Raw genomic sequence first — 41,660 nt, 5'->3', positions numbered from 1 at the left:
CCAACGGCGCACCGACCATAGACGTGGTGGCGAACGACTTCATCGAGAACAGCGCGTCGGCCAATGACGTGGCGGCGACCTACACCACCGATGACGAGGACGGCGACACCCTGGCGGTGACCTGGAGCAGCGGTGCGAGTCCGGAGGACGGCAGCGGCAATGCGCTGTACACACTGGACACGGCGAACGACCAGGTGCTGCTGACTGCGGCCGGTGCGGCCTACGTGAATGCGGGCAACGACCTGCCGGCGATCGCGCTGACGGTGACCGACGACGGCACGCCGAACCTGACGGGCAGCGACAGCGACGATCCGGCGGTGACCCTGGTGAACGACACCATTGTTGTCGGCGATACGGAATCCGACGATGACGATGCCGAGGCAAATAGCGATGGTAATCCCGACAACGATGTCATCCATCCGGGAGACATAACCGAGCAGATCGACCCGCAATTCACGATCCAGCTACAGGGGGATGCATCCCTGACCGCCAACGGGGATTCGCTGACCTATAGCTGGGATGATTCATCGAAGACACTCTCGGCCAGCACAAGTGCCCTGGGGCAGGTATTCACTATCACCATCAATCCCGCGAATGACGGCTACCTGTTTACCCAGTATGCGGGGATCGATCACCCGGCGGGCCAGGGGGAGCAGGATCTGACTGCGAACTTTGTCGCCAATGTTGTCGATCAGGCTAACAACGTCGTCTCGTCTGACACCTTCCAGGTGACGATCAATGACTCCGTGCCTGTGGTTAGCGCGGTGGATGGCTTTGGCATCAACAGCAATGGCGCAACTATTCTTGGCACCCTGGAGTATTCTGAGTCTGCGGATATATCCAATACTTTCAGCTGGGGTAGTGTCACATCGAGTGTCGACCTCTACGCCCAGGGAAAGCTTGTGCAATTTACAATGGATGATGTGGCAAAGACAGTAACCGGTAAGCTGAGTGATGGTACGGATGTGTTCGTGCTTGCCCTGGACCCGGCGGTTGGTAGTTATACATACGATCAGTATGTTGACATGCAGGTCCAGCTGCCCGCCTCTGGACTGGCGAGTCAACTGAGCGGTGGTAACAGCAGTGATTACCTGCTTACCACCACGGTGGGTGACCTGACCACCACATTCTTCGCCTACGAGCAGACCGACTCGGCTTACGATCGGGCCACGGTCAACACCAACGCCAATACCATGGGGGTCGGTACTGGGCAGGATGTGGATTCGGACAGCGGCGGCAAGGACTTTCTCGTAGCCACCTTCGACAAGTCCCTCACCTCAATAGACTTCGCGGTCAAAAATTCCAGCGTCAATACAGTTGTGCGCTACACCGTTTATGAATCGATACCCGCAGGCTTCGATGGATTACAAGACAGCATTGCCACGGGTGATTTCCCCTCGGGTGGCATCAGCATGACCTACACGGTCACAAACACACTTAGTGGAAACAATGAAGAGGAAAGCATTACCATCGATGCAAGCACGATTCCTGGTCTCGACAGCTTTGCCATGGTGATCTTCGAGGCGGATAACAACAGCTACAAGCTCTCTCCCTCGGCCTTCGTCGCGGACTATCTAAATGAGGCGCAGGACGCCACAATTAACTTTAACTTCGGCCTGACGGACAGCGATGCCGATTCCAGTTTCGATACCATCACACTGACGCTGGATGGCGATACGAATACCGTGACAGGCACGACGGCTTCCGAAGCGATTGGTGGGGACGGACTGGCGAACATTCTCACCGGTGGTGCCGGGGATGATATCCTCACCGGTGGTGCTGGGGATGATATCCTCGCCGGTGGCACCGGTGCCGATACGCTACTGGGCGGCGCCGGGAACGATACCCTGGTCTATGACGCTGCCGACACCCTGATCGATGGCGGCACCGGCTTCGACACCCTCCTGGTGCCAGACAATGATGCCCTGGATTTCAGTTCTATTGCCAATGAGACCATTAACAATATCGAACGGATCGACCTGGGCAGTGGCGACCATGGTGTATCCAATCTCAACATCAATGATGTGTTGAACATGACCGACAGCAGCAATCAGCTCGAGATCATCGGGGATTCGGGTGACACTGTCACCCTGCCCAGCGGCGAGTGGACAGCGGGGAGTACCATTACCCAAAATGGCCATCAGTTCACGGAGTATCAGGGCACTATTGGCACAGATACGGCTACGCTGCTGATCGAGAATGGTATTGACGTGATCTCGGTCTGATTCGGCCTCCGATGGGTGGTTGAGTACTTATTTGAAGGGCGATAAAAGCCGGAGAACACAGGACAGTAGGATGTGCTGAGCAAAGCGAACCGCATCAATCGTAATTGATGCGGTTCGTTTCACTCACCGCATCCTACCTGTCGATACAAACCAGGAATCAATGGATTAGGATCAGGTAGGGGTTGGAGTCAAGCCGTGCCATGGCAGAGCGAACGGGTGAAATGCTGGCTGGTTTGACTCCGACCCCTGAGGATTCGATTCCTGATGACTGTGGATCGCCATCCCCAACTCACCGGTCAACCGATCATGAGTCCAATTTCTTCTCCATATACCTGTATTATTTGCAATTATGAGCGAATTGACGGTTTGGTGTTTGTGTAGTCGTTACTATCTCTGTTAGAATTCCGCAACTTTTTCTGTGACATGAATCATGTTTTGGGAATCCACTATGAACAATAAGAAGACGGTCGGCCTCGCCCTTGCGGCATCACTCTGGCTCATTCCGTATTCCCTGGCGTCTGCAACCACCCTGGAAGAGGCAATACGCCAGGCGTTGAATAGCAATCCCGATGTGCGTGTTGAAACCAACGAACTGCTCTCCCGTGCCGAGGAGGTGGAGCAGGCCAGGGCCGGTTATCTGCCGACCGTGGATATCACGGCGGGCATCGGTTACGAGCGTAGCGACAACAGCACGACCCGCGCGGCCGGGTTTGATGATCGCAGCCTGACGCGTAAAGAGGCGGCCATCAATCTCCAGCAGATGCTGTTCGATGGCTACGCCACCGACAGCGAGGTGGCGCGCCAGAGCGCCCGCCAGGCATCCGCTGGTTATCGTGTGGAAGGGGTCAGTCAGAACAAGGCATTGGAGACCGTCAGCGCCTATCTGGCCGTCCTGCGCCAGCAGCGGTTTGTCGAGCTGTCGGGAGAGAACCTTGAGTCCCACAAACGCATCTATGATCAGGTAAGGCTGCGCAGTGATGCCGGAATCGGGCGCAGTTCCGATCTCGAACAGGTGCGCGGCCGACGTGCCTCGGCCGATGCCAGTCGGCTGGCAGACCTGGCCAATCTCAGGGATGCGGAATCGACCTACCTGACGCTGGTGGGCGATCTGCCGCGGGATCTGGAGCCGGCCCCCTCGTTGCAGTCCCGTTTGCCGGACAGCCTTGAGGCGGCCATCGAGGAGGCGTTGGCGCAACACCCCACACTGCGTTCCGCTCAGGAGGATGTCCATTCGGCAGTCGCCCAGAGGGCCGCGGCTGACAACTCCTTTTATCCCCATTTCAACCTGGAGGTTGGCAGCACCTGGGGTGATGACCAGGATGGTGTTACGGGTGTTGATAAAGATGTCACGGCCATGGTCAGGATGCGCTATAACCTGTTTTCCGGGGGCCGGGACAAGGCGCGCCAGAGACAGACCGCCCATCTGATCAATGAAGCCAAAGAGGTCCGTAATCGGACCTATCGCCAGGTGGTGGAGAGCCTGCGTCTCTCCTGGACCGCCTACGAGGCGACCCAGGCGCAGCTGGTTTCCCTGAATCAGCACCTGATCTCCAGCGAGAATACCCGCGATGCCTACATCCAGCAGTTCAATATCGGCAAGCGCACCCTGATCGACCTGTTGAATACCGAGAACGAGGTGTTCGAGGCGAAGCGAGCCTATGCTGAAGCGCTGTCGGATCTGCTCAATGCCCAGTACCGTATTCTGGTGGGGATGGGGCAACTGCTCGATGCGATCAATGTGCCAGTGCCGCAAGGGCCGGGTACCGGCGATGAGGGTCTCAAGCCCTATGCCGAGATCGCGCCGAAAACCGTGCTGGCGAGCGATTTTATCGCCGAAAAATATGGGAACGGCGGGCCGGGCGCATCCGGTACAACAACGGATGGCGAGAAAAATAACTGATTACCCACCAGATTCCGCAAAGGTTAAATACTATTTATAAAGCCGCAAATAGTACGGTCTATCTGGTTGGAGGTATGGTGGCTTCATCCAGGCTCAGGTGCTTGCCGGTGACGTAGGATGCCGGTGAGCTTGCGAACCGCGTCATTCGCGGTAAGGTTTGATACGGTTCGTGCCTCACCGGCATCCTACCCCGGGCATCGTGGTTTCTGCCGCGAAAACCATTCGCGTCAGAGGCACTCCTACAGCATCGACCCCTGAGGGTTCACACTATCCCAGTGAACCTTTTTCATTGATCTTGTTCATATAGCCATGCCGCCGACCGGGTTAGACTCGCGGGCGTGGTTTGGCATTGGTCCTGTTTTCCTGAATAATACGCAGCAGATTTACCAGGAAAATGGCGCCGTTGATGGGTATAAAGCACAGGTTGGGTTCAAATTCGCTTAGGATGGACCGGTTTGGTTCAGAATGGCGCGGCGAATTTGACTCCGTTCCCCCTCCTGATATCCATTTGGGCCACCATATAATATGTAATAACTATTATAAGAAATGGTTAGGGCACTGAATCGTTGCCTGGTTCGGTACGGCTCGGGTTGATATTTCCATAAGGACTTCAAATGGTTAGCATCACAACCAACCTTCCTGAAAATGATGCGCTGGATGAGCGGGACATCCGTGTGTGGCTGGCGGGCCTGGCGGTCAAGCGCAGCGCGGCAGAGATGGAAAAGCTGCACGAGGCGTGTGATCTCGCCTTTGAGATTCATCGCGAGGGTGTCGAGGTCACCGGTGAGACCACCCTGCGCCACGCCCTTGCCGTGGCGGAAATCCTGGCCGAGATGGATCTGGACTGGGAGACCCTGGCGGCGGCCATTCTGCATGATGTGTTGCCGGGCGATCAGGTCAATCTGCTGCGACTGGAAAAGCAGTTCGGCAAGAGCGTCGCGCGCATGGTAAGTGACATGGCGCGTATCGGTTTTGTCTCCCGCGACCGCGCGGCCAGCCAGCACGACAAGGAGCTGGCGCATACCGAAAACCTGCGCCGCATGCTGCTCAGTATCGCCGATGATATCCGCGTGGTCCTGATCGTGCTGGCGGAGCGGCTGCATGTCATGCGTATCCTGAAAGCGCTTCCCGAGGCGATGCGGGTCAAGGAGGCGCGCGAGACCCAGCAGATCTATGCCCCCCTCGCCAACCGGCTGGGTATCTGGCAGATCAAGTGGGAGCTGGAGGATCTCTGTCTGCGCTATCTTGAGCCGGACACCTACATGGATATCGCCAAAAAGCTGGATGGCCGGCGTGCCGACAGGGAAGAGTATATCGATGATGTCGTCGACATACTGCAGGCCAAATTTGCCGAGTTGCATATCGACGCCGAGATTACCGGCCGTCCCAAGCATATCTACAGCATCTGGAAAAAGATGAAGCGCAAGGCGGTCCCGTTCGAACAGATTTTCGATCTGCGGGCCGTGCGGGTGCTGGTGGACAACGTGGCCGACTGTTATGCCGCCATAGGTGTCGTCCATGGGCTGTGGCGGCATATCCCGGGCGAATTTGATGACTACATCGCCACCCCCAAGGCCAACATGTACCGCTCGATCCATACCGCGGTGATCGGGCCGGAAGACAAGACCCTGGAGATCCAGATTCGCACCCATGACATGCACGAGCATGCCGAACTCGGCGTGGCGGCCCACTGGCGCTACAAGGAGGGCGGCAGCAAGGGGGATGTCGAGTTTGAGCGGCGCATCTCGCTGATGCGTAACTGGATCGAGGTGAAGGACGATCCGGCCGGCTCGGAGGATTTCGTCGACCACCTGAAGAGCGAATTTGAATCGCGGCAGGTCTATGTGCTGACCCCGCAGGGCAAGGTGGTGGAGCTGCCGAAGGGGGCCACCGCGGTGGATTTCGCCTACGCCATCCACTCCGATGTGGGGCATCGTTGCCGTGGCGCCAAGATCGACGGCAAGATCCGCCCCCTTACCCGCCCGCTGGAGAGTGGTCAGCTGGTGGAGATCCTCACGGTCAAGGAAGGGGGCCCCAGCCGGGACTGGCTCAGTCCCCATCTCGGGTACCTCAAAACCAGCCGGGCGCGCAACCGGGTTCGCCAGTGGTTCAAGCAGCAGGATTACGAGCAGCATCTGCATGCCGGCAAGGTCAGCCTGGAGCGGGAGGTCAATCGCCTGGGGGTGCCGAAGCCGGATCTGGCAATCGCCACCAAACGGTTCAATTTCAAGAAAACCGATGACCTGCTGGCCGCCATCGGCCGCGGCGAGGTCTCCCCCATTCAGGTGGCCGGGATGGGCGTGCCGCACGAGTTGCCGGCGCGGACACCAACGCAGGTTGAACCGATCCCCCAGCGCAAACCCGGCCGGCCGAGGAAAAGCGGACGGGGCGAGGTGATCGTCGAGGGTGTGGGCGATCTCATGACCCACATCGCGCGCTGCTGCAAGCCGGTACCGAACGATGAGATTGTCGGCTTCATCACCCGCGGTCGCGGCGTGACAGTGCATCGCAACGACTGCGCCATGATTGGCCACCTCGACGGTGATGAGCGTGAACGGCTGATCGATGTGGCTTGGGCGGGCGAGGGCACCACCGGTACCTATCAGGTGGATATCAGGATCACCGCGGCCGATCGCAAGGGGCTGCTCCGGGATGTTTCGGCCATCCTCACCAATGAAGAGGTGGATGTGCTCGGGGTCAACACCCAGTCCAACCGTAAGATGGATCGCGCCAATATGCGCTTTACCATCGAAATCAACAACATGCGGCAGCTGAGTCGCCTGCTGGAGAAGATCGCCCAACTGCCCGACGTATTGGCGGTCAGGCGTGACGTGTGACGGAATGCGCGGTGCGCGGATGGGTGGAGGAGAGGGCGCGGCGTAACCCTCCAATAATCTTGCCGGCGCGGAATGATAAATTGCCTGTTTCCCCCGCCGCAAGGTAAACTAAGCGTTGATTTTGTAAATAGAAAGCAGATCCTCGCTGGCGCCTTCGGTAAATCAGTGCGATTTCTCCATAGATATGTACCGCCCACAGAAGGGTAGTCGGTTATTTCAGAGGGCTGAATTCAAATTTCCTGCGTAGCCTGCCGGCTGGGCATTGTTTTTTATTGTTTGAAATTATTGGAGTTTTTGATGGCGATCGAGCGTACATTCTCAATTGTGAAGCCGGATGCGGTGGCAAAGAACATCATTGGCAAGATCTACAGCCGCTTCGAAGAGGCGGGTCTCCGCATTGTCGCCTCGAAGATGCTGCAGCTGAGCCGCGAGCAGGCCGGCGAGTTCTACGCCGTACACAAAGAGCGGCCTTTCTATAACGACCTGATCGAATTCATGACCTCCGGGCCGGTGGTGGTACAGGTACTGGAAGGTGAAAACGCGATCGCCAAGAACCGTGAGGTGATGGGTGCCACCAATCCGAAAGATGCGGCACCGGGCACCATTCGCGCCGATTTTGCCGAGACGGTCGATGAGAATGCCGTGCATGGCTCGGACGCCCCGGAGACGGCTGCCGTGGAGATCGCCTTCTTCTTCCCCGAAGGTGTCTGCGAAAGGCTGCGTTGAGGTCACCCTTGATCGATCTGCATTACCTTCGCCATTCCGCTGACGACCGGTCGGACTGCGTACACTTGGAGTCGGCGACACCTTTCAATCACTGTGTGGAGTGGCAGGGTAATGCAGAGCGCTGAACAGAAAATCAATCTGCTGGATTTTGACCGCAAGGGAATGGAGTCCTTCTTTGAGGGGCTGGGTGCCAAGGCCTTCAACGGCCGCAATGTGCTCAAATGGATCCATAAGCATGGCGTCACCGATTTTGATGCCATGACCGATCTGTCGAAAAAGCTGCGCGAACAGCTCAAGGCGACGGCGGAAATCAGGGTGCCGGAGATCGTGTTCGAGCAGCCGGCGCTGGATGGCACCCATAAATGGGTGCTGGAGCTGGATTGCAATAACCGCATCGAATCGGTGTTCATCCCGGAACCCAATCGCCGCACCCTGTGCATCTCCTCCCAGGTCGGCTGTGCGCTGGACTGCAGTTTCTGCTCCACCGCGCAGCAGGGCTTCAACCGCAATCTCACCGCCGCTGAGATCATCGGCCAGGTATGGGTGGCCGAGCGGGAACTGGGCAAGTCGCTCACCAACGTGGTGTTGATGGGGATGGGCGAGCCACTGGCCAATTTCGACCCGGTGGTCACGGCCACCAATATCATGCAGGACGACCTGGCTTACATGCTGTCGAAATACCGGGTCACCATCAGTACCTCGGGCATTGTGCCGGCCCTGAAACAGCTTAAGGAGTTGTCCGAGGTGAGCCTGGCGGTGTCGCTGCATGCGCCGACCAACGAACTGCGCGACCAGCTGGTGCCGATCAACCGCAAGTATCCCCTGGAGCAGCTGATTCCGGCCTGCCGGGACTACCTGCGCGGCGACAAACGGCGCAAGGTGACCTGGGAATATGTCATGCTGGACGGTATCAACGACAGTGACAAACAGGCCCGGCAGCTGATCCGGCTGCTGGAAGGCACGCCGTCAAAGATCAATCTCATTCCATTCAATCCGTTTCCGGGAACCCACTACCGCTGCTCGCCGCCGGAACGAATAGACGCCTTTCGTCAGCGCCTGGTCCGGGCCGGTATCGTCACCACCACCCGCAAGACCCGTGGCGAGGATATCGACGCGGCCTGCGGCCAGCTGGTCGGACGGGTGAAGGATCGCAGTCGGCGTGAATTGAAACATTCAGGAGGACTTTAGCTTGAAAGTCAGTCAGCTCACTGTTCTGGGGTTGTTCGCGCTGCTGCTTGTCGGCTGTCAGCAGGGGACGGTAAGGCCCGGTGGCACGTCCCCGGATATGGTCGACAACACCGGACGGTTCAGTCAGAACAGCCGAACCGGTGAGGGGGATGTCTATGTGAAACTGGCCATCGCCTATATGCGGGAAGGCCATCTGGATGTGGCGCTGATGAAGGCCAAGCAGGCACTCTCGGTCGAGCCGGCGAACGCGGAGGGGCATAACGTCATCGCCCTGCTGTACGACCGGTTGGGTGAACGCGATCTGGCGGAGAAGCACTTCCAGCGCAGTCTCCGTATCGACACCAAAAACTCCTATGTACTGAACGCCTATGCCTCCTTTCTCTGCCAGCAACAACGCTATGAAGAGGCCGACGGGTATTTCCTGAAGGCACTGCTCAACCCACTCTACAGGACCCCCGAAGTGGCGCTGACCAATGCGGGCATCTGCGCCATACGCAACAGTGACCTGAACAAGGCCGAGGAGTACTTTCGCCGGGCGCTGGGCTACAACGCCAAGTTCCCATTGGCGCTCTACCAGATGGCCCAGATCAGCTTTCGGAATGAACAGAACCTCTCTTCCCGCGCCTATCTGCAGCGTTATCTGGAGCTGACCAAACCGACACCGGCCTCGCTGTGGCTGGGTATCCAGAATGAGCGTATCCTCGGTGACCGAAATGCGGTCTCCAGCTATTCTCTGATGTTGAAAAATAACTTCCCTGACTCCAGGGAGGTGCTGCTCTTGAAGGATTCCGAACAGTAATGAATGCCGCCGATCATAACCAAGAGGTGCATGAGCCGGTTGTTCAGGGGCCTGGAAAACAGTTGCGGGAGATCCGCCTGGCGAGGAATCTGGATATCAACCAGGTGGCTGGTCTGTTGCACCTGAATGTCTCCCTGCTGGACGCGCTGGAGGCGGATGATTTCAGCAAACTGCCCAGTCCCGTGTTCGTCCAGGGCTATCTGCGCAACTATGCCCGCCTGCTGGATATCCCGGTGACCCCGATACTGGACGCCTTTCAGCAATTTCGGCCGGTGGCCGACGAGACCATGAATCTCAAGGCCTCGCAGGTCCGGCATGAAGTGCGCAGCAGTCATACCGTTGTGCGGGTGATCACCTGGCTGATCGTCATCGGTATCATCGCCCTGGTGGTGACCTGGTGGCGCGGTTATCTGCAGTGGCCGATCAGCCTGAGCCTGGAGGGTGGCGATCCGCCGGTAGCGCAGCAGGCTGGAGATCGGCCGCCGGCGACCGAAAGTCAACCGGTTGCCACCGATGGCACAGCCACCCTGCCGCTGATGGAGAAACCGGAGATTCTGGACGCCCCGGTCGGCGAGCCCGCGCCGGTGGAGTCGACACAACCCCGGCGCCCTGACGAGCCAGCCACGCGGGAGCGCAGCGATGCGCCGGCCGCAACCCTGGAGGAGACGCCGCAACCGGCGGTGAGCGATTCGGCCGCGCCATCCGGTGGCCTGGCGCAGGGTAGCGCGGCGGATGTTGCCGCGGCCGGCGAGGCGGTGACGCGGGGAGCCGCCCAGCCACCAGCCACTGCGCAGGTGCAGGTCAGCTTCTCCGAAGCCTGCTGGACCGAGATCCGGGACGCCACCGGCGGTTACCGGGTGATTGGCAACAAAACAGCGGGGGAACGCCTGATTCTGGCGGGCGAGGCGCCCTACCAGATGGTGTTCGGCAATGCGTCCGCGGTCAGCATTCTGGTCAATGGGGCGGCCTATGATCTGGCCCCGCATACCCGCTCGAATGTCGCCCGGTTTACCCTTGAGCTCGAATGAGTAAGGGTGCCAGTTGGTTAGCCCTCGGGACATACAGTTTTGTAGGGTGGAAAAGCCGATAGGCGTATCCCCAATGCTGCGGTGAGGGGTGGTACAAGGATGTACCGTTTACGCACCCGAGGATGGAATGCGCTGCCGCTTATCCACCCTACCAAAGATGAATGATGACCGGGCGGGACGGACAGTCAGCAAAGGTCAAGCAAGAGCAAAGAAAGAGAGTAATGGCCAAAAACATCCAAGCCATCCGTGGCATGCACGATATCCTGCCGGACAAGTCGCCACTTTGGCATTTTCTGGAACAGCAGACACGCTCCGTACTGGACAGCTACGGCTACCGGGAGTTGCGTACCCCCGTGGTTGAGATGACCGAGCTGTTCAAGCGTTCCATTGGTGAAGTGACCGATATTGTCGAGAAGGAGATGTATACCTTCGAGGACCGCAACGGCGACAGCCTGACTCTGCGCCCGGAGTGCACCGCCAGCTGTGTGCGGGCCGGCATCGAGAGCGGGCTGTTCCACAACCAGGTGCAGCGCCTCTGGTATTATGGCCCGATGTTCCGGCATGAGCGTCCCCAGAAGGGGCGCTATCGTCAGTTCTATCAAATCGGCGCGGAGGCCTATGGCCTCACCGGTCCGGATATCGACATCGAAATGATCCTCCTGACCCGGCGTATCTGGGAGTGCCTCGGGCTGGAGGGGCTGGAACTGCAGATCAACACCCTGGGTACCTCCGCTGAGCGGTTGGTCTATCGTGAACAGTTGGTGGCCTATCTCTCGGAGCGCAGGGGGCAGTTGGATGAAGACAGCCTGCGCCGTCTCGACAGCAATCCCCTGCGTATCCTCGATTCCAAGAACCCGGATATGCGTGAACTGATCGCCGGCGCCCCGTCGCTGATGGATTACCTGGGGGAGGAGTCGAAGGAGCACTTCCGGAGCCTCTGCGCCGGACTGGAAGCGGCGGGCGTACCCTATGTGGTCAACACCCGACTGGTACGCGGACTCGACTACTATGCACGCACGGTGTTCGAGTGGGTGACCGACCGCCTGGGTGCCCAGGGCACCGTCTGTGCCGGTGGCCGTTATGATGGCCTGGTGGAGCAGTTGGGGGGTAGGCCGACCCCGGCGGTCGGCTTCGCCATGGGCGTGGAGCGGCTGATCGTGCTGCTGGAAGAGCGGGAAATCCCCCTTGAACTGCCGACCCTGGATGCCTACCTGGTGCTGGTTGGTGATACCCCGCAACGGCAGGGGGTGTTGCTGGCCGATCGCCTGCGCCGGGACGTGCCGGGGTTGCGGCTGATGACCCACTGTGGCGGCGGCAGTTTCAAGAGCCAGTTCAAGAAGGCGGATCGCAGCGGGGCCCGTTTTGCGCTGGTGCTGGGTGAGGATGAGCTGGCCCAGGGTGTCATCGGGGTCAAATATCTGCGTGAAGAGCGCGAACAGGAACAGGTGGCGCTGGACGATCTGGCAAGCTATCTGCGCGAGAAAACCTGATTATGCCCGGGACCCTTGCGGTTCCCGGCAGTGAATTGTTTAGCCGCTATCGGGCGGAGAGAGAGGACGAGATGGTTGATGTGAATCTGTCGGAAGAAGAGCAGGTTGAGGCACTCAAAAGGTGGTGGAAGGAGAACGGCAAGTCGGTCATCGCCGGTGTCGTGCTGGGCCTGGGTGGCGTGTTTGGTTGGCAATACTGGGGCCAGCATCAGCGTCAGGTGGCTGAGCAGGCCTCGCAGCAATTTGAACAGCTGACGGAGAGTGTCGCCGCCGGTTCGGGAACGGCGGTCGCTCAGGCCGAGGCCCTGATTGCCGGTCATGAAGGGAGCACCTATGCGGTGTTTGCCGCCTTGAATCTGGCCAAAGTGAAATTCCAGCAGGGCGATATTGACGGCTCGAAGGAGCGGCTGCAATGGGTGGTGGCCAATGCCGACGATCAGTCACTGCGGCAGATCGCCCGCCTGCGACTGGCGCGCCTGTTGCTGGATCAGGGCGCGGTCGACGAGGCATCCAGCCTCATCGCCCAGGCGCCGCTGGACAATTTCAAAGGGGATATTGCCGAATTGAGAGGCGATATCGCCCTGCAAAAGGGTGACCGGGCGGCTGCCCGGCAGGCCTACCAGGAAGCGCTGGAGTACCAGGTCAGTAACAGTGCCCTGGTACAGATGAAGTTTGACAATCTGGCCGCGGCCGAATAGTTCCGAGGATCGCCCAATGATGCGCTACCTGCCGATATCCCTGCTGGCGCTGCTGCTGAGCGGCTGCGGTTCCATGAACTCCATGAACCCGGTGGACTGGTTTGCCGAGGATGACAACTCCGAACCGCCGGCTGAGCTGGTCGAACTGGACGAAACCGTTCCCGCCCGGGTGCTCTGGTCCACCTCCATCGGTGGCGGCGCGGATAAGCAGCGGGTCAAACTGGTGCCTATTGTCAAGGATGACCGGATCTATGCCGCCAGTCGAAAGGGTGAGGTGCGGGCGCTGGATGCCGCCACCGGGCGTACCCTCTGGTCGGTGGATACCGGGCTGGAGATCTCCGGTGGACCGGGCGCGGGCGAGGAGCTGGTGTTGTTCGGCACCAGTAACGGCGAGGTGGTCGCGCTGGATCAGGCCGGGGGCGGCGAAAAATGGCGGACCCGGGTGAGCAGCGAAGTGCTCTCCGTGCCCAAGGCCGCCCAAGGCGTGGTGGTGGTGCATACCATCGACGGCAAACTGTTCGGTCTGGATACCGCAACCGGCGCCCAGCAGTGGATCTATGACCGCTCCATTCCGGTGTTGACCCTGCACGGCAACAGCTCCCCGGTGATTGACGGTGATCGGGTCATCGCCGGTTTCGCCAGCGGCAAGCTGGCGATGTTCAATCTGCGCGATGGTGAGCTGCTCTGGGAGCTCACCGTCTCGGCGCCGAGTGGCCGCTCCGAGCTGGAGCGCATGGTGGATATCGATGGTGATCCGCTGGTCATCGGCGATGTGGTCTACGCCGTCACCTACCAGGGCGAGATGGCGGCGGTGTCGCTGGAAACCGGTATCGTGCTGTGGCGTCGCAAGCTCTCCTCCTACGCCGGCATGGGGGCGGATTACGGACAGATCTATGTTTCCGACGATACCGATCATGTGCTGTCGGTGGACCCGGGCAACGGTTCCGCCCTGTGGAAGAACCAGAAACTCCAATACCGCAAGCTGACCGCGCCGGTGGTGTTGGGTGAGCGTATCCTGGTGGGCGATTTCGAGGGCTACCTGCACTTTCTGTCACGCGAGGATGGTCGCCTGGATGGCCGTGTGCGCGTCGCCAAGTCGGCGATCTCCACCCCGCCCATCGTCATCGATGGTACGGTCTATATCTATGCGGATGGCGGTGAGATGGCCGCCATAACAACCTCCGGCCTCTGATCCCCGGTCTCTGAACTCCCTGACTCTGAATTTTGAGCGTAAATGTGCCAAACATGCTGCCCGTAATCGTCCTGGTGGGACGCCCCAATGTGGGCAAGTCCACCCTGTTCAATCGACTGACCCGGAGTCGTGACGCCCTGGTGGCGGATCAGCCCGGTTTGACCCGCGATCGCCAGTACGGTGTCGGCAAGCTGGGGGATCGTCCCTATGTGGTGGTGGACACCGGCGGTTTGAGCGGCGAGGCCGCGGGCGTCGATCTGCTGATGGAACAGCAGGTGCAGGCGGCCATTGCCGAGGCCGATCATATCTTTTTCCTGCTGGATGGCCGCGCCGGCTGTACCCCCGCCGACAGCGCCATCGCGGGGCAGCTCCGCCGTACCGGGAAACCGGTCAGTGCAGTGGTGAACAAGAGTGAAAGCCTGGATGGCGACATGGCCGGTGCCGACTTCTTCTCCCTGGGACTGGGCGAGCCGCTACCCATCTCCGCGGCCCATGGCCGCGGCGTGCGTTCCCTGATCAATGACGTACTCGATGCCTTCCCCGAGCCTGACGGTATTGCCCAGGAGAAGGACAAAGGCACGCTTATCGCCGTGGTCGGCCGTCCCAATGTGGGTAAGTCCACCCTGGTTAACCGGATGCTGGGCGAGGAGCGCGTGGTCGCTTTTGATCAGCCCGGCACCACCCGGGACAGTGTCTTCATCACCTACACGCACGATGACAAGCCCTACACCCTTATCGATACGGCGGGGGTCAGACGCCGTGCCCGGGTCAGTGAGATGGTGGAGAAGTTCAGTGTGATCAAGACGCTGCAGGCGATCGAGCAGGCCAATGTGGTAATGCTGGTGCTGGATGCCCAGCAGGGCGTCGGCGAACAGGACGCGACCCTGGCGGGCCATATCCTGGAGAGCGGGCGCGCCCTGGTGGTGGTGATCAACAAATGGGACGGTCTGCAATCGGAGCAGCGTGACCGGATCAAGGAGGAGATCGACAGGAAACTGCCGTTCCTCGATTTCGCCGCCAAGCGGTTTATCTCGGCGCTGCACGGCTCGGGTGTCGGCAAGCTCTATCAGGCGCTGGATTCGGCCTACGCCAACGCCACGCGCAATCTGGCCACCCCGGAGCTGACCCGTATCCTCGAATGGACCGTCCAGGAGCACCAGCCGCCAATGGTGCATGGCCGGCGGATCAAGCTCCGTTATGCCCACCAGGGTGGACAGAACCCGCCCATCATCGTGATCCACGGTAACCAGACCGATGCGGTACCGACCACCTATAAACGCTATCTGATCAACCGCTTCCGCGAGGTCCTGAAGCTGACCGGCACGCCGATCCGCATCGAATTCAAGTCCGGGGAGAACCCGTTCAAGGACCGCAAGAACAAGCTGACCCCGCGCCAGGTACAGAAACGCCAACGCCTCAAGTCCTTCAGCAAGCGCAAGTAGCTGGCATCTGGCGACCACAATATCCTGTTAATTCGCAGGGTGGGCACGTTTTTTGTGCCCACGCGGATGATTCGGTGCGGGGTAACAGCTTGTAGGTTGGGGTGAGGAACGAACCCCAACCTACCGCACTAGGAAATTCACCGCGATTTCGGCCCGGGGGCGTTCACCGCTACAGAATGCCGGACGGCTCCACCCCGTCATCTTCGTCATCATCATCTTCCTCGGTGTGATCAAGCCGACTGAGGCGCAGAAAACTGATCAGGGTGAAGATCCCCATCAGGGCAATGGAGAGTGCCATGGAAAACGGCGAACCGTCGTGATAATGCCCCACCAGCACGCCGATACAGGCGGCCACCGACATCTGGATGAAGCCGAGTAATGCGGAGGAGGTGCCGGCCATGTGCGGAAACGGGGCCAGCGCCCCCGCCATCGCCTGCGGCATGACGATGCCGACGCCGATCATATAGAACATCTGCGGCAGTACAATCGCTGCCACGTGGTGTACCTCGGCCAGGGCAAAGAGCAGCATGCTGACGCCCCCTGTGGCGGCGATGATCGAACCGTAACCCAGCAGCCGGTTGATACCGACACTGCGCACCAGCCGTCCGCCGATCAGCGTACCGATCATGAAGCCGGCCACCACCAAGGCGAAGAAGAGTCCGAACTGCTCCTCCTTGAAGCCGAGAAAGTCGATAATGACGAAGGAGGATCCGGAAAGGAACGAGAACAGCCCGGCAAACACAAAGCTGCAGGTCAGGGTGTACCAGCGCCAGGTCGGATGTTTCAGCAGAATACCGTAGTTTTTCAACAAATTGCCGACCGTCATGATGTGATGACTGCCCGGCGGAGCGGTCTCCGGGATGCGCGTCCCTAGCAGCACGACCCCGATGACGCCATAGGCGGCAAGGAACAGGAAGATCGACTGCCAGCCGAACCATATGGTCATGTATCCGCCCAGGATGGGGGCGGCGGCCGGGGCCACGGCCATGGCGGTGCCGATATAGGAGAGCAGGCGGGCGGACTCCCGGGGGCCATGGATATCCCGCACCATGGCGCGCCCCAGCACCGGGCCGGCGCTGCCGCCGATCGCCTGGAGCAGGCGCAGGGCGGAGAGGGAGGCGATCGATTCGGCAAACACAATGGCCAGGCTGCTCAGCAGAAACAGCAGCAGGCCCGCCATCAGTACGGGCTTTCTGCCGAAGCGGTCGGACAGCGGGCCGTAGATCAGCTGGGCCAGGGCGAAGCCGACCAGAAAGATGCTCAGGGTCTGCTGAACCTGGTTGATATCGGCGTTGAAAACCTGCATCAGCAGCGGGAAGGCCGGCAGGTACATGTCGGTGGAGAGCGGGCCGATCGCCACGAGTAAGGCGATGATGGCGGTGGCGAACAGGGACTTTGGCGAGATCATGTGACATTCATATCCGGTTTTGATCGCTAACGCAATAGTTACACATGAAACAAATAAGCGTTTTTTCGGTAGGGAATAGGGCGTGTTGCCGGCGCCGGCAGTGGGCCAGGTCGCGGTGAGTGAAACGAACCGCATCGCTCGAAATTGATAGGCACGCCGAAGTTGCGATGCTTACTTAACCAAACTTAACCAAAAATCCGTGTTTATCCGTGTCTATCCGTGGTTCACTCCTAACCGGCGCACAGCCCAAGACGGGCGGAATTCGGGGTGGTGTCGAGCGCTTCGTGCGGCCACAAAAAAGGTGCCTACCCCGCCTTATAAGTTACAATGGCAACTAATTTAATTTTCCACCGTCGTGTCCACGGTGGAGATGATGGTGCCGTTGGCCACCCGGGTCTCCAGCCGGTCGCCGCGCTGTACCTGGCCGGCATCCTGCAGCAGCGTTCGCTCCGGCAGCAGCCGGGTGATGGAGTAACCGCGCTGCAAGGTGGCCAGGGGGCTCAGGGCGTTGAGCGTGCCGCTGGCCGAGCCGAGGCGGTGCTGCTTGGCGCGCAGGCTGGCGCCCAGGGCCAGGTCGAGTCGATGCCTGAGTCCGTGCAGCAGTTCCTGCTGCCGGTTGAGCCGGTGGCCGGGCGTGACCGCACGCAGCCGGCTCGCCAGCAGACCGAGCCTGGCGGTGTCCTGCGTCAGCCGGCTGCGGATACAACGGAGCAGATGCGGCCCCAGCTCATCCAGGTACTGCTGGCGCTGTTGCAGGCGGATACCCGGGTGCGCCCGTTCAAGCCGCTTAACAAGCGCCTGCAGGGCCTGGTTGCTGCTGGCCAGGTGGCGCCGGGTCCCCAGGCCGATCCGGCGTTGCAGGGCGTTGAGCCGGTCCAGGACTTCCAGTCGGTCCGGTGTCGCCAGCTCCGCCGCCACCGAGGGTGTGGGAGCGCGCCGGTCGGCCACGAAATCGGCAATGGTAAAGTCCACCTCGTGTCCGACCGCCGAGATCACCGGGATGGTGAGGGCGTGGATGCTGCGGGCGACCCCCTCATCGTTGAACGCCATCAGGTCTTCCAGCGAGCCGCCGCCCCGGGTCAGTATCAACAGATCGCAATCCTGCCGCTGCTCCGCCAGTCGCAGGGTGTTGATAATCGAGCGCGGCGCCTCCTCGCCCTGCACCGCGACCGGATAGATCAGCACCGGTACGGCGGGCAGGCGTCGCCGCAGCACGCTCAGCACATCGCGAATGGCGGCGCCGCTGGGGGAGGTGACGACGCCGATCCGTTTCGGTAGCAGGGGCAGGGCCCGCTTATGCGCGCTGTCGAACAGGCCCTCCTGCTGCAGCTTGAATTTCAGCGCCTCGAAGGCCTGCTGCAGGTCGCCTTCACCGGCCGGCTCCATGTGCTCCGCCACCAGTTGGAATTCGCCGCGTCCCTCGTAGAGCCCGACCCGAGCCCGGATCAGCACCTTGAGGCCGTTTTCCGGCTGGAAGCGCAGCAGCTGGCGCTTCATCCGGAACATGGCACAGCGCACCTGGGCATGGGGATCCTTGAGGGTGAAGTAGATGTGCCCGGAGGCGGGGCGGGCCAGGTTGGATATCTCCCCTTCCACCCAGAGCAACGGAAAACTTCCCTCCAGTACCGTCCGGACCTCACTGTTGAGGCGGGATACGCTGTAGATGTCCCGCTGGAAATTTGCTTCTGAATCATGCATAGGTCTAAAAAATGCCGTATCGCCCAATTCTATTCTGAATCGCTCATCAAGAACTTGAGCCTAACTCATTGATTTTCAGTTTGCGCCAGTTTCGTTGGGTGGGGAGTGGTGCAAGAATGAACCGCATCCTACCCCGGCGTTGTTGGAATTACCTTATTCGCGTTCATTCCATCCTTAGGTCCGTAAACAGTACATTGCGTCCTCGGCTCCGGTATCGGTACATCCCTGTACCACTCCTCTTGCACCACGCCTCGCGGCTAATAGGTTTCCTGGGTACCGCTGCGTTAGATGGGTATTCTGGTAAATAAATGTTAATTTGAGTTTACCTTGATTCGTTGAGATTTTATAATACTCGGTTTACTGAAAAACCTTTCACTTGGGAACCTATTATGCGCCTCGTTCAGGAAGCCCTTACCTTTGATGATGTCCTGCTCCTGCCGGCCCACTCCGCCGTGCTGCCCAAGGATGTGGATCTGGCCACCCAGTTCACCCGTGGAATCCGGCTCAATATTCCCCTGGTTTCCGCGGCCATGGACACGGTGACCGAATCCCGCCTGGCCATTGCCATGGCGCTGGAGGGGGGAATCGGCATCATGCACAAAAACATGACCGCCGAGCAGCAGGCGGCCGAGGTCCGCACGGTCAAACGTTACGAGAGTGGTGTCATTATCGACCCGATCACCGTGGGACCGGACATGACGGTCGGTGAACTGGTCAAGATCACCCAGGCGAACAAGATCTCCGGCGTGCCGGTTGTGGAGGGTGAGGACCTGGTGGGTATCATCACCAATCGCGATGTGCGTTTCGAGACCCGTATGAATGAGCCGGTCTCCGCCATCATGACCCCGAAGGAACGCCTGATCACCGTGCATGAGGGCGCCGACCGGGAAGAGGTGATGTCCAAACTGCGGGCCAACCGCATTGAGAAGATTCTGGTGGTCAATGATGCCTTCCAGCTGCGTGGCATGATCACCGTGAAGGATATCCAGAAAGCCAAGGATTATCCCTTCGCCTGCCGTGATAACCAGGAGCGGCTGCGTGTCGGGGCCGCCGTCGGGGTCGGCGAGGGTACCGAGGAGCGGGTCGATGCACTGGTCCGGGCCGGGGTCGACGTGATCGTGGTGGATACCGCCCATGGCCACTCCCAAGGTGTGCTCAACCGGGTTGCCTGGGTCAAGCAGAACTATCCGCAGGTCCAGGTGATCGGTGGCAATATCGCTACCGGGGCGGCGGCACGGGCGCTGGCGGAAGCCGGTGCCGACGCGGTCAAGGTAGGTATTGGTCCCGGTTCCATCTGTACCACCCGGATCGTGGCCGGGGTCGGGGTTCCCCAGATCACGGCCGTGGCCAACGTGGCCGAAGCGCTGGAGGGCACCGGCATCCCGGTGATCGCGGATGGCGGGCTGCGCTATTCGGGCGATATCGCCAAGGTATTGGCGGCGGGTGCCTATACCGTCATGGTGGGTGGCCTGCTGGCCGGCACAGAAGAGGCGCCGGGTGAGGTGGAGATCTATCAGGGGCGCTCCTACAAGGCCTATCGCGGCATGGGCAGTCTCGGGGCGATGCAGGCGCGCCACGGCTCCAGCGACCGTTACTTCCAGGAAGATACCAAGGAGGCCGACAAGCTGGTTCCCGAGGGTATCGAGGGGCGGGTCCCCTACAAGGGGCCGCTGATCAACGTGATCACCCAGCTGACCGGCGGCATCCGCGCCAGCATGGGCTATACCGGATGCGCCACGATTGATGATATGCGCACCAAACCGGAGTTCGTCCGGGTGACCAATGCCGGCATGCGCGAGTCCCATGTGCATGACGTGGCCATCACCAAGGAAGCGCCGAATTACCGCCAGGGTTGATTGTCGCACAAGACCCATGGGAAGCCGCAGACCGGTGGCTGGCAGCCTACCAGGCTTCGCCACCGCTCTGCGGTTCTTTCGTTTCAGCACGATTGGAATTTGGAATATAGATTATGACGAATCAGGATATCCACGCTCACCGCATCCTCATCCTCGATTTTGGTTCCCAGTACACCCAGCTGATCGCCCGGCGGGTGCGTGAGGCCGGTGTCTATTGCGAAATCTGGCCTTATGACAACTGCGAAACGGCCATCCGGGAACAGCATCCCAGCGGGATCATCCTCTCCGGTGGGCCGGAGTCGGTGACGGCCGAGGATACCCCGCGTGCCCCCGCCCTGGTGTTCGAACTGGGGGTGCCGGTGCTGGGTATCTGTTACGGCATGCAGACCATGGCGGCGCAGTTGGGGGGCAAGGTGGCCGGCTCCGAGGCCCATGAGTATGGCTATGCCCAAGTGCGCGCCCGGGGGCACTCAAAGCTGCTGCGGGATATCGAGGATCATACGACTTCCGAAGGCTATGGCCTGCTGGACGTCTGGATGAGTCACGGTGACCGGGTCGAGGTGCTGCCGGAAGGCTTCACGGTGATTGCCGAGACCGACAACGCACCGCTGGCCGGCATGGCCGACGAGGCGCGCGGTTTCTACGGCATCCAGTTCCACCCGGAGGTGACCCACACCCGTCAGGGTGGGCGTATCCTCGAGCGTTTCCTGTTCGAGATCTGCGGCTGCGAGGCGTTGTGGAACCCGGCCAGCATTATCCAGGACAGCATCGACCAGGTCCGTGCGCAAGTGGGGACGGAGGGCAAGGTGCTGCTGGGGCTCTCCGGCGGAGTCGACTCCTCGGTGGTGGCGGCCATGCTGCACAAGGCGATCGGTGACCGGCTCACCTGCATCTTTGTCGATAACGGCCTGCTGCGGTTGCACGAGGGGGATCAGGTGATGGCCACCTTTGCCCAGCACATGGGTGTGAAGGTGATCCGGGTCGATGCCGAGGAGCGTTTCCTCAACGCCCTGGCCGGCGAGAGCGATCCGGAGAAGAAGCGCAAGATCATCGGCAACCTGTTCATCGACATCTTCGAAGAGGAGGCGACCAGGATCCAAGGGGTCGAGTACCTGGCCCAGGGGACCATCTATCCCGACGTGATCGAATCGGCCGGTGCCAAATCGGGCAAGGCCCACGTCATCAAGTCGCATCACAACGTAGGCGGCCTGCCCGACTACATGAAGCTGCAGCTGGTGGAGCCGCTACGCGAGCTGTTCAAGGATGAGGTGCGCAAGATCGGCGTCGAGCTGGGATTGCCCTCCGAGATGGTCTACCGCCATCCGTTCCCGGGTCCCGGCCTGGGGGTGCGTATCCTCGGCGAGGTGAAGAAGTCCTACGCCGACCTGCTGCGCCAGGCGGATCACATCTTCATCCAGGAGTTGCGCAACCACGACCTCTACGACCAGGTGAGCCAGGCGTTCGCCGTGTTCCTGCCGGTGAAATCGGTGGGCGTGGTGGGAGACGCGCGTCGTTACGAGTACGTGGTGTCGCTACGTGCCGTGGAGACGGTGGATTTCATGACCGCCCGCTTTGCCCATCTGCCGTTTGAGTTCCTGGAGCTGGTGTCGCGGCGCATCATCAACGAGGTGACCGGTATCTCCCGGGTGGCCTACGACATCTCCAGTAAGCCCCCGGCGACCATCGAGTGGGAGTAGTCTTTATACAAACTATTGTTTTTAATAGGATAATTTTGTGTCGTTGATCGTCTGGATTACATTATCAATAAGAATTAGTTTCTCTGTGCAACCTTTGCATAATTAATCCAGCTAAGGTATCCAGGCGGAATTGGTCAGGTTAAGGCGTGGGTTGCGTGCTAGATAAAGATTTGTTGTTTCCAGAGTGTTTTTCGAAGGCAGAGTGATTAAGAAGATCACCAAGTAAAACCCTGATTATTTTCGGTTTTCGTTTTCAGAGAGGTACGTAAAAGTGTCCATCATTACGTACCTACCTGTTGCCAATTATTACGCCTGTCTTAACCGTTCCCGCCCTATCAGGTGGGGCGCTATAATACTCTCGCTGATCAAATCGGGTTCGGCAGCGAAGACGCTGAATTGCATCAATCGCAGACGCAGAGTCTGTTTGGGGATCAACTGTTTCACGTCGTGATGCAGGTGCGGCATTTCAACGGAAAGGCGTTGGCCCGTGGATGGGATTTCCACGGTCGCTCTGACTATCGGCCCCGTTCGCTGTACGTTCAGAACAGTGGCATCTAGTCCGATATCTCTGGTGCCGGCTACACGCAAATCACCCGGTCTCACATAGATGGTAACGTTACCGGTTTGATTGCCGTTGTAGCGGACGATCTGTTGGCCGCCAACGATGAGGTGGTCATCCTGCAACTTTGCGGGAATGCGATTGGTACTACCGAGAAAATCGAATACCAGCGGCGATGCAGGTCGTTCATAGACTTCATCGACACTGCCAACTTGGGCAATTTTTCCACCGCTCATGATGACCACTCTATCCGCCAGCTCCAACGCTTCCTCCTGATCGTGGGTGACGAACAGGGTGGTGACCCCCGTCTTCTGGTGCAGCTCACGCAACCACTGCCGCAATTCCTTGCGGACTTTGGCGTCGAGAGCGCCGAAGGGTTCGTCCAGCAACAGGACTTTGGGCTCGATGGCCAATGCTCGGGCCAGTGCCACGCGTTGGCGCTGGCCGCCGGATAGTTGGTGGGGGTAGCGGTCGCCCAGTTCCGACAGTTGTACCAGGTCCAGCAATTCGTCAGCACGGCGACGGATGGCTGCTTTGTCGGGGCGTATCTCGCCCTTGCGAACCCGGAGGCCGAAGCTGACATTGTCCCGCACGGTCATGTGCTTGAATAAGGCATAGTGCTGAAACACAAACCCGATCTGACGTTTGCGCAGTGGGATCGCGACGACGTCCTCACCACCAAAGTACACCCCGCCGCCATCGGCAAATTCCAGGCCGGCGATAATTCGCAGCAGTGTGGTTTTGCCTGAACCCGATGGCCCCAGCAGGGCGATCAATTCACCGGATTCAATATGCAGATCAATGTTGTCCAGCGCCTTGAACTGACCGAACTGCTTGTCGATAGTGTTCAGTGTGATATCCATTATAGTGTCCTCAAAAATCAATCAGTATCTGTTGGTCAGTGTTTATGGCTCTGCGACAAGGCTTCACCGTGGCGTGTTTCCAGCAGTGATTTCAGGCCCAGGGTCAGCAAGGCCAGCGATGCGAGTACCGAGGCCATGGCGAAGGCGGCGGCGAAGTTGTATTCGTTATAAAGAATCTCCACATGCAGGGGCATGGTGTTGGTCTCGCCGCGGATGTGCCCGGAGACTACCGATACCGCACCAAACTCACCCATCGCCCGTGCATTACACAGCAATACTCCATACAGCAGGCCCCAGCGCACATTGGGCAGGGTCACATGCCAGAAGGTTTGCCAGCCATTGGCACCCAGGCTGAGTGCGGCCTGTTCGTCATCGGTGCCCTGTTCCTGCATGAGAGGGATCAACTCCCTGGCCACAAACGGAAAGGTCACAAAAATTGTCGCCAATACGATACCCGGTAAGGCAAAAATGATCTGAATATTGGTGTCGGCGATCAGCCCCGCGGCCCAGCCACTTGCGCCAAACATTAGTATATAGATCAGACCCGCTACCACCGGGGATACCGAAAACGGCAAGTCGATCAGGGTAATCAGCAGCGTTTTGCCGCGAAACTCAAACTTAGCCACCGCCCAGGCGGCGGCAACGCCGAACACCAGATTGAGCGGCACCGAAATACCCGCTGCTATCAGCGTGAGTTTGACGGCGGCGAGGGCGTCAGGCTCGGTGAGTGCCTCGGCATAGGTGCCGATGCCATTGCGCAGCGCTTCAAAAAAGACAGAAATCAGCGGCAGCAACAGAAACAACAGCAAAAACAGCAGGGCACCAGCGATCAGCAGTTGGCGCATGCCAGCAGATTCGGTCACGGCACTGTGGTTGGCTTTGACGGATAAGGTCGTGCTCATTGTTTAGCTCCTTGCACCGGCAACGCCAGCGACTGATTGCGGACTTTGTGGCGATTACTCCAGGCCTGCAGGCCATTGATGACAAACAGCATCACAAAGGCGATGACCAGCATGGCTGCGGCGACGACGGTGGCGCCGGTGTAGTCGAATTCTTCCAGTCGTATCACGATCAGCAGGGGCGCAATCTCCGACACATAGGGCAGGTTGCCCGCGATAAAAATCACCGAGCCGTATTCGCCAACGCCGCGGGCAAAGGCGAGGGCAAAGCCGGTGAGCAGGGAGGGCAGCAGGCTGGGCAGTAACACCAAACGGATGGTCTGCCAGCGGCTGGCGCCCAACAAGGCAGCGGCTTCTTCCAGTTCTTTTTCCATATCTCGCAACACCGGTTCAACGGTGCGCACAACAAACGGCAAGCCGATAAAGAGCAGAGCAATGATGATGCCAACCTGGGTAAACGCGATTTTGATACCCAATGGCTCCAGCCATTGACCGACCCAACCGTTGCCGGCGTAGAGTGCGGTCAGTGCGATACCCGCTACCGCAGTAGGCAAAGCAAAGGGCAGATCAATCATGGCGTCGAACAAGCGTTTTCCGGGAAAGTCGTAGCGCACGAATACCCAGGCGACCAGGGTGCCGAAGACCGCATTCAGGGCCGCGGCAATCAGCGCCGTGCCAAAGGAGAGTGTCAGCGCGCTAAGGACCCGTTCGGAGCGAAGGATGGCCCAAATTTCCGCCAAACCCAGTTCGGTGGCTTTAAAAAATACGCCCGCCAACGGAATCAGCACGATCAGACTGAGATAAACCAAGGTATATCCGAGCGCCAGGTGGAAGCCGGGTAGCGCGGATCGAGATGTGAATGTCATGAGAGTAGGTAGCCTCCGATGAAGCAATGTGTCGAATAGGGTTTATTGCTGCGTTCAGGCATAGAGCAACCGCATAGGTGCTGTGGAGTGACGAGCCACTTCGTGACCGTGCCCCCAGTGTTGAGTTGCTCCATGGCTCAATGCGACCTTCTCGCACAGAGCTGCTGTGATCTGCTCAATCCAGGGCCAGGGGCCGAAACCCGCATCGACATTGATATGACCCACTGAACCGGCATCATGCAAGGGCAGTCCCCAACGTTTCGCCCAGGCGTGGGCGTGTTGCAGCTTCATCCAGGGATCATTGCGACTACCCACGACCAATCCGGGGGTATTGAGCGCGTTTTCCGGCAGAGACCAGGCAATACTGAGTTCGCGGGGCTGCGCAGGATTGCGCGGCCCCGACAGGGCGAAGCGCTGCGGGTCGGCAGGGGCCACCAGAATAACACCCGCCACGCGACGTGGGCGGTGGGCGATCGCCAACGCACTGGCCAGGCAGCCGAAGCTATGCGCCACAATGATGCTGGGGTAGGGGGGGTTATCCAAATCATTGATCACGGCCTCCGCCCAGCGATATAGAGCAGGTACTTCCCAGTCGATACCGGTGACGCGACGGGCCTGTGGCAGTCGTGCCTCCAGCCAGCTCTGCCAATGGGCATCGCCGCTGCCGTGGTACCCCGGTACGATCAATACATTGGTGCTCATGTCGTTATCATCCATTTTTTTGATAGGTCATTGTTGCTGTCAAACCGGAGCGAAGCTGGCCAGCGCCACTTCGGTGGATTTGAACAGGGCGATTACCTGGCTGCCGGGTTTGAGCCCCAGATCATCCACCGAGCTGGTGGAAACAATAGAGGTAATGATGCCATTGCCGATATCCACCTCTACTTCCGAGACGACATCGCCGCGCTTGATGCGTTTGATGTTGCCCGGAAACTGATTGCGTGCGTTGATGGCGGTAATTGTCATAGTGCGGTCCTCTCCCCTCAGCCGGGCTTTTGGCCGGCTGAGGGTTTTGGTTAGTGGGAATTAGCGCGGGGTGTAGATCTGATCGAACACGCCGCCGTCAAGAAAATGGGTTTTCTGCGCTTTTTGCCAGCCGCCAAATTGTTCATCCACGGTAATCAGTTTCAGCTTCGGAAAGCGAGCCAGATCCTTAGCGTCGGCAAACTCCGCTAGAAACGGGCGGTAGTAGTGTTTTGCCACCAGCTTTTGTGCATAAGGTGTATACAGAAACTCCAGGTAGGCCTTGGCCACGGCTTCGTTACCATGCTTTTTGGCATTGCCATCCACCACGGTTACCGGTGGCTCAGCTTTAATAGAAACGGATGGCACCACGATTTCGAACTTGTCCGGTCCCAGTTCATTGACGGCGAGAAATGCCTCGTTTTCCCAGGCCAGCAATACATCACCAATACCGCGTTGCACGAATGTATTGGTAGATCCCCGCGCACCGGTATCGAGCACCGGCACGTTGCGGTAGATTTTGCCAACGAAGTCCTGTGCCGCCTTATCACTGCCGTACTTGTTTTTCGCGAAAGTGTAGGCAGCCAGGTAATTCCAGCGCGCACCGCCGGAGGTTTTCGGGTTGGGTGTGATCACCTGCACGCCGTCGCGCACCAGGTCATCCCAATTGCGAATATTTTTCGGGTTGCCTTTGCGTACCAGCAGTACGATCGTTGAGGTGTAGGGGGCACTGTTGTTCGGCAATCGCGATTGCCAGTCCTTTGGGATCTTGCCGGTTTTTTCTCCGATGGCGTCGATATCATAAGCCAGCGCCAGGGTTACCACGTCGGCGCCCAGCCCGTCGATCACCGCCCGTGCTTGCTTGCCGGCACCGCCGTGGGATTGTTTGATGCTGATATCCTTGCCGGTTTTGAATTTCCAATAATCGGAAAACTCTTCGTTGTATTCCTTATACAGTTCACGCGTTGGATCGTAGGACACGTTGAGCAGTTCTGCGGCACTTGCCAGCTGTGAGAAGCTCGTGAAGGCGATAAGCGATGAAGCGGCTAGCAGACTTAGCTTTCGTGATATTGATGTGATCATTGTCGTATTCCTCTGGGTAATGTTTGTCAAAATTCAAATAGGGGTTAAATATCGATCTGCGCCCGCAGCACAAAGCTGCCGGGTTTTTTGTCGTCGTACTGGTTACCAGGGCGATCGATGACCAGGACCTTATTTGGATAGTGTTTTCATTGTTGAAAATGTCCTGTTTTGGCTAAGGCGGCTTCCGGCGATCCGGTCAGTCACGGGTAGTGGATTCAGAGGTCGTCCCAGAGGGTCGGCGCTCCTTCTCAAAACGCAGTTTCTCGCGTCGCTCGATCTGTACGATGCGGCCTTGATGCACGGTGATTTCCACGGCGCCAAACTCCAGGTCATCCAGGGCATCGATAATGCTGCGCAGGGTATGCGTGCCTTCGTTGGCAGGATTGGCGGTCTGGCGGTTCATGATTTTCCCTTGCTTGCGGTTTGTATGGCACTGAACCTATTACAAGCTTTATGCCAAATCCGATATGGCTTTTTAACTAATTGATATGTATGTAAAGTATTAATAGTTATTTCTATATAACTGAAAAAACATTGTTATTTGATGAATTAAATCGTTATATCTGTCGCTCGCATATCAAATAAAAAGATTTTCTGGTTTCTCTATGAATGAAAATCAATTGCTCGCCCTCTGGGCCGAAGCGGGTCGTCACGCAGTGCTTGAAACGACACTGCCGGTATTTATCCATCTGCTACAGGATCGACTGCCGTTGGTTGAGGTCAGCCTCTACGATGCCGGTCTGGAGCCGTTCGGGCTTGATCTGATATACCGCTGGAGACCGCAAGCGAAACTGGAATCGCTGCATCACTCGATTGACCTGTCGCCCGCATTACAAAAGTCGCTGCTTGCCTGGTTGGCCGCGGGTGAGATTTGTGTCAGTGAAAGCGCCGATGCGACACCTGAATGTTTGGCGGTGTTGGTTCAGGAACAAGGCGAGGACTCGGATTACTTTGCCCCCCTTGCGCTAAGTGCTGGGGGGCACGGGCTGTTGTTTTTGCGGATTCGTCGGGCGGTGTTCTCCAGCGCGGAGTTGGCCCTGCTGGATGCATTAATACAGCCATTGACCGTGATGATCGACAATGACCACCGGTTGCGGGAAATTCAGCGGCTGCGCGCAGCGGCGGAGGCGGACAGGGATACCTTGCTAACGCGGCTTGGCCGCACCTCGCTCTCGTCAGAGGCAATTATCGGTGTTGACGGCGGGTTGCGGACCGTCATGCAGCGAGTAGGGCAAGTGGCGCCGACGGACGCCAGTGTGCTGATTTTGGGTGAGACCGGCTCTGGCAAAGAGGTGATTGCCCGTGCCATTCATGAGCGATCCCGGCGCCATGGCGCTCCGTTTATACGGGTCAACTGCGGCGCCTTACCCTCAGAGCTGATTGATACGGAATTGTTTGGCCACGAGAAAGGCAGTTTTACCGGCGCGATGGCAGCCCACCGCGGCTGGTTCGAGCGCGCCGATGGCGGCACGCTGTTTCTCGACGAAATCGGTGAGTTGCCCTTGGCGGCACAGGTACGGCTGCTGCGGGTATTGCAGGATGGCGTGTTGCAGCGGGTCGGCAGTGAAAACTCAATCCAGGTGGACGTTCGTGTCGTTGCCGCCACCCACCGGGATCTACCACACATGGTAAAGAATGGCGAGTTCCGCGAGGATCTGTGGTATCGGCTGGCCGTGTTCCCCATTATTCTTCCCGCGCTGCGTGAACGACTCGAGGATATAGAGCCGCTGGCCCAGCATTGTATTGAACGTGCCGCTCAGCGACTCGGTGTGCCGATTCCGCCGTTACACAAGTCGGACATTGATCGGCTACGCGATTACGACTGGCCGGGCAACGTGCGCGAGCTGGGCGCCGTATTGGAGCGCGCGGTCATTCTTGGTCGCGGTCACCATCTCGATCTCCATGCCGCCCTGGGCGTGCAATTGCTGAGGCCGGAAGGCCACGATAACTTCCCGGACACTGCGATCAACGAGAGCGCCGCGATTGAGCCTTTGGATACAGTAATTTCTGCCCACCTGAAACGCACCCTCACCAGAACCCGAGGTCGGGTCGATGGCGCCCAAGGAGCGGCCAGTCTACTCGGGCTTAACCCCAATACGTTGCGGGGAAAGCTCCGACGGTATCGTATCGATCCCGCCAAATACCGGCAGCGGTAACGCAATCAGACTTCGCGGCTTTTGCCAATACAAAAACGTAAAAAGAGACTCAAAACATGACGGTGGAAATGTTATTCACCCTGGCAGTGGTAGTCGGCGTGCTGGTGGCTCTGGCCAGCAATCGGGTACCCGCAGAGATTGCCATGATGGCGGCGATGGTGGCGGTATTAATAGGTGGCGTTATTGACACCGGGCAGGCGCTGGCGGGATTTTCCAATGCGGGAATGATGACAGTGGCGGTGCTGTATGTGGTGGCTGCGGCCCTGCGGGATACTGGCGCCATCTTTTGGATTGCTCACAAATTGCTGGGACAACCTAAAACCCTATTGGCGAGTCAGATGCGTTTGATTCTGCCGACCTCCTTTTTAAGCGCCTTTCTCAACAACACTACCGTCGTCGCCATCATGATTCCGGCGGTACAGGAGTGGGCGCAGCGCCTGAAGATGTCACCCTCAAAATTGCTGCTCCCGCTGAGTTACGCCGCCATCTTGGGCGGCACCTGCACGCTGATTGGTACCAGTACCAACCTGGTGGTTGACGGCCTGATGCAGGACCGCGGTTTTCCCGGTCTTCAGATATTCGATCTGGCCTGGATCGGCGTGCCGTTGTTGCTCGCAGGCTCAGTGTTTCTGATGCTGTTTGGTCGCAGGTTGTTGCCGGAGCGTGAAGGCCTGATTGAGCAATTGGAGCACGCCCGTGAGTACCATGTCGAAATGATAATCCCCAGGGGCAGCCCCTTGCACAGTAAATCGATTCGGGATGCCGGTTTGCGTAATTTACAGCACGGTTACCTTACGGACATCACGCGCAGTGAAAAGCTTTACACGGCCGTCGGCCCGGATATGCAGTTGAAAGAAGGTGATCAGCTAGCTTTCATTGGTGCCCCCGCCTGCGCTCGTGAACTGCAACGCATCAACGGTCTGGTTCCCGCCCATGGCAGTGCCCACAAGCTGCAACTTAACCATCATCAACGCTGCCTGGTCGAAGTGGTGTTGGGGGCAGAATTTCCCGGCTTGAACAAGACCGTAAAAGAAACGGAATTTCGCTCCCGCTATCATGCAGCTATTTTGAGCATCAGTCGTGGCGGGCATCGCCTTTCGGGCAAAGTGGGTGATATCACACTGAAGGTAGGCGATACCTTGCTACTGGAGACCAGTCAAAGCTTCGTTGATCAGTACCAGTATCGCAGGGATTTTATGCTGGTCAGCCCGCTGCGGGATTCCACACCTCCAAACTTTTCCAAGGCGCCACTGGCAACGGGCATTCTGATTGCCATGGTGGTGGTCAATGTCCTGGGGTTCATGTCTGTGCTGGAAGTGGCGTTAGTGGCTGCGGGCCTGTTGCTGGTCACCGGTTGTGTGACGGTCAATCGTGCGCGCATGAATGTCAGCGTCAATTTACCGGTTCTGGTGGTTATCGCGGCGGCCTTTGCGTTGGGGACCGCTCTGGAGGAGAGCGGGGCAGCCGCCTGGATCGTAGATATCCTGCTCAGTGGTGGCATTGAGAATCCATGGCTGGCGTTGTTGCTGTTTTATCTCGTCACCAGCCTTTTTACCGAGGTGATTACCAATAACGCGGCAGCAGTCTTATTGTTTCCTATAGCAACCGGTGTCGCCGAGCAGCTGGGCGTCAGCCCCATGCCCTTTATCATTGCGGTTATGTTTGGCGCCAGCGCAAGCTTCCTGACGCCGTTAGGGTATCAAACCAACCTGATGGTCATGGGGCCGGGCGGCTACCGGTTTACCGACTACCTGAGGATTGGTATGCCGATGTCCTTTTTGGCCACGGCGGTTACTACTGTGCTGATACCTATGATCTGGCCATTTCATTGATGGGCAGGTAGTGTTGGCCAATGCTGTGGCATGTTGCGAAAAATGCAGGTTCTGTAGAATAAGCCACGCTTATCCTGTGAATTTTTAAGAAATTACTGAGCATGGTATTTTTCATGGTATTGTGAATATGTCGATTTGTAAGTAAGCGCCGTTAAATCGACACACTTCCCCTAACCGTACTGAGCCACATTTTTTTCAGCCGGCTCCAGAGTCACATTCCACGGCAGCAGAGCCTCCAGTTTTTCCAGCGTGTCCGCCTCGCCGATCCGGTTCAGTACGTGGTGGATGTAGGCCGAGGGTTCCAGTTGATTGGCTTTGGCCGCTTCGATCAGGGAGTAGCAGGTCGCACTGGCTCTGGCACCCTGTGCGGTATCGGCGAATAGCCAGGCCCTGCGGCCGACCGCAAAGGGGCGGATCGCATTTTCGGCCAGCACATTGCTGATATGCAGGTAGCCTTTGTCACAGTAGCCGATCAGGTGGGGCCATTGGTTTAGGGTGTATTCCATCGCCTTGCGGGTCAGCGAGCCTTTCATTACCTTGCCGACATGCTTCTCCAGCCAGGCTTTGAACTCGTTGAGCAGCGGCACACTCATCGTTTGCCGCACCTGGTACCGGTCGGCCTCGTGCCGATCCTGTATTTCACGCTCGATGGCATAGAGTTTACGGATGTAGCCCAGTGCCACATCGGCCTTGCTGACTTTGCCCTTTTTGCCCTTGCCGCCGGGCGACGCGGCCTTGACGGCTTCGACATACTTACGTCGGGCGTGATCCCAACAGCCGATGCGGATGATCTTGTTTTCACGGCACACCTGGCCATAACCGGAGTACCCGTCTGCCTGCAGGATGCCGCTGAAGTCATCCAGCAGGCGCACAGGGACACTCCCCGAACGGGACGGATCGTACTCGAACAACACCGAGGGTTGGTCCGGCGGGCCGCCACGGGTCACCCACATCCATTTGTCGGACTGGGCAGTTTTGCCGTCCTCCTTCAGCACCTGGATCCGGGTTTCGCCCGCTTGCAGGTAGCGGCCGCTGTTCTGCACCTCACGGATCAGGTGGATCAGTGGTCTGAACACCTCATCGAGCCGGATGATCCAGTGGGCCATACTGGTGCGGCTCACTTCATGGCCCAGGCGCTTCAGCATCTGTTCCAGCCGGTACAGCGGCAGTCCGTCGGCGTATTTTGAGGTGATGATGTAGGCCAGCAGTGAGGTGGTGGCGATGCATTTACCCAGCGGATGAACGGGGCGCTGAGCGGCCAGGATCACTTCCTGACCGTCATGCACGAACACCGCCTTCTCCTGCCAGATCTCCAGCACTTTCAATTGCGCCGGAATGAACTGCAACTCCTCTTTCACCTTGCTGAAAAAGACCTTGCTGGCACCGGCTTTCTCCGTCTCGGAGAGGGTTAGTTCGATACGCTCGCGAATCAGCCTGTCGGAAAAGCCGCGTTGGCGGCGTTTCTTCCTGGCCATTTTGGATTCAGAAGGCTCCACCACGTCGTCCGGCAACTGCTCCAACAGCCCCTCGATCTCGGCCTCCATTTCGGCTTCATCGAACAGGTGGATCTGGTGCGCGTGCTTCTCGCTGCTGGCCGCGAATTGCTGGACGCGCTTGAGTCGCAACAGCTCCTCCAGCAGCTGGATGTAGGTATCGCGCTGGTGGATGACGGTGTCTTTGGAGTGGAGGGCGTGATCGAGTGACTGCAGTGTTTCTTCTTGAGATCGGAGCTGCGTTTCCTGCACACGCAGTGCCGCTTCCTTCGACGCCAGTTGCTGCTGAAAATCAGCGATCGCAGACAACAACTCCGCAGCGGATAATTCGCTGTAAACGCTTGAGTCGGTGGAGCATCCGGGCGTCGATTGCATTGCTAAATAATAGCAAAAACAACGTCCTGACGCACGGTTTACGTGACTACATGAGCGACTCGTACTGCAGTTTTTTATGCCCTTGGAGCAGGCTGATATCGTATCCATCGAGCAGCCAGTTGATCTGCTCGCCAGTCAAGGACAGCAGCTCCTGCGAGGGTGAGGGCCATTTGAACTTTTCCTCGGCCAGCGACTTGTAGTAGAGCACGAAGCCGTTGTCCTCCCACATCAGACACTTGATCTTGTTGCGCTGGCGATTGGTGAAGGCATAGAGTACACCGGTGAACGGATTGTGCCCCAGTTCCTGCTCGATCAATGCCGCCAGCCCGTTGGCCTGTTTGCGAAAATCCACCGACTCACGGTAGAGGTAGATCCGGGGCATATCCAGCGAGGGGCGCAGGTAGCGTGATCGCTTCACAGCTGCCTCAGAATCGCACCCAGCAAGCCGACATTGTCGGCCTGGATACCGGTAATCGACGCACCGTTGGGCAGCGCCAGTGTCAACTGACCAGCAAGGCTGGTGGGCTGCGCCCGCACCACCCTGACGAACCCGGCGGCCGAGGCCGATTGATCCGGCTGGGTTCGTCTCTGCTTTTTCCGCCAGTAGACAAACCGGTGATAGGCCAGGTCATGTTGTTTGCAGAACGCCTGCCCGGACAAGCCGGACATTTGCCAGGCGTCGATCTGTTGATGCCAAAACTGAACACGCTCTTGTTGGGTCATTACTGATTCCTCGGTATAGATGTGAGTGGAATCAGTGTTTCGGATTCGGGTCATGGAAAACAGGTGCTGATTTTATGGCGCTTACATTTGTAAGTATCTGTAAATAAATAAAAATAAGTGCTTATTTACAATCGAGTGGGAGTGACATGGGTTAGTAACATATTGAATTATAAGAATAAAAAAAATCAAATTGATAATATAAGCTGCATCATCAATGGTATTTTTCATGGTATTTTCAGCGCGCTGTAACGCAAAAACCAGCGATACCATGAGAGGCAGATTGATGTTGTTATGGTATTAACGGAGTTCAGATTTCGCTTCTCGAACGAGCGTGGCGTGATTATGCAGGTGGGTGCGGTTTATATCGTTGCCTACCCCCATTTCCGAAAAGCGTGTCGTTGTTATTTCAACGCCTGCCAACCTGGTACGGCTTTGGCAAATTCTTCCTGGAAAGCCGGGCGCTTTATGTTGTCCCGTTTGATTTTGATGGCGAAATCTCGCCAGCGCGGCGCATCGTGCAGTACATCAACCAACACGTGGTGGACCTTCTTCATTACCTGTGCCTTGCGGGCGTATTCCTTGCGCGGGGCGTTAGTCTTGAGGTTGCCGAGGCCCGATAAATAGTATTTGAGAATTGCCTCGGGATACCTGCCTTCGAGGCGCCTGGCGGTCTGCAGTTCATAGGCGCTGTCCCAGGCGTAGAGGGGATAGCGGCTTCGGGTCAGCACGGCTACCGCTTCCTCATGCTCTTTGCGGTGCATGCGGATGCGGAGTTGCTCCATGTCCCAGGCGTTCTCCAGCTGCGCAAGAATTTTCGCTTGGTAACGCTTCCATTCGGCGACCGTGCACAGTTTTCGAAATGCCTTGTACTTGTCACAGGTCAGGTGATCGATTGTCTGATCGAATTGTAGCGCCAGGTAGCGTTCGCGGTTGTCGGCGGATTTGAGCCGCTTGGCAACGAACTGGCGCAATTCATCCATGCGGCCCTTTCCGCGGAGCAGCCCTTCTTCCGCAATCTCCATGGCCTTCTGCTTCTCACCGGCCTTCCAGTGGAAATCAGCCAGGTCGTGATAATCGGTGCCGGTGGCCAGTTTGCGCTGGCGTAGTCCGAGATATTTTTCCCGGTTACCGAGTCGGCGATAGATACGGCGGGCATGGTCGAGTTTCCAGTCTCCACCCATGGTCTCGAAGGCTTCCGCCAGTGCCCGCCAATCGTCGTCGGTATAACAGGCCGCATAGGCCACATCGTAGAGATCGTCGTCAAGGCCGGCATTGCCACTCTCGATATAGGGCAGGACGTTGTTGAGAAGTTGTTGCCGGTAGGCCGCTTCGGTCTTTTTCCGGGAAAGTGCCTGTGCGATCTCCTGCAACAGGCTTGAGACATGGATGTCGACGTCATAATCACCGCCGCCGTAGGCATCCAGCTCATCCAGGTCCGGGGCAAGTTCGTCCCACAAGGCCAGCAGTTTTTCTCCCTCGGACTGTTTCTTCCGGCTGGGAGACAGGGCAGTGTGCCTGTTCAGGTAGTCGAGGCATTCGCGGCGGACATCGGGGCGCGTGCCTGCCACGCGGACGAGCAGATCGACCAGCTTGGTTTTCGGTGCGGTCTCCAGCAAGGTGGCTAGCGGGTCATTTTGTTTGCGTTTTCTCGCCATGTGGCTTTACTTGGTGAGCTGAAATTGAACGATCTGGCCCAGCAACGGCAGGGCCTTCACCCGATACTCGCGACACAGGAATTCGTCGGAAGCCGGTTCCACCGTCGCCAATCCCAGGAAGCCCGCGAAATGCACCAGCGAGCGCCAGGTGTAGCAGTTGCGAACAGACTCATCGGGGGAAAATACCTGGCTCGGTGGCACTTCATCCAGCAGCATGGGAAAGGCGCGTAAGAAGGCGTCTTCATAAAATACCTGTGGCCGCCAGGTGTCACCGTAGCGGGTAAGCAGATAAAGTGTGAACAGGAAGGCGCTCTGCATGAGTCGCAATTCGGGATAGCCGTCCCGGTATGCCCAGTTGAACTGTTCGGCATAGACCCTGAACAGTGTGGGATAGATGGCGCTCATGCCGTCCCTGGCCAACAGCCGGCGGCAGTCGCGACTGAGGATGAACCGGCCCCTGTATTTACGGATCAGCCCCGCCAGTTCGGCCACAAGGCGGGTGACATGCAGATCATCAAAATCCTCCTCCCGATTAATGCCGCCATAACGGGTTTTTTCCTGATACCGCTGCTCACCCCAATAGGCCAGCGCGGCCTCGCGGCAGAAGTTGCGCGGCAGATTGCCCTTGGCGGTCGGTTTGAGGCCCTGCTCGCCGATGGCGTCCGTCAATAGCCCGAACAGGGTCAGTATCGGTGCTGTCGGGTTGGCATCGAGCACCTCCGGAAAGTGGACCAGTCCCGGCGATGCGAACGGAAGATTCAGTATTTGGTGCATCTGCTCGGGCGATAAACCGTGAAACTCGTCCCGTGGCCGCCGGTTCTGTTCTTGAGCATGCCGGGCGACAAATGCCTGTGCTTCTTCCAGTGAGTTGAATTGCCGGCCTTCGAGCGCTTTTCGCAAGAGTTCGGACATGCCTGCCGCGCCCTGACCGGATGCCGTGCTGTTCTCCTTGCCCATGCAGCAGTGCTTGAATTTCTTTCCGCTGCCGCAAGGGCAAGGATCATTGCGTCCGATGCCCGGTATTTTCATATCACAATCTGCTCGGAATTGACCTCATACCACGGTAGTACAGTGACATCGGAACGTATCTGCCGGCTGTCGCCGCCGTAAACCAGCCAGGCCTTTCCGGCGTTATCACCTGCCAGGTTTTTCCAAAACTCAAGCCCCTTGAAGTAATCCTTGTTGATAGTTTGCCCGGATTTGATTTCCAGCGGTGACAGATGGGTTCCATGGTCAATCAGCAGGTCCACCTCATGTCCAGAACGATCACGCCAGAAGTAAAGGTTCGAGGTTTCGCCCGCGTTATAACGGGCCTTAAGCAATTCACCGATGACCCAGGTTTCGAACAGGGCGCCTCGTTGAACGTGGGTAGTCAGCTGCTCGCTGTTCTGGATACCAAGCAGCCAGGTGGCAATGCCGGTATCCAGAAAATAGAGTTTGGGCGTTTTGACCAGACGCTTGTTGAAATTCTGGTGATGCGGTGGCAACAGATGCACGATATAACTGGCTTCCAAGACGGATATCCAGGCTTTGGCTGTGTTATGCGTAATACCACAGTCATTGGCCAGCGAGGAGAGATTGAGCAGTTGTCCGGTCCGGCCCGCGCACAATTTTAAAAAGCGTTGAAAGGTGCCCAGGTCCTGTACCTTGATCAATTGTCGGACATCGCGTTCCAGGTAAGCGTGTACATAGTTTCCTTGCCAAGGGTGTGGTTCGAGTCCGCGGTCGAAGATAGGAGGGTACGCCCCATCGAAGAGTATCTTGTCGACGTTTTTGCCAATTTTTCCTGCGCGTTGTAATTCGCCGTAGGTCATAGGTAACAGCGTCATCAGTGCGGCTCTGCCTGCCAGGCTCTGTGTGATGCCTGATAACAGACCAAACTGCTGGGATCCCGTCAGGATAAATTCGCCGGGTTGCTGTCTTTCATCGACGCGTGTCTGAATATATGAAAACAGAGCAGGGCAGCGTTGCGCCTCATCCAGGATGGCTCCCTCGGTAAACTGGTTCAAAAAACCACGCGGGTCCGTTTCCGCGAATTCTCTTTGATCCAGATCTTCAAGCGAAATATAGCGGTGTTCGGGAAAGGCATGCCGCACCAGGGTGGACTTGCCGGACTGGCGTGGCCCGGTGACGACAACCACTGGATAGCCGCTGGCGAAGTGTTGAAGCCTGGATTCCGCGTTTCGGGGGATGTAGGTCACGATGGTTTCTGGTTGCTTTAAATGCCTATTATTATGCGTGAAAATGGCTAATTGTCAATGTTGTTACCAATTAGCCAGGCGACGCCTGTTTACGCTGATCCATTACCTGCAGGAGCAAGGGGGGATACCTGGAAGTCAAAGCCCGGAAGGTAACCTGGGGTGCCATGTGGTGGTGCTCAATCGGCAATTATCTCGAGCATTTTTAAGGATTTTCTGAGCATGGTATTTTTCATGGTATTTCCAATTAGCAGGAAAATAAGCCATTGAATATAAAAGACAAAAATGGCTCATTTACAATCGAGTGGGAGTAGAGTTAATTAGTAACTCCTTGATATATAATTATAAAATAACTCCAGTTGATGATGTAATCTGCATCATCAATGGTACTTTTCATGGTATTTATTGCGTATAGTAAGGCAGAAATCGGCGATACCATGAGAGGAAGATAGACGCCTATGGTATCAGGGCGGTTCTAATACTCAGGCAATATCTGCCAATGTCTGGTATTGGCAACGTAGGAGTATCAATCGATCATCAGCTTAAATCTTGTAAATATGGAGATTGACTCCTAAAATACAAGGTATGATAGATCGTGAAATTACAGAGAAACTTCGAGCAACCATCGCACAAGTGCCCGCGGTCGCGCTGCTGGGTGCACGCCAAGTCGGTAAGACAACGCTGGCAAAAACCATTGCCAAAAACATCGACTCGATTTACCTCGATTTGGAAGCCCCCGAGGATTTGCTGAAGCTCAGTGACCCAAGCAGTTTCTTAAGCGCCCATGCCGATAAGTTGGTTATTCTGGATGAAATGCAGAGAGGCCCGAACTTGTTTCCCGTGCTGCGGGGGCTGATCGATAAAAACCGGGAGCAGGGTCGTCGAGCAGGTCAGTTTTTGCTGCTTGGGTCTGCATCAATGGATTTGATGCGTCAGTCTTCCGAAAGTCTCGCAGGCCGGATTAGTTATCTGGAGATGAGCGGCCTGAGCCTGGTTGAAGTTGATGGTCACCAACGGGAAAGACAGACTCTGTGGCTGCGGGGCGGATTTCCGGACAGCTATCTTGCTGCAGATGATGATCTGGCCATGGACTGGCTGGAAAATCTGATTCGTACTTATCTTGAGCGCGACATCCCGCAAATGGGCTTTCGTGTTCCCGCGGCAAGGTTACGTCGGCTGTGGACGATGCTGGCGCATCTTCAGGGTGAGACCGTTAACTATTCCAAGCTCGCCTCAAACCTGGAGGTCGATGCCAAGACGATAACGCACTACATTGATATTCTGACGGATCTTTTGTTGGTCAGGCGTCTCGATCCCTGGCATATCAACGTCAAAAAGCGATTAGTCAAATCACCCCGTTATTACGTACGTGATAGCGGTATCCTGCACCGGTTGCTGGGAATCAATGCTTATGATGCGTTGATGTCTAACCCGGTGTTGGGAAAAAGCTGGGAAGGCTTTGTCATCGAGAATATTCATTCCATCTTGCCAAGTCGTTCAGAGACTTACTTTTACCGAACGGCTGCTGGTGCAGAGATCGATCTTGTTATCAAGATGCCCTCGTCTGAAATCTGGGCCGTCGAGATTAAGTATGGGGTTGCCCCCAAAATTGGCAAGCATTATAGCCAGACCTGTGATGATGTTGGCGCAACACATAAGTACATTCTTTATGGTGGCGAGGATGAATTTCCTGTGGGTAGTGATATAAAAGTTATTTCATTGCCAGGACTTATGGAGCGACTTCGCTTCGCAAGAAGTGAATCGGGATGAGTGAATACCAATACTACGAGTTCATCGCCATTGATGAGCCACTGACCCCGAGGCAGATGGCCGAACTGCGCGCGTGTTCGTCTCGCGCTAACATTACACCAACCAGTTTTGTCAATGATTATCAGTGGGGCGATCTCAAGGCTAATCCGGTTGACTGGATGCGGTGTTACTTTGATGCCCACGTCTACATGGCAAACTGGTGCGTTTGCGTTCTCTGCCTGCGCCTGCCGAAAAGTGCTTTTGATGCAGGGATCTTCCACGATTTCAAAACCGAAACCACTTTTTCGGTTAAACAGACCAAGACACATTGGTTGCTTGAATGGATTCTGGACGAGAGTGATAACTACGACCGCTTTGCCGACGAGGATGGACGAGGCTGGATGGGCAGGCTGGCGCCATTGCGTGACGAATTGCTACGGGGTGATATGCGGCCGTTGTATCTCGGCTGGCTGGCCGGCGTGAATGCTGGTGAAGTCAGTGAAAAGAGCACCGAACCTCAACCGCCGCCCGGACTTTCCCGATTGAGCGCTGCCCAGCAATCGCTGGCGGACTTCCTGGAAATCGATGAGGATCTTCTGGCTGCCGCCGGACTCATTGACCCGCCAGGCTCTAAATTCGACGGCGAGAGCGACGCGGAACTGGATGCCTGGCTTGCCGCGCTTCCTGAAGCAGAGAAAAACGCGATACTTAAATTGTTGTTGACCGGGCATGTGCAGCAGGCCGAGCGTAAACTGAAACTGCAGTCCTTGGCCTGGAGGCGCGATCAGTCGTCAGGTGCAAAGCCTGTAATGCCACGGCGCAAGGTCGCCGATCTGCATAAGCTGGCGGCATCCACTGCCGAAGCGAGAAAGAAGCAGGCAGCGATACAACGCAAAAAGGCCGAGGCCGAGCGGCAGATCAAACGAGAAACCTACTTGCGTACACTCGCTGCCGATTTTAACCGATGCTGGCGGACTGCTGACAAACACGCTGAACGTGGCACTGCTTCTGCCTACGACGAGGTCAAGCGCTCACTCGTCGATCTGTCGGATGCCTATGCACTGTGCGCGACCCGAGCCGACTTCGACCGAAGATTGGCTAAGTTTATGGTGCGGCATGGAAAACGCGGTGCCTTGGTTCGGCGCCTCGTTGAGGCGGGTCTCTGGCAGAAGTCCTCGCAATGAAGGGAGTCAAGCCGAAAGAGGCGGCGAGGTTTACCGTGAAATACTTGGATAAGCTCATCGAAGCGGCGACCACCGATGCCTACAATGAATCGGAACAGGTCAGTGGGTTCTTCACGTTGATTGAAGATAATCTCGCCGTTCCATTTACGACCCGGGTGCTTGGACAGGCAGTGACTGTGACTGGGATTGACATCACTGAAAGCGATCAAATAGTCGCTATTTGCATGCTCGGAAACACAGTCCAAGCAACTCCGATTCTTGATCTGTCGATGCCAGATCCGCTGCCAGAAGGGGCGGAATGGATAGCGGCTTACCGCCGCTGGTGCGGAAGTTGAGGATATTTGGTCGAACCCTTGGCAATTCCTGATTAGCAACGAACGTCAGCTACGCGAATCGGACCGGAGCATCAGCGCCCGTCATTCCCGCGAAGACGGGAAGTGGGCTCGATCCACTGCCCCGGATTCCGCCCATTCGGGGCCGTGCCTCTGTCCGGTTCCATGGTCTGGGCTCCATCCAGGCTACAAACTAGCCATAGGGCGGGCCGTGCCCGCCGTCGGCGCCCGCGGGGCGCCCTATGGCCAAGTACCGTAGCCCGGATGGAGCCGTTGCCGCTCAAACAGCAAGGGTGGTATGCCCGCGGCGGCGGAATCCGGGAAGCGGGCACCTCGGGTTGCGGTTCCCGCTTCTGCGGGAATGACGGAACTTGGCTGACTTTTCTTTCTAATCAGGTGGCAATTTGTGGAAAGCGCGACTTTTTGAAGGAGTTTTTGAGCATGGTATTCTTCATGGTATTTCCAAAGTCGGTATTTTTAACTAATTGAAAAATAAGATGTTAAAAGTCAAATTGACAATTGAGTGGGAGTGAACTGAGTTTGTAA

General features: G+C 57.6%; 33 protein-coding genes and 1 pseudogene. 19 read left to right on the top strand and 15 right to left on the bottom strand.

The features are described from left to right. The 11 genes and pseudogenes from O9K64_RS20965 to der form a co-directional block, all read left to right on the top strand. A pseudogene (locus tag O9K64_RS20965) lies at positions 1 to 2,225 on the top strand (hypothetical protein); the annotation flags it as partial. Positions 2,226 to 2,673: 448 nt separating this feature from the next. Next, positions 2,674 to 4,125: a TolC family outer membrane protein gene (locus tag O9K64_RS20960; RefSeq protein WP_275100067.1), complete on the top strand. Its 1,452-nt coding sequence runs from the start codon at positions 2,674 to 2,676 to the stop codon at positions 4,123 to 4,125. A gap of 614 nt (positions 4,126 to 4,739) precedes the next feature. Next, on the top strand, positions 4,740 to 6,962 hold the full coding sequence (relA, locus tag O9K64_RS20955) for a GTP diphosphokinase (protein ID WP_275100066.1): 2,223 nt from the start codon (positions 4,740 to 4,742) through the stop codon (positions 6,960 to 6,962). 297 nt (positions 6,963 to 7,259) lie between these two features. Beyond that, positions 7,260 to 7,688 (top strand): nucleoside-diphosphate kinase, encoded by a 429-nt coding sequence (ndk, locus tag O9K64_RS20950; protein WP_275100065.1) that lies wholly within the window; start codon positions 7,260 to 7,262, stop codon positions 7,686 to 7,688. A gap of 111 nt (positions 7,689 to 7,799) precedes the next feature. Next, positions 7,800 to 8,876, top strand: a complete 1,077-nt coding sequence (gene rlmN, locus O9K64_RS20945; protein WP_275100064.1) for a 23S rRNA (adenine(2503)-C(2))-methyltransferase RlmN — start codon at positions 7,800 to 7,802, stop codon at positions 8,874 to 8,876. A 1-nt stretch (position 8,877) separates the two neighbouring features. Next, positions 8,878 to 9,675, top strand: coding sequence for a type IV pilus biogenesis/stability protein PilW (pilW, locus tag O9K64_RS20940; RefSeq protein WP_275100063.1), 798 nt, complete (start codon positions 8,878 to 8,880; stop codon positions 9,673 to 9,675). Beyond that, a complete protein-coding gene (locus tag O9K64_RS20935; RefSeq protein ID WP_275100062.1) occupies positions 9,675 to 10,703 on the top strand; it encodes a RodZ domain-containing protein in 1,029 nt (342 codons plus the stop codon). Before pilW ends, O9K64_RS20935 begins: the two co-directional genes overlap by 1 nt. A gap of 221 nt (positions 10,704 to 10,924) precedes the next feature. Beyond that, positions 10,925 to 12,193 (top strand): histidine--tRNA ligase, encoded by a 1,269-nt coding sequence (gene hisS / locus O9K64_RS20930; protein ID WP_275100061.1) that lies wholly within the window; start codon positions 10,925 to 10,927, stop codon positions 12,191 to 12,193. 2 nt (positions 12,194 to 12,195) lie between these two features. Continuing rightward, positions 12,196 to 12,891 (top strand): YfgM family protein, encoded by a 696-nt coding sequence (locus O9K64_RS20925; protein WP_275100060.1) that lies wholly within the window; start codon positions 12,196 to 12,198, stop codon positions 12,889 to 12,891. 16 nt (positions 12,892 to 12,907) lie between these two features. Further along, on the top strand, positions 12,908 to 14,083 hold the full coding sequence (bamB, locus tag O9K64_RS20920) for an outer membrane protein assembly factor BamB (RefSeq protein WP_275100058.1): 1,176 nt from the start codon (positions 12,908 to 12,910) through the stop codon (positions 14,081 to 14,083). Between the two features lie 53 nt (positions 14,084 to 14,136). Then, on the top strand, positions 14,137 to 15,525 hold the full coding sequence (gene der, locus O9K64_RS20915) for a ribosome biogenesis GTPase Der (protein WP_275100057.1): 1,389 nt from the start codon (positions 14,137 to 14,139) through the stop codon (positions 15,523 to 15,525). Positions 15,526 to 15,694: 169 nt separating this feature from the next. On the opposite strand, the gene O9K64_RS20910 is transcribed toward der, so the two are convergent. Both O9K64_RS20910 and xseA read right to left on the bottom strand, forming a co-directional pair. Then, positions 15,695 to 16,933: a multidrug effflux MFS transporter gene (locus O9K64_RS20910; protein ID WP_275100056.1), complete on the bottom strand. Its 1,239-nt coding sequence runs from the start codon at positions 16,931 to 16,933 to the stop codon at positions 15,695 to 15,697. A gap of 339 nt (positions 16,934 to 17,272) precedes the next feature. Further along, complete coding sequence (gene xseA / locus O9K64_RS20905) at positions 17,273 to 18,631, bottom strand: exodeoxyribonuclease VII large subunit (protein ID WP_275100054.1); 1,359 nt, start codon at positions 18,629 to 18,631, stop codon at positions 17,273 to 17,275. A 389-nt stretch (positions 18,632 to 19,020) separates the two neighbouring features. Between xseA and guaB the strand changes: the two genes are divergently transcribed. Both guaB and guaA read left to right on the top strand, forming a co-directional pair. After that, positions 19,021 to 20,487, top strand: a complete 1,467-nt coding sequence (gene guaB, locus O9K64_RS20900; RefSeq protein ID WP_275100053.1) for an IMP dehydrogenase — start codon at positions 19,021 to 19,023, stop codon at positions 20,485 to 20,487. A gap of 113 nt (positions 20,488 to 20,600) precedes the next feature. After that, the gene (gene guaA, locus O9K64_RS20895; protein ID WP_275100052.1) at positions 20,601 to 22,184 is read left to right on the top strand and encodes a glutamine-hydrolyzing GMP synthase; all 1,584 of its coding nucleotides are present in this window, start codon (positions 20,601 to 20,603) and stop codon (positions 22,182 to 22,184) included. 306 nt (positions 22,185 to 22,490) lie between these two features. Here guaA and O9K64_RS20890 read toward each other — a convergent pair whose 3' ends face one another. The 7 genes from O9K64_RS20890 to O9K64_RS20860 all read right to left on the bottom strand — a co-directional run bounded on the left by O9K64_RS20890 (position 22,491) and on the right by O9K64_RS20860 (position 27,820). Beyond that, positions 22,491 to 23,606 carry a sulfate/molybdate ABC transporter ATP-binding protein gene (locus O9K64_RS20890; protein ID WP_275100051.1) on the bottom strand — a complete coding sequence of 372 codons (1,116 nt, stop codon included), beginning with the start codon at positions 23,604 to 23,606 and terminating at the stop codon, positions 22,491 to 22,493. A gap of 35 nt (positions 23,607 to 23,641) precedes the next feature. Then, positions 23,642 to 24,508 (bottom strand): sulfate ABC transporter permease subunit CysW, encoded by an 867-nt coding sequence (cysW, locus tag O9K64_RS20885; RefSeq protein ID WP_275100050.1) that lies wholly within the window; start codon positions 24,506 to 24,508, stop codon positions 23,642 to 23,644. Further along, positions 24,505 to 25,371 (bottom strand): sulfate ABC transporter permease subunit CysT, encoded by an 867-nt coding sequence (cysT, locus tag O9K64_RS20880; RefSeq protein ID WP_275100049.1) that lies wholly within the window; start codon positions 25,369 to 25,371, stop codon positions 24,505 to 24,507. The genes cysW and cysT overlap by 4 nt, the downstream gene beginning before the upstream one ends. A gap of 54 nt (positions 25,372 to 25,425) precedes the next feature. After that, entirely contained in the window at positions 25,426 to 26,088 is a 663-nt protein-coding gene (locus O9K64_RS20875; protein ID WP_275100048.1) for an RBBP9/YdeN family alpha/beta hydrolase, read from the bottom strand. A 24-nt stretch (positions 26,089 to 26,112) separates the two neighbouring features. After that, positions 26,113 to 26,337, bottom strand: coding sequence for a TOBE domain-containing protein (locus tag O9K64_RS20870; protein ID WP_275100047.1), 225 nt, complete (start codon positions 26,335 to 26,337; stop codon positions 26,113 to 26,115). Positions 26,338 to 26,397: 60 nt separating this feature from the next. After that, positions 26,398 to 27,417: a sulfate ABC transporter substrate-binding protein gene (locus O9K64_RS20865; RefSeq protein WP_275100046.1), complete on the bottom strand. Its 1,020-nt coding sequence runs from the start codon at positions 27,415 to 27,417 to the stop codon at positions 26,398 to 26,400. A 196-nt stretch (positions 27,418 to 27,613) separates the two neighbouring features. Beyond that, positions 27,614 to 27,820 (bottom strand): YezD family protein, encoded by a 207-nt coding sequence (locus O9K64_RS20860; RefSeq protein ID WP_275100045.1) that lies wholly within the window; start codon positions 27,818 to 27,820, stop codon positions 27,614 to 27,616. 202 nt (positions 27,821 to 28,022) lie between these two features. On the opposite strand from O9K64_RS20860, the gene O9K64_RS20855 reads away from it, so the two are divergent. Both O9K64_RS20855 and O9K64_RS20850 read left to right on the top strand, forming a co-directional pair. After that, a complete protein-coding gene (locus O9K64_RS20855) occupies positions 28,023 to 29,573 on the top strand; it encodes a sigma-54 interaction domain-containing protein (RefSeq protein WP_275100044.1) in 1,551 nt (516 codons plus the stop codon). 56 nt (positions 29,574 to 29,629) lie between these two features. Next, positions 29,630 to 31,405 (top strand): SLC13 family permease, encoded by a 1,776-nt coding sequence (locus O9K64_RS20850; RefSeq protein WP_275100043.1) that lies wholly within the window; start codon positions 29,630 to 29,632, stop codon positions 31,403 to 31,405. A 170-nt stretch (positions 31,406 to 31,575) separates the two neighbouring features. Here O9K64_RS20850 and tnpC read toward each other — a convergent pair whose 3' ends face one another. The 6 genes from tnpC to O9K64_RS20820 all read right to left on the bottom strand — a co-directional run bounded on the left by tnpC (position 31,576) and on the right by O9K64_RS20820 (position 37,852). Continuing rightward, entirely contained in the window at positions 31,576 to 33,273 is a 1,698-nt protein-coding gene (tnpC, locus tag O9K64_RS20845) for an IS66 family transposase (RefSeq protein WP_275100042.1), read from the bottom strand. Positions 33,274 to 33,319: 46 nt separating this feature from the next. Further along, a complete protein-coding gene (gene tnpB / locus O9K64_RS20840) occupies positions 33,320 to 33,691 on the bottom strand; it encodes an IS66 family insertion sequence element accessory protein TnpB (protein WP_275100041.1) in 372 nt (123 codons plus the stop codon). Further along, complete coding sequence (gene tnpA, locus O9K64_RS20835) at positions 33,688 to 33,996, bottom strand: IS66 family insertion sequence element accessory protein TnpA (protein WP_275100040.1); 309 nt, start codon at positions 33,994 to 33,996, stop codon at positions 33,688 to 33,690. The genes tnpB and tnpA overlap by 4 nt, the downstream gene beginning before the upstream one ends. 401 nt (positions 33,997 to 34,397) lie before the next feature. Beyond that, entirely contained in the window at positions 34,398 to 35,651 is a 1,254-nt protein-coding gene (locus tag O9K64_RS20830; RefSeq protein ID WP_275100039.1) for a hypothetical protein, read from the bottom strand. 6 nt (positions 35,652 to 35,657) lie between these two features. Then, a complete protein-coding gene (locus O9K64_RS20825; RefSeq protein WP_275100038.1) occupies positions 35,658 to 36,680 on the bottom strand; it encodes a YecA family protein in 1,023 nt (340 codons plus the stop codon). Next, positions 36,677 to 37,852, bottom strand: a complete 1,176-nt coding sequence (locus O9K64_RS20820; RefSeq protein WP_275100037.1) for an ATP-binding protein — start codon at positions 37,850 to 37,852, stop codon at positions 36,677 to 36,679. The genes O9K64_RS20825 and O9K64_RS20820 overlap by 4 nt, the downstream gene beginning before the upstream one ends. A gap of 582 nt (positions 37,853 to 38,434) precedes the next feature. Here O9K64_RS20820 and O9K64_RS20815 point away from each other — a divergent pair. From O9K64_RS20815 to O9K64_RS20800, 4 genes are all read left to right on the top strand, one after another. Then, positions 38,435 to 39,619, top strand: a complete 1,185-nt coding sequence (locus O9K64_RS20815) for an ATP-binding protein (protein WP_275100036.1) — start codon at positions 38,435 to 38,437, stop codon at positions 39,617 to 39,619. Beyond that, on the top strand, positions 39,616 to 40,782 hold the full coding sequence (locus tag O9K64_RS20810; protein ID WP_275100035.1) for a hypothetical protein: 1,167 nt from the start codon (positions 39,616 to 39,618) through the stop codon (positions 40,780 to 40,782). Before O9K64_RS20815 ends, O9K64_RS20810 begins: the two co-directional genes overlap by 4 nt. Continuing rightward, positions 40,779 to 41,117 (top strand): hypothetical protein, encoded by a 339-nt coding sequence (locus O9K64_RS20805; RefSeq protein ID WP_275100034.1) that lies wholly within the window; start codon positions 40,779 to 40,781, stop codon positions 41,115 to 41,117. The genes O9K64_RS20810 and O9K64_RS20805 overlap by 4 nt, the downstream gene beginning before the upstream one ends. 270 nt (positions 41,118 to 41,387) lie before the next feature. Beyond that, on the top strand, positions 41,388 to 41,603 hold the full coding sequence (locus O9K64_RS20800; protein ID WP_275100033.1) for a hypothetical protein: 216 nt from the start codon (positions 41,388 to 41,390) through the stop codon (positions 41,601 to 41,603). Positions 41,604 to 41,660 lie beyond the last annotated feature (57 nt).

It is taken from the genome of Sedimenticola hydrogenitrophicus (assembly GCF_029017505.1).
Taxonomy (GTDB): Bacteria; Pseudomonadota; Gammaproteobacteria; order Chromatiales; family Chromatiaceae; genus Sedimenticola; species Sedimenticola hydrogenitrophicus_A.
The sequence above is the reverse complement of the archived record's forward strand: the minus strand, read 5'-3'. Positions and strand labels throughout refer to the sequence as shown.

What these genes read in the sequence shown, in the direction of transcription:
- hisS (WP_275100061.1), top strand. Translation starts at nt 10,925, where the DNA reads ATGGCCAAAAACATCCAAGCCATCCGTGGCATGCACGATATCCTGCCG.
- O9K64_RS20890 (WP_275100051.1), bottom strand. Translation starts at nt 23,606, where the DNA reads ATGGATATCACACTGAACACTATCGACAAGCAGTTCGGTCAGTTCAAG.
- guaA (WP_275100052.1), top strand. Translation starts at nt 20,601, where the DNA reads ATGACGAATCAGGATATCCACGCTCACCGCATCCTCATCCTCGATTTT.
- O9K64_RS20805 (WP_275100034.1), top strand. Translation starts at nt 40,779, where the DNA reads ATGAAGGGAGTCAAGCCGAAAGAGGCGGCGAGGTTTACCGTGAAATAC.
- O9K64_RS20810 (WP_275100035.1), top strand. Translation starts at nt 39,616, where the DNA reads ATGAGTGAATACCAATACTACGAGTTCATCGCCATTGATGAGCCACTG.
- xseA (WP_275100054.1), bottom strand. Translation starts at nt 18,631, where the DNA reads ATGCATGATTCAGAAGCAAATTTCCAGCGGGACATCTACAGCGTATCC.
- O9K64_RS20830 (WP_275100039.1), bottom strand. Translation starts at nt 35,651, where the DNA reads ATGGCGAGAAAACGCAAACAAAATGACCCGCTAGCCACCTTGCTGGAG.
- guaB (WP_275100053.1), top strand. Translation starts at nt 19,021, where the DNA reads ATGCGCCTCGTTCAGGAAGCCCTTACCTTTGATGATGTCCTGCTCCTG.
- O9K64_RS20875 (WP_275100048.1), bottom strand. Translation starts at nt 26,088, where the DNA reads ATGGATGATAACGACATGAGCACCAATGTATTGATCGTACCGGGGTAC.
- O9K64_RS20860 (WP_275100045.1), bottom strand. Translation starts at nt 27,820, where the DNA reads ATGAACCGCCAGACCGCCAATCCTGCCAACGAAGGCACGCATACCCTG.
- O9K64_RS20925 (WP_275100060.1), top strand. Translation starts at nt 12,196, where the DNA reads ATGCCCGGGACCCTTGCGGTTCCCGGCAGTGAATTGTTTAGCCGCTAT.
- O9K64_RS20855 (WP_275100044.1), top strand. Translation starts at nt 28,023, where the DNA reads ATGAATGAAAATCAATTGCTCGCCCTCTGGGCCGAAGCGGGTCGTCAC.
- O9K64_RS20910 (WP_275100056.1), bottom strand. Translation starts at nt 16,933, where the DNA reads ATGATCTCGCCAAAGTCCCTGTTCGCCACCGCCATCATCGCCTTACTC.
- cysW (WP_275100050.1), bottom strand. Translation starts at nt 24,508, where the DNA reads ATGAGCACGACCTTATCCGTCAAAGCCAACCACAGTGCCGTGACCGAA.
- ndk (WP_275100065.1), top strand. Translation starts at nt 7,260, where the DNA reads ATGGCGATCGAGCGTACATTCTCAATTGTGAAGCCGGATGCGGTGGCA.
- O9K64_RS20865 (WP_275100046.1), bottom strand. Translation starts at nt 27,417, where the DNA reads ATGATCACATCAATATCACGAAAGCTAAGTCTGCTAGCCGCTTCATCG.
- relA (WP_275100066.1), top strand. Translation starts at nt 4,740, where the DNA reads ATGGTTAGCATCACAACCAACCTTCCTGAAAATGATGCGCTGGATGAG.
- O9K64_RS20825 (WP_275100038.1), bottom strand. Translation starts at nt 36,680, where the DNA reads ATGAAAATACCGGGCATCGGACGCAATGATCCTTGCCCTTGCGGCAGC.
- bamB (WP_275100058.1), top strand. Translation starts at nt 12,908, where the DNA reads ATGATGCGCTACCTGCCGATATCCCTGCTGGCGCTGCTGCTGAGCGGC.
- der (WP_275100057.1), top strand. Translation starts at nt 14,137, where the DNA reads ATGCTGCCCGTAATCGTCCTGGTGGGACGCCCCAATGTGGGCAAGTCC.
- O9K64_RS20935 (WP_275100062.1), top strand. Translation starts at nt 9,675, where the DNA reads ATGAATGCCGCCGATCATAACCAAGAGGTGCATGAGCCGGTTGTTCAG.
- rlmN (WP_275100064.1), top strand. Translation starts at nt 7,800, where the DNA reads ATGCAGAGCGCTGAACAGAAAATCAATCTGCTGGATTTTGACCGCAAG.
- O9K64_RS20815 (WP_275100036.1), top strand. Translation starts at nt 38,435, where the DNA reads ATGATAGATCGTGAAATTACAGAGAAACTTCGAGCAACCATCGCACAA.
- O9K64_RS20850 (WP_275100043.1), top strand. Translation starts at nt 29,630, where the DNA reads ATGACGGTGGAAATGTTATTCACCCTGGCAGTGGTAGTCGGCGTGCTG.
- tnpA (WP_275100040.1), bottom strand. Translation starts at nt 33,996, where the DNA reads ATGACCCAACAAGAGCGTGTTCAGTTTTGGCATCAACAGATCGACGCC.
- O9K64_RS20870 (WP_275100047.1), bottom strand. Translation starts at nt 26,337, where the DNA reads ATGACAATTACCGCCATCAACGCACGCAATCAGTTTCCGGGCAACATC.
- O9K64_RS20960 (WP_275100067.1), top strand. Translation starts at nt 2,674, where the DNA reads ATGAACAATAAGAAGACGGTCGGCCTCGCCCTTGCGGCATCACTCTGG.
- tnpC (WP_275100042.1), bottom strand. Translation starts at nt 33,273, where the DNA reads ATGCAATCGACGCCCGGATGCTCCACCGACTCAAGCGTTTACAGCGAA.
- cysT (WP_275100049.1), bottom strand. Translation starts at nt 25,371, where the DNA reads ATGACATTCACATCTCGATCCGCGCTACCCGGCTTCCACCTGGCGCTC.